Origin of the sequence: Methylobacterium sp. XJLW, assembly GCF_003254375.1 — a bacterium.
GTDB lineage: Bacteria > Pseudomonadota > Alphaproteobacteria > Rhizobiales > Beijerinckiaceae > Methylobacterium > Methylobacterium fujisawaense.
The window spans coordinates 288,358-346,028 of the sequence record NZ_CP016429.1 but is presented as its reverse complement, the minus strand read 5'-3'; the positions used below and the strand labels follow the sequence as shown (position 1 = coordinate 346,028).

Below are 57,671 nucleotides of genomic sequence, written 5' to 3'. Positions count from 1 at the left end.
GTTGTCGGTGTCGATGTTGATCTTACGCACGCCGTGCTTGATGCCGCGCTGGATCTCCTCGACCGGAACACCCCAGGTCGGCTTCATCTGGCCGCCGTACTGGTTGATGATGTCCTGCAGGTCCTGCGGCACCGACGAGGAGCCGTGCATGACGAGGTGGGTCGTCGGCAGGCGGCGGTGGATCTCCTCGATCACGTTCATCGCCAGCACCTCGCCGTCGGGCTTGCGGGTGAACTTGTAGGCACCGTGGCTCGTGCCCATGGCCACCGCCAGCGCGTCCACCTTGGTGGCCTCGACGAACTTCACGGCCTCCTCCGGGTCGGTCAGGAGCTGGTCGTGGCTGAGCGTACCCTCGGCGCCGTGGCCGTCCTCGGCCTCGCCCTGGCCGCTCTCCAGCGAGCCGAGCACGCCCAGCTCACCCTCGACCGAGACGCCGGCCCAGTGGGCCATCTTGGTGACGTTGCGGGTGATCTCGACGTTGTAGTTGTAGTCGGCCGGGGTCTTGCCGTCGGCCTTCAGCGAGCCGTCCATCATCACCGAGGTGAAGCCATACTGGATCGCGGTGGCGCAGGTGGCTTCGTTGTTGCCGTGGTCGAGATGCATGCAGACGGGGATGTGCGGGTAGATCTCGACGAGGCCGTCGATCAGCTTGGCCAGCACGACGTCGTTGGCGTAGGCGCGGGCGCCACGGCTCGCCTGGAGGATCACCGGCGAGTCGGTGGCATCGGCGGCCGCCATGATGGCGAGCCCCTGTTCCATGTTGTTCAGGTTGAAGGCGGGCACGCCGTACTCGTACTCAGCGGCGTGATCGAGGAGCTGCCGGAGGGTGATGCGTGCCATCGTGCGTGTCTTCCCGTTTCCCGTTTCGTTGTCCGACCGATCGCCGGAGGCGCGGTGAGGCCCTCAGCTGGGCTGTATCGTTTCGCTCTGCCGGGTGCCTTGCTTTCGGTCAATCTCCGACGCGGCGCAGGCCATTCTTTCGGCGGATGATCCCCGGTCGGTCCGGCTCACCAGGGACGCGACGCGGTCCTCGACCTCGCTGACCCGCGCGTCAGACCTTACCGCCGTGGCCCGCATCGTCACGCGCATCCCGGCCGCGTTCAGACGATCGATCCGCGCCTCGAGCCTGTCGAAGCGCGTCACCGTCTCGGACCGCAGATCCGCCAGGCTCGCCTGGATGCCCCTTAGATTCTTGAGGGTCGCGTTCTCCCCATCGTCACCCATCGCCCCGGCCCCCCGGCTGATCAAGGCCGGCAGTATAGATAGGGTCGGGCCAATGGGGGAGGAGCGCAAGGTGGCCGTCTCAGCCCTTCGCCCGCAGCGCCTCGACGCCCGGGAGGGCCTTGCCCTCAAGCCATTCGAGGAAGGCGCCGCCGGCGGTCGAGACGTAGGTGAAGTCCTGCGCCACGCCGGCATGGTTGAGCGCGGCCACGGTGTCGCCGCCGCCCGCAACCGAGACGAGCTGGCCATCCTTCGTCCGCGCGGCCGCGTGCTTGGCGGCGGCCACGGTGGCGGCGTCGAATGGGGTCAGCTCGAAGGCGCCCAGCGGGCCGTTCCACACCAGGGTCTTGGCCCCGTCGATGGCGGCATTGATCTCGGCGACCGAGCGCGGACCGGCATCGAGGATCATGCTCGCGTCCGGCACGGAATCCACCGGCACGGTCTCGTGGGGAGCCTGCGCCTTGAACTCGGTCGCGGCGACCGCGTCGACCGGCAGGATGATCCGGCAGCCGGCCTTCTCGGCCGCCGCCAGGATGCGCGTGGCGGTCTCGGCGAGATCCTTCTCACAGAGGGACTTGCCCACCGCCTTGCCCTGCGCGTGCAGGAACGTGTTGGCCATGCCGCCGCCGATCACCAGCATGTCGACCTTGGCGACGAGGTTCTCCAGGAGATCGATCTTGGACGAGACCTTGGCGCCGCCGACCAGCGCGATCACCGGGCGCTGGGGCGATTCCAGGCCCTTGGTCAGCGCGTCGAGCTCGGCCTGCATCTCGCGGCCGGCATAGGCCGGCAACCGGTGCGCCAGACCCTCGGTGGAGGCGTGGGCGCGGTGGGCTGCCGAGAAGGCCTCGTTGACGTAGACGTCGCCGTTCGCCGCCAGGGCGTCCGCGAAAGCCGCGTCGTTCTTCTCCTCGCCGGGATGATAGCGGGTGTTCTCCAGGAGGAGGACGTCGCCGTCCTTCAGGGCCGCCACCGCCTGCGCGGCGGCGTCGCCCACGCAATCCGCCGCGAAGGCGACGGTGTGCCCGAGGGCCGCGCCGAGGGCCGGGACTACCGGCTCCAGCGAATCCTTCGGCTCGCGCTTGCCCTTCGGCCGGCCGAAATGAGCCAGCAGGATCACCCTGGCGCCCTGCTCGGCGACCTCGCGTATCGTCGGCGCGACGCGCGCGATGCGGGTCGCGTCGGTCACCCGCCCGTTTTCCATGGGCACGTTCAGATCGACGCGCATGAGGACCCGCTTGCCCTTGAGGGAGCCGGCATCGTCGAGGGTGCGGAAGGCGCTCATGCGGTCTGGTGCGGTCCTGTGCGGGGCGAGGGCGATTACTGCGCGGTGGTGCCGATGGTGGCCCGCTGCGGCAGCAGGCGGTCGAGATTCAGACGCTGGACGGCGACCATCAGGACCACGGTCAGGATGGCGGTGATCACGGCGGTAAGGACGAGGGCGCCGGTCCCGGGCAGGCGCCGGGTGCGCTCGGCGAGGCCGCGCATCTCCGTCCGGAGCGCCGCCAGGTCGGACTGGCGCGCCGATTCATTCATCCGGTTCGCCGCATTCTCGACCTTGTCCTCGACTCGGGACAGCAGTGCCTCGGAGCGGGCATACTTGTCCTCGATCCGCGAACACTTGTCCTCGATCCGCGCGAGCTGATCGAAGAGCTGGTTGGCCGGAAGCGGGTGGGATGGGACCGCGGGTGCGGCAGGGGCCGCGGTCGGTGCGGCGGCGGGTGTGGCGGGCGGCGGCGGAGCCGGCTTGGGGGCGGGCGGCACGGCAGCCGGCCCGCTCGACGTGCCCTGCGAAGCGTCGGTCATCCCTGGAGAGTCCCTGGTTCGAAGAAAGGCCGTCCGAAGAGTGGTGCGGCCGCCGACCTCTCAGGAGGCGGCGACCGCTGCAGTCCGGCTCAGATGAGCTTGGCCATCGCCACGGCGGTGTCGGCCATGCGGTTCGAGAAGCCCCACTCGTTGTCGTACCAGGTCAGGATGCGCACCAGCACGCCGTCCATCACCTTGGTCTGGTCGAGGTGGAAGGTCGAGGAATGGGGATCGTGGTTGAAGTCGATCGAGACGTTCGGCCGGTCGGTGACGCCCAGCACGCCCTTGAGCGGGCCGGCTGCGGCGGCCTTGATGGCGTCGTTGATCTCCTGGACCGTCGTCGCGCGCTTGGCCGTGAAGACGAGGTCCACCGCCGAGACGTTCGGGGTCGGCACGCGGATCGCGGTCCCGTCGAGCTTGCCCTTCAGCTCCGGCAGCACGAGGCCGACGGCCTTCGCGGCGCCGGTCGAGGTCGGGATCATCGAGAGCGCCGCGGCGCGGGCCCGGTAGAGATCCTTGTGCATCTGGTCCAGCGAGGGCTGGTCGTTGGTGTAGGAGTGGATCGTGGTCATGAAGCCGCGCTCGATGCCGACCGCGGCGTCCAGCACCTGGGCGACCGGCGCCAGGCAGTTGGTGGTGCAGGAGGCGTTCGACACGACGTGGTGCTCGCCCGTGAGCTTGTCGTGGTTGACGCCGTAGACCACCGTCAGGTCGGCGCCGTCGGCCGGGGCCGAGACGAGGACGCGCTTGGCGCCGGCGTCGAGATGGGCCTTCGCCTTGTCCTTCGAGGTGAAGATGCCGGTGCATTCCAGCGCGATGTCGACGCCGAGGTCGCGGTGCGGCAGCTCGGCCGGGTTGCGCACGGCCGTGACCTTGATGCGCTTGCCGTTCACCACCAGGAACTCGCCGTCCACGGCGACCTCGCCGGGGAAGCGGCCGTGCACGGAGTCGTAGCGGAGCAGGTGGGCGTTGGTCTCCACCGGGCCGAGATCGTTGATCGCCACGACCTCGATGTCGCTGCGGCCGGCCTCCGCGATCGCGCGCAGGACGTTGCGGCCGATGCGTCCGAACCCGTTGATGGCAACCTTCGTCACGGCGTGACTCCTTCCTGATGCGGCTCGCCGCGCGCCGGACCTGGGGGATGGTCCGCGGAGCGGTCTCGGCGGCCCGCCATACCGTCCGGGCCGGGCCGGGCGGGATCTGTGCGGGCGGGTTTGAACCTGCGATGAACCGGACCGGGAGAGGCCGGGCTTCCACGCGCGTGACCGTCGGATCGGACGGTGCCGGCTGAGGCCTCGGAACTGTCGCGGACCGGCCCTCCGGCATGTCTCGCGCGGTCCCTCTCGGGATCGCGCGGCTGTCTAGCATGGAGCCTCGACCTGTCAAACGCGTCGCCGTGACAAAGACCTTCGATCCACCGTCCAATAAACAGGGATCGGCACGATCCATTCGGAGTTCACCCGGATCGGGGATCGAAGGCCATTTCCCCCTGGAATTTCGGCTGCATTCGACGGAAAGCTTGCTGTCGAGGTAGACACAGAACCATGGCCGACGAGACCGAGCTCCGTTCCATCGACGACGCCCTCCGCCGCCTCGAGGCGGCCATCAACCGCCTGGATGCCGTCGTCCAGCGCCGCCTTGAGGTGGCCGCGCAGCCCGACGACCGGGATGCGGAACTCGCGCTGATGGACGAGGATCGGGCCCGCCTCGCCGCGGCTCTCGACGCTGCGAGCGCCCGTCTCGCCACCGTCTCGGCGACCACGGGGGAGGTCGGGCATCGGCTCGACCGGGCGATCGAGACCGTCCAGGATGTGCTCGGGCGCGCCTGATCCCCACGCCTACGCCTGTCGAGCGCACAGCGGAGCCGCCTTTGCCGCAGATCAACGTGACCATTGATGGCCGCTCTTACCGCATGGCCTGCGGGGAGGGGGAGGAGGCGCATCTCACCGGCCTCGCCGCCACCCTCGATGGGCGCATCGGCGAGATGCGCAAGAGCTTCGGCGAGATCGGGGACATGCGCCTTCAGGTCATGGCGGCGTTGACCATCGTCGACGAGCTCGCGGAGCTGCGCATGCGGTACGCGACCCTAGAGACCGACGTCGCGGCGCTGCGCGCCGCTGCCGAGGCTGCCGAGCGCGGGCGAGCGGAGGATGCCGAGCGGGCGGCCGTCGGAATCGGGCGGGCGGCCGAGCATATCGGAAAGCTCGCCGACGCGCTCGGCGGGGTGAGTCCGCGCACGTGAACGACACCACGTGAACGAAAAGGAGCCGGACGCCTGCACTGTCGAACCGGTTCGCATTCCGACGCCGCGCGCGAGCCATTCGCGGACCGCAATCCGACCCCGGCGGCGCCGACAGCGGCGGGATTGCCGGGAAGCCTCACCCCCTCTGGACTGACGTGGATGCGGGCACGACGCCGGTCCCCTTGAACACGACCGTCACCGGCTGCCGGTGCTGATCGACCGTTCGAGGCCCTTTCGGTTCGTGGTCGGACTGGTCTTCGCGCAACCGTGAGACCGTCCGGGGCCGGGTTGCCGCGCCGGACCGATCATCGCCGCCGAAAACCTCATTCCGTCTCGGCGATGTAGCGCCCCAGCGCCGCCGCCGCCCGGAGCATGTGCGCGCGCATTCGCCGGGCGGCCGTCTCGCCGTCCCCTTCGGCGATCGCCGCCAGGATCTCGCCGTGTTCCTCCCGCGAACGGCGGATCCGGTCGGCGTGGCGGAGCTGCGTGCGCCGGAACGCGGCGAGGCGCTCGCGGATCGCCAGGGCCTGCTCGGCCATGAAGCCGTTGTGGGTCGCCGTGTAGAGCGCCTCGTGGAAGGCGCGGTTGAACCGGTCGTAGGCGTCGACGTCGCCCGCCTCGACCGCCTTGGCGGATTCCTCGTGAAGCTCCATGAGCTCCCCGCGCTCCAGGGGCGTCATCCGGTAGGTGGCGAGCCGGGCGCACATCGCCTCGATCTCGGCGGTCGTCTCGAACATGTCGGCGATCCGCTGCGGCGTGAGGCGCACCACCACGACGCCCCGGCGGGGCCGGATCTCCACGAGCCCCGAGGCCGCGAGCTGGCGCAGCGCCTCCCGGACGGGCGTGCGCGACGCGCCGTAGCGATCGGCCAGGTTCTGCTCGTCGAGGGCCGTGCCGGCCGCGATAGTCCCTGACGCGATGGCGTCGGTGAGCGCGTCGCGGATCCGGTCCGAGAGCAGCCCGCTGTCGATCTTCTGAAAGTCGCCGTGCATCCGCCGTTCCTCAATCATCCCATGAGCGGCGCCTGCCAGTCTTCGGGAAGACGATGCGGAACCATACCCTAATCCGCACGGGCGAATCCGCATCGCGACCGGACGCGCCGGAACGAAGCCGCTTCAGCCGACCAGGGCCCGCACCGTCAGGAACAGGATCGAGGGGCCGACGAGGCAGCCGATTCCGGTGTGGAACGTCGCCGTCAGCGCGCCGTAGGGGACGAGCTTCGGATCGGTCGCCGCGAGGCCGCCCGCGACCCCGCTGACCGTGCCCATCAGGCCACCATACGCCATCGCGGAGCGCGGGTTGTCGAGGCCGATCAACCGGGCCACCAGGGGCGTCCCGACCATGACCATGACCGCCTTGGTCACCCCGGTCGCGATGGACAGCGCCATCACGGTGGAATCCGCGCCGATCGCCGCGCCGGTGACGGGCCCGACGATGTAGGTGATCGCCCCCGCGCCGATCGTCGTGATCGAGACCGCGTCGTGATAGCCGAAGGCCACGGCGGTCAGGGTGCCGACGATGAACGGCAGGATCGTCCCGAGGGCGAGGGCCAGGACGCCCAGCAGGCCCGCACGCCGCGCCTCGATCACGTCCACCTCGAAGGCGGTGGCGACGATGGCGAAGTCGCGCAGCATCGCCCCGCCCATCAGGCCGATCCCGGCAAGCGCCGGGATGTCGGCGAGGCCCTTCTTCCCGCCCGTGTAGAGCCCGCCGAGATAGGCGAGTGCCAGCCCCAGCACGATCGCGATCGCGGAGCCGTGGACGCGGCCCTTGGTGAGGCGCTTGGCGGCGTAGTTCGAGACGAGGATCAGCGCGCCGACCACCGCGAAGGCGGCCACGAGGCTCTGCTCGACGAAGACGTGCTCGATGCCGTGCCAGATGTCGTGTCCCATGGCGTTCACCCCTTCCTGGCGCCGGGCGCGGCGGCCGGCGCCACCGCTTCGGGCTCGGCGTCGCCGCCGATCACGGAGCCGCCATGCTCCACGGCGTCGCTGCCGGGATCGCGCCGTCCGATCCGGCTGAGCAGGGCGACGGCGCCGAAGCACAGGACCAGGGAGCCTGTCGCCGCGATCAGCACGATCGGACCGCCGCTCACGGCCGCCACGACGTTCTGCTGGGCCGCCATGGCGACCACGATCGGGATGTACATCCCCGCCCAGAATTCGACGCCGAACTGGACCCCTTTGGTCAGGCGACCCCGGTGCGACAGCCACAGGCGCGCGGCGATGAGCAGGATCATGGCGATGCCGACGCCGCCGACATTCGCCTTGACGCCGAGAGCGAGGCCAAGAAGGTCGCCGAGATACACGCCGATCAGCGTGGCGGCGGCGAGCAGGGCGACACCGAGGACGATCATCGGCGTTGCCCGTTCACTGGAGCGGCGCTTCCGGCCGCATCCGACGGCCGTGTGGACGCGTGCAACATGGCGCGTTCCCTTCCCGGATCGGCCTCGGGGGCCGTTGCGCGAAGTATGCAATATGTTCACACGCACGCAATCCCGTATACGAAACTGTGATTGCGCCGGGTTTGAAAATACCGGAACAACCGCTAGATATCATTTAGTACACCGGTTGGAGCACGCGGATGGGCGAGTGGCGCGGTGAGAGGCGGGCGCGGGACGCGCGCATCGCGGCGGGGCGCGCCCACGCGGACGGCAAGGTCGTGCCGGCCGGGGCCGTGGTCGACCTGCTGGAGTCGATCCTGCGGCCCGGCGACCGTGTCTGTCTCGAGGGCGATAATCAGAAGCAGGCCGACTGCCTCGCCCGCGGCCTGAGCGCCTGCGATCCCGACAAGATCCACGACCTGCACATGGTCCAGTCGGGGATCGTGCTGCCCGAGCACCTCGACGTGTTCGAGACCGGGATCGCGAAGCGGCTCGACTACTCGTATTCCGGTCCGCAGGGCGCCCGCATCGCCAAGATGCTCTACGGCGGCCAGATCGAGCTCGGCGCGGTCCACACCTACCTGGAGCTGTTCGCCCGCTACTTCGTCGATCTGACGCCCAACGTGGCGCTGATCGCCGGCGTTTCGGCCGACCGGAACGGCAACCTGTATACGGGGCCGAACACCGAGGACACGCCGACCGTCGTGGAGGCGACCGCCTTCAAGAACGGCGTCGTGGTCGCGCAGGTCAACGAGATCGTCGACACGGTGCCGCGGGTCGACATCCCGGGCGACCGGGTGGACTTCGTGGTCGAGGCCGACACGCCGTTCTACGTCGAGCCGCTCTTCACCCGCGATCCGGCGGCGATGACCGAGACCCAGATCCTAATCGCCATGATGGCGATCAAGGGGATCTACGCCGAGTACGGCATCCGCCGGCTGAACCACGGAATCGGTTTCGGGACCGCGGCGATCGAGCTGCTGCTGCCGACCTACGGCGAGAAGCTCGGCCTGAAAGGCAAGATCGCCACCCACTGGGCGCTCAACCCGCACCCGACCCTCATCCCGGCGATCGAATCCGGCTGGGTCAAGCAGGTCCACTGCTTCGGCTCCGAGGTCGGGATGGACCGCTACATCCGTGAGCGGCCCGACATCTTCTTCACCGGCGCGGACGGAAGTCTGCGCTCGAACCGGGCCTTCTGTCAGACCGCCGGTCTCTACGCCTGCGACATGTTCATCGGGGCGACGCTCCAGATCGACCTGATGGGCCATTCCTCGACCGTCACGCAGTCCCGGGTGGCGGGTTTCGGGGGCGCCCCCAACATGGGCTCGGACCCGCATGGCCGGCGCCATCCCTCCGATGCCTGGATGAAGGCCGGCCGTGAGGGCCAGATCGTCGGCGACCCGGCGCTGATGCGCGGGCGCAAGCTCGTGGTGCAGCTGGTGGAGACCTTCGGCGACAAGCTGGTCCCGACCTTCGTGGAGAAGCTCGACGCCCTCGAACTGGCGAAGAAAATCGGCCTCGAACTGGCGCCGGTCATGATCTACGCCGACGACGTGACCCACATCGTCACCGAGGAGGGTATCGCGAACCTCCTGCTCTGCCGGGACGCGGACGAGCGCGAGCAGGCGATCCGGGGCGTCGCCGGCTACACCGAGGTCGGTCGCGGCCGGGACCGGACGAAGGTGGAGGCGCTGCGCGCCCGGGGTGTCATCCGTCGCCCCGAGGATCTCGGCATCGAGCCCCTGGACGCCGACCGGGCGCTGCTCGCCGCGAAGTCGATCAAGGATCTCGTGCATTGGTCCGGCGGGCTCTACGAGCCGCCGGCCCGGTTCCGTAACTGGTGAGCGGCGCGCGATGAAGGGTGCTCTGGCAAGGAGCCGGCCATGGAATCTCTGACCTTCCGCCACACCACGAAGAAGCCGCTGCCCGGCTCGGTGCCGAGCGCGATCACCGGCGTCGTGGCGTCCGGCAACTTGGAGATTCTTCTGGAGCGCGTCCTGCCGCCGGATGCCTGCGAGGTGGCCATCGAGACCCCGATCGCCGGCTACAGCGACGTCTGGGAGGCGGTGGTGGCCGATTTCGTCGCCCGGGCGCAGCCCGGGGGCCTGCGCATCAGCATCAACGACGGCGGTGCCCGCCCCGACACCGTGTCGCTGCGCCTGCTCCAGGGCGCGCGGCTGATGGAGGCCTGACCATGGCTGGCGACCGCGCCGCGAGCATCGATCCGGACGCCCTGAGCTGGTACGAGGCCACCGCCCGCCAGCGGGTGCTGGCGCTCACCGATCCGGGAAGCTTCCACGAGTTCCTGCCGCCGACGGAGCGGCGCATGAGCCCGCACCTGCCGCTGTTCGACCTGCCGCGCGCCTTCGACGACGGCATCGTGGTCGGCCGCGCGCGCCTCGACGGCGAACCGGTCCTGATCGCCGCCCAGGAGGGCCGCTTCATGGGCGGGGCCTTCGGCGAGGTGCATGGGGGCAAGCTGGTCGGCCTGCTCCGGGCGGCCCTGGCGCTGAAGCCGAAGGCGGTGCTGATCCTGTTCGACACCGGCGGCGTCCGCCTGCAGGAGGCCAATGCCGGCGAGACGGCCATCGCCGAGGCCATGCGGGCCATCGTCGATGTGCGCGTCGCAGGCATCCCGGTGATCGGGCTGATCGGCGGCCGGGCCGGCTGCTACGGCGGCGGCGGCCTGATCGCCGGCACCTGCTCGCGGCTCGCGGTCTCGGAGGGCGGCCGCATCTCGGTGTCCGGCCCCGAGGTCATCGAGACCAACAAGGGCGCGGAGGAATTCGATTCCCGCGACCGGGCGCTGGTCTGGCGCACCATGGGCGGCAAGCACCGCCGCCTGATCGGGGGTGCCGACGCCTTCTGCGCCGACATCGTCTCGGCCTTCCGCAAGGCCGCCCGCGATCTCGTCGGCCGCGCGCCGGCCTTCGACCTGGACACCCTCGAAGCCGAGCAGGCCCGCCTGGAAGCCCGGATCGACCGGTTCGGCGATTGCCGCGACGCCACGGATGTCTGGGCCCGCCTGGGTGTGAACGATCCCAAATCCGTGCCGGCAATGGATACGGACGCCTTCGCGGAGACCGTGGCACGAAGCCCGGAGGCCGACCATGACGCTCGCTGAGATCCTCGCCTCCCTCTTCCCGCAGGGCCACGCGGTCGCGGTGCGCGAGGGCCTCGTGACCGGCACCGGTCCGTTCGGGGACGGCCCGATGCACGTGGTGGGCATCGACGGCGACACGCCCCTCGGCGTCGACGGGGCGCTCGTCCTGTCGCGCGCCGTGCTCAATGCCGTGCGCACCGGCGACCGCGCGCCGATCCTGGTGGCGGTGGATTCCGACAGCCAGCGCATGAGCCGCCGTGACGAGCTTTTGGGTCTCAACGAATGCCTCGCCCATCTCGCCAAGGCGCTGCTCCTGGCGGACCGGTCGGGCCATCCGACGATCGGGCTGATCTACGGCCACTCGGCCGCCGGCGCCTTCATCGCCACGGCCCTCGCGACGCGGGTCCTGGCGGCGCTGCCCGGGGCCAATCCCAGCGTCATGGATCTGCCGTCCGTCGCCCGGGTGACCAAGCTGCCCCTCGACACCCTTGAGGAGATGGCCAAGTCGACCCCCGTCTTCGCCCCCGGCCTCGACAACATGGTGGCGGCCGGTGCTGTCCACGTCGTTCTGGACCAGGACCGGCCCCTTGGCGGCCAGATCCGCGCGGTGATCGACACGATGGAGGCGGAGGACGTCCGCGACCGGCTGGGCGCCGAGCGGGGCGGCCGCCCGGTCGCCCACACCGTCGCGGCGGCCGTCGCCGATCAGGCGCGCCTTGGCTGAGCCCTTCCGACGCCACGACCTCGTCCGCGTCGATCCGGCGGCCTGGGACGCGTGGCGCGCGGACCGGCCCGATCTCTGCGCCGTCCCCCATCTGGAGGGCTGGGCCGCGGCGGGCCGGCCCTTGATCGTCCGCCGCCGTGTTCCCGGTGAGACCGGCGACGCGGTGCCGCTCGGCCTGCCGCTGCCGCCCGCGGACGGCAAGCGGCGGATCGGGCTCGCCCTGCCGGCATCCGCGCTGTCGCCCGTACCGGCGGTGAGCCTCGCCGAGGCCGCCGCCGACGCCCCGGCGTCCTGGGGTCCGGCCGTCGACGCCCTCACGGCGCTCGGCCGACGGCACGGCCTGGTGCCGCGCCCCTTCGGCAGCCTCCTCTGGCAGGCTGTCACGGGCCTCACCTACCTGAGCGCCGCCTCCGACCTCGACCTGCTCTGGCCGTGCCGAGTTCCGGTGCCGGTCGGTCTTCTCGACGGCATCGCCGCCGTGGCTGGGACGGCACCGATGGGCATCGATGGGGAGATCCTCCTGCCGGACGGCGCCGGTCTGCACTGGCGCGAACTGCGCGACGCGCCGGAGGACGGTTCGGTGCTCGCCAAGAGCCTGGACCGTCTGGCCCTGCAGGCGGTCGCGGGCCTGCGCGGCCAGAGCCCGGCATGACCCTCGCGATCCTCCTCTCCGGCCAGGGCGGCCAGCACCCGGCCATGTTCGACCTCACGGCCGATCATCCGGCCGCGCAGGACGTGTTCGCTTCCGCCAGACCGCTTCTCGGCGGCACCGATCCGCGCGACCTGGCCCGCGCGGGCGGCGACAACCTGCAGGCGAACCGGACCGGTCAGATCCTGTGCTGCGTCGCCGCCCTGACGGCGTGGCGGGCGCTGGCCGGGGCGGCATCGGACCGCTCGATCGTGGCCGGCTACAGCATCGGCGATCTCGCGGCCTGGGGCGTCGCCGGACGCCTCGACCACGCGGACGTGCTCGCTCTCGCTGCGCGACGCGCGGAGGCCATGGATGCCGCCTCCGGCGCGGGGTTCGGGCTGGCGGGGATCCGCGGTCTGAGCCTCGACGCGCTCGCGGATCTTGCGGCACGCCACGGTTGCCACATCGCCATCCGCAACGCGGCCGACAGCGGCGTCGTCGGCGGTCCGCGCGAGGCGCTGGCGGCGCTGTGCCGGGATGCGACCGGCTCGGGCGCGCAGCGGGCCGTGGTCCTGCCCGTCCACACGCCGTCGCATACGCCCCTGTTGGATGCCGCAACGGTGGCCTTCCGGGACGCGCTCGCCGCGGTGTCGCCGCGCCGTCCGCCGGCCCGCGCGCCGCGCCTTGTCAGCGGGCTGGACGGGAGCACGGTGTTTCGCGACGCGGACGGTCGCGAGAAGCTGGCGCTTCAGATCTCGCGCACGATCGACTGGGCCGCCTGCCTTGAGGCGTGCCGCGAGTACGGCGCGGACCGCGTGCTCGAACTCGGGCCGGGGCATGCCCTCGCCACGATGGCCCGGGCCGCCCTCCCGGCGGCACGCGTCCACGCCGTCGAGGAATTCCGCTCGCTCAGCGGTGTGACGGACTGGCTCGCGCGACCTTAGTCACGCCGCACATATGCCGCACATCCATTGCGGTTGGCCGTGCCTCTGCGACGCTAGTCTGGTGATGGGCCAGTCCGGCCCCGCTCGCCTGGCACAATACTGATGTCGACACCTCGCCTTGACGCGCGGCCCGTTGCGGTCGTAGCAGCCGGGCATCTTCGGGACGGGACGGGTTCATGACGGCCAAGCGAGCGCTGATCACGGGTGTGACGGGCCAGGACGGCGCCTATCTGGCGCAGCTGCTGCTGCAGAAGGGCTACGCCGTCACCGGCATCGTGCGGCGTTCCAGTCATGCCGGCGTGTTCGACCACCGGTTGAAGTGGCTCGGCATCCTCGACGATGTCGAGCTGGTCGACGGCAACCTGCTCGACCTCTCGGCGCTGATGCGCATCGTCCAGGCTTCCAAGCCCGACGAGATCTACAACCTCGCCGCCCAGTCCTTCGTGACCTCGTCGTGGCAGCAGCCGCTTCTCACCGGGCAGGTGACCGGCCTCGGCGCCGCGCACATGCTGGAATGCCTGCGCTCGGTCGCCCCCCAGGCGCGCTACTACCAGGCCTCGACCTCGGAGATGTTCGGCCTGATCCAGGAGGCCAAGCAGAGCGAGTCGACGCCGTTCTACCCGCGCTCGCCCTACGGTGTGGCCAAGCTCTACGCCCACTGGATGACCATCAACTACCGGGAGAGCTTCGGGCTGCACGCGTCGAACGGGATCCTGTTCAACCACGAGAGCCCGCTGCGCGGGGTCGAGTTCGTGACCCGCAAGGTCACGGACGCGGTGGCGCGGATCAAGCTCGGCACGCAGAAGGAGCTGCGGCTCGGCAACATCGACGCCAAGCGCGACTGGGGCCACGCCCGCGACTACGTGCAGGCGATGTGGCTGATGCTGCAGCAGGACCGCCCGGACGATTACGTGATCGCCACCGGCCGGACCACGACTGTGCGGGACATGTGCGCGATCGCGTTCAAGCATGTCGGCCTGACCATGGACGACCACCTCGTCATCGACCCGGCCCTGTTCCGGCCCGCGGAGGTGGAGGTGTTGCTCGGCAACCCCGCCAAGGCGAAGGCGACCTTCGGCTGGGAGGCCGAGACCAGCCTGGAGGCCCTGATCACCGAGATGGTCGACGCCGACATCAAGCGCCTCAGCGCCAACGCCTGAGACGGCCGGGCTCGCCGGAGGCGGGCCCCGGATCCATATGGCGCGCATCCGCAGTCGGAGGAGCGCGCCGTGAAGACCTACCAGCTCTACATCGACGGGCAATTCGTCGATCCGGTCGAGGGCTCGTGGTTCGAGTCCATCGATCCCTATCGCGGTGAGCCCTGGGCCCGGATCCCACGTGCCGGGCGGGCCGATGTCGACCGGGCGGTGGCCGCCGCCAAGCGCGCCATGTGGGAGGGCCCCTGGGCCACCATGACGGCCACCGCGCGCGGCAAGGTGCTGCGCCGGATCGGCGACCTCGTGGAGCGCGAAGCGAAAGCTCTCGCCGAGGTCGAGGTCCGCGACAACGGCAAGCTGTTCGCCGAGATGTACGGCCAGACCCGCTACCAGCCGGAATGGTGGTGGTACTATGCGGGGCTTGCCGACAAGGTCGAGGGCGCCCAGGTGCCGATCGACAAGCCCGAGACCTTCGCGTTCACCCGGCACGAGCCGGTGGGCGTGGTCGGGGCGCTGACGGCGTGGAACTCGCCGCTCTTGTTCGTGGCCTGGAAATGTGCGCCCGCGCTCGCGGCCGGCTGCGCGGTCGTGGTGAAGCCCTCCGAGTTCGCCTCAGCCAGCACGCTGGAATTCGCCCGGCTCACCAAGGAGGCGGGGCTGCCCGACGGGATGTTCAACGTCATCACCGGCTTCGGCGGCGAGGCCGGCAGCGCGATCGTCGAGCATCCGGACGTTGCCAAGATCACCTTCACGGGCTCTGACGCGACCGGCGCGAAGGTCTACGAAGCGGCCGCGCGCCAGATCAAGCGCGTCTCCCTGGAACTCGGCGGCAAGTCGCCCAACATCGTCTTCGCCGATGCCGACCTGAAGGCCGCCGCCGCGGGCGCGATCTCGGGCATCTTCGCGGCCACCGGGCAGACCTGCATCGCCGGCTCGCGCCTGCTGGTTCAGAACAGCATCCGCCAGGAATTCACCGACCGACTGATCGAACTCGCCCGCACCGCCAAGCTCGGCGACCCGATGCAGGCGGACACCAATATCGGGCCGATCACCACGCCGCCGCAATACACGAAGGTGCTCGACTACATTGCGCTGGCCAAGAGCGAGGGGGCCCGCTGCGTCTTCGGCGGCAATCCCGCCTCCGGTCCCGGCGTGCTCGGCGGCCAGTTCGTGGAGCCGACGATTTTCACCGGCGTCACCAACGACATGCGTATCGCCCAGGAGGAGGTGTTCGGCCCGGTCCTGTCGATCATCGGCTTCGAGGACGAGGCCGAGGCGCTCCGGCTCGGCAACGACGTGATCTACGGGCTCGCCGCCGGCGTTTGGACGCAGGATATCGGCCGCGCGATGCGGATGTCGAAGGGGCTGCGGGCCGGCACCGTCTGGGTGAACACCTACCGGGCGGTGAGCTACATGATGCCGTTCGGCGGCATGAAGCGCTCCGGCATCGGCCGCGAGAGCGGCATCGAGTCGATCCGCGAGTTCCTGGAGACCAAGAGCGTCTGGATCTCGACCAGCCGCGACGCGCCGGAGAACCCCTTCGTCATGCGGTGATGGCAGCGGCCGCGCCGTTGCAGATCGCGGCGGCGCGGCCGGCCCTCAGGGTCGCTGGCCGGTCGCGGATGCCGCGCGGTCGGGCGGCAGGGCGAGGGATGCCAGGATGAAGCCCATGAAGAAGAGGAAATACTGGTTGACCGACAGCTCCTCGAACATCAGCGACGGGATGAGGAACAGGGCGCTGTAGGTCAGGAATGGCCCGAAGGCGGCGGGCGCCAGCAGGATCCGGCCCAGACCGGAGAGGAGCAGCAGCGCCACCGCGATGCCGCTCTGAAGCGCCAGCGAGACGAAGCCGTTATGCGGCGTCACGAGGCCGGTCAGCGCCTGAAGTTCCTCCCGCCTGGCGACCTCGCCGACGCCGAACGGGTATTCAACGACGAGCTGGAGCGCGGTCACGCCCGACAGGAACCGCTCGTCAAAATTGCCCGTGACGTTGCGATCCTCGGCAAAGCGCCGCTCGATCGCCTGGGACAGGGTTCCCGGCAGAGGGATCTCCCCCGTCACCGCCCAGGCCACGAGCAGAAGACCGAGCACACCGAACACGGCCAGCACGGCGGGCGCCTTGAGGTTCCGCCGCATCAGCAGGCCGAGGAACAGCAGCGGCATGAACAGGCCGGCGCGGTTGTTGGTGAAGGGGAAGCTCGCCAGCAGGGCCGCGAAATAGGCGAGATAGATCGCCTTCAGGCGATAGCGCAGGCTGAGCACCAGGGCCGCCGTCCCGCCCAGGGCGAAGACATGGCCGGTCTCGTTTCCCGAGGCCCAGAGGCCACCCTGCTTGTCCTGCACGAACAGCTTCAATTCCTCGTCGAGCCCGTCCGTGGGGACCGCGAGCCCGAACTTTTCGAGCTGCAGGCCCGAAGCGGCGAGTAGCAGCACGGCGAGGGAGGCGAGCAGGCCGGCGAGCAGGCCGACGCAGAACGCGTCCTCGACGCGCCGGTCGCGGAACATGACCAGCAGGATGAACGCCTGGACCACGTAGAGCAGGAGGACGAGGGTCAGGTAGACGTCGCCGGCCTGCTTGTGCGCCTTCAGCACCAGCGAGGCCGCGACGAGCGCCAGGATGCCGGCGAGCGGCGCGGCCTGACGTAAAGCTTCCGCGATGACGGCGCGGCGCAGCCCGAGCCAGGGGATGAGCAAAAACGGGAGAAGGTCGGACAGGCGCTGAAACGGCAGCCCGAAAGTCGAGGTCAACACGTTGAAGTTCAGGGCCGCGCCGAGCAGGAACACCGCGACGCGATCCGCCAGCAGGGACGCGGCCGGCGCACCTGTTCCGATGGGCACCGCCTGTCCCGTCATGGTCCCGCACCGTCTGAACGCGCACCCGCCGCCGATGAACCGTCTCCGCCGGCCGCGACCTTCGGCGGACAATGTCGCCCAGAAAGGTTGGCGGAGGGTGCAGATCAGGCGGCGCGACGCAGGAAGAAGCCGAGCGCCGTGCGGAGCGTGTCCCGCATGAGGAACCAGGCGAGACCCAGATAGGCCACGATCCCGGTGCCGATTGCCGCGAAGAGGCCGACCCGATCCCCGAGGGCGGCGTCGAGCGGGCTCTGGACGAGCAGCACGAGCCCGGCCATCGCGCCGGCACAGAGCGTGATCGGCGTCAGGATCCGGACGAGGCGCCCATTCGTCACCGGGACGATGCGCCCGGCACTGGCGACGATCGCGGGCGAGAACAGGTAGGCCCGGACCACGTGCCCGGCGACGAGGGCGGCGAGGCCGAAGGGCGCGGTCACGACGGCCGCCACGGCGCCGAGGCCGAACTGCGCGCCCGCGAGCCGCAGGGCCATGCCGTTCCGCCCCAGCGCCGTGAAGATCATCCACAGCATCGAGGTGGCGACGAATTCGGGGGCCAGGAACGCCAGCATCCGGAGCACCGGCGCCGCGTCGTGCCACTGATCGCCGAACAGGAAGGGGATGAGGGTCGGGGCCACGGCCGCCATGCCGAAGAAGGCGGGCACCGCCAGGAAGGACGAGGCCTCGGTGAAGCCATAGAAGGCCGTCGCCAGCTCGCCCGGCCGATCCTGCAGGCGCGCGTAGGTGGTCAATCCGACCGTGGTCAGCGGGATGACCGCCACTTGGCTCACGAGGTCGATGCAGCGCCACGCGAGGCGCAGGTAGCCGACATCGGCCGCGGACAGGAAATAGGCGGCGATCACCTCCTGGCTCCGGATCGAGGCGACGAGCAGCAGGTAGGTGCAGAACAGCCGCGAGCCGAACGCGATCTGCTCGCGCACGGAGGCAAAGTGCAGCCGCAGCGGCGGAATCCAGCGGGCCGCGACCCAGGTGAGGAGCGTGGTCGCCGTCGCGGCGACGAGGCGCTGAACCACGAGGCTCCAGACACCGTAGCCGTCGAGGGCCAGCACGAGGGCGACGGCGCCACCGAAGATGTTGGCGCCCAGCGCCCGCAGGGCGAGCTTGCGGAAGCCGAAGCTTCGCTGGAGCCGCGCCTCGTGGATCGCGCCCGCGGCCGTGATGACGAAACAGGCGGACAGCGCGCACAGGACCGGTTGCAGCGCCGGAAGGTCGAAGATCCAGGCGATCGGCCCGGACAATGCGACCAGCCCCACGGCACAGAGGGCGCCGGTGGCGAGCATGACCCAGAAGGCGGTGGCGGCGAAGTCCTCGTCGAGGTCTGCCCGCTGGACGACCGCGTCGGGCAGGCCGCAGCGGGCGACGATCTGCAGGATGTCGATGAAGACGGCGGCGATCGCCACCATCCCGAACTCAGCGGGTCCGATCAGCCGGGCGAGCACGAGGAACACCCCGAAGCTCAGGACGACGTTGCCGACGGACGCGACCGCCACCCAGCGCGCGGCGTCGAACGAGCGGCGCGTCACCTCCGCGCCGGAGGCGAGCCCAGGCTCCTCTTCTGCAGCGGCGGCTTCCGAAAGCACCGGCGCGGCGGCGCTCACGGGCGGGTTGCCCGGCGCTCGGCGACGAGTTCGGCATAGAGGTCGAGATACTTCTCGGCGACGCGCTCGGACGTCGACTCGCGGATCACGTGCTGGAAGGCGCGCTCGTCCGGGAGGTCTTTGCGCCCCCGGGCGATCACGCTTCGTAGCCGCGCCGCGAGATCGGCATCGTCGCCCGGCGTGAACAGCCATTCGGCGTTGTCCTCACCGACCAGCTCGGGGATCCCGCCCGAGGCCGCGCCGATCACCGGAACGCCCATCGTATAGGCCTCGTAGATCGTCCGCGGCGAAGGCTCGGCCCAGAACGAGGGCACGATGAGCACGTCGATGGCGCTGAGGAAGTCGGCGGGCTTGGCCCATCCGACGAACTCGATGGGGAGGCCCTCGGCCTGCGCGGTGAAACGCGCGATGGAGTCGTCCATCGCCTGGCCGGCGACGAGGCAGCGCCAGTCGCCGGGGCCGATCCGGCGGAAGGCGTCGATCATCGTGCCGACCCCCTTCTCGGTGTTGATCCGACCGAGATAGCCAAAGGTCATCGGCCGGTCGGTCCGGTCGATCTGCCGCCGCGCCGCGGGATCCCCCTCCGGGACCGTGCAGGAATAGAAGATCACCCGGCGCCGCTCGGGCGCGAGATGCGCGAACAGGCCGTGATCGACATGGGTCTTGAGGATCTCGGTGCCGACGGAGACGACCGCGTCCACAGACCGGTTGGTGATCTGCTTGGCGGCGTTCACGACCTTGCATCCCAGATGCCAGCGGTCGCACGGCTTGCCGTCCCGGAACATGGCGGCGTTGCCGCAGATCAGGTCGTACTCGCAGACCGTGTGGACGATCGGGATCCCGCGCTTGGCCGCCTCGCGCCAGACCAGGGTCGAGACGTCGAGCAGCGAGTGCGTGTTGACGATGTCGGGCCGGAAATCGTCGAGGACGCGGCCGAACTCGGCCGCGACGGCGAAATTCCATTGCTGCTTGAGCTTGGCCCAGGCGCGGCCGAACCGGGTCGCCTTGGGCCAGTCCTCCAGCCAGAAATCGTTGTGGTGCGCCATGCGGTAGACGGTGACGCCGCCGCGCACGCTCTTGGGCTCCGGGTCCCGGGCAATGCAGGCCGCTGCCACCGTGTGGCCGGCGGCGACCAGTTCCTCGGCGAGGTGCTCCACCGAGCGCTCGGCGCCGCCCACGATGTAGGGCGGATAGAGGGCACTGAGGTGCAGGATCCGCAAGGGGCCGGTCACCGCGCGTGCGGCGCCCTGATCGCTCGGCCGGTCCTGGCCCTGGGAGCGCGGCTCCTCGGTGAGGATCCGGACATAGGTCGAGGACAGGGTCGGGGTGATCATGGACGGCACTCGTTGAGGTGCGGGCGCTCCGCGTGCGCGGAAAGCTCGAGAGGCAGTTCGGGGCGGGCCGCGTCGCGGGTCGCGGCGTAGAGGGCGAGATAGGCGGCCGCGACGACGACCGGGTCGGTGCCGGCGCGGATGCGGGCGGCGCGGGCGAGCCCCTCTGCGAGGCGGGCGGGCTCCGCGACGATCCGGGCCATCGCGGCGGCGAGTGCCGGGGCATCGCCCGGTGGCACCAGCCACGGCCCCGGTCCGACCTGCTCGCCGATGCCGCCGCTGGCGGTTCCGATCACCGGGACGCCGCGCCCGTAGGCTTCCGCCACCGTCCGGCCGAAGGGTTCGGGCCAGATCGGGGGGACGACGAGGCAGTCGATGCCATCCAGGAAGGCGTCGCGCTCCGCGTAGCCCAGGAAGGTCGCGGGCAGGCCCTCGGCCCGGGCGCGGTAGCGGTCGAGCCCGTCCACGGCGCGGCCGGCAACGGAGAGGCTCCAGCCTGCCCTCGGCAGGCTCCGGCAGGCTTCGAGGAGCGTGTCGAAGCCTTTGGCGGCCTCGATCCGACCCAGATAGCCGAACCGAACCGGCGCCCCCGGAACCCGCGGACGCCGTGCCGGCGCCAGGCCGGGCGGGATCGGATTCCAGATCACCCGTCGCAGCGCCGGCGGCACGTCGTTGAAGAAACCGGCATCGAGATGGCGCTCGAGGATGTCTGAGCCCACGGCGGCCAGAGCCGTCACGGCGCGCTGACAGCGCCGGTGGATCCCACCGTAGAGGCGGCATTTGAGATGCTGACCGTCACAAGGCCGGCCGTCCCGTACCATCGCGCCGTTGGTGCAGAGACTGGTGAAGTCGTGGAGCGTGTGTACGATCGGCAGTCCGAGCTGCCGGAGCATCGGCCAAAGCGCCGGCGGCAGCTCGGAGATCGAGTGCGTGTTCACGAGATCGGGTTCGAAATTCCGGACCGCCGCCGCCATCCGGTCGAGCGTGGGTCGGTTCCACTGCGCGGCGAGCTTGTAGCGAAGGCGGTCGAGCCGCCCGCGTTCAGGCCAGTCGAGGATGTGGAAGGGCGTTCCGTGCCCGGTCCGATAGACGGTGACTCCGTCCTGAAGGACCGGCTCGCCCTGCGCCCGTGCCGCGCAGACGACGGCAACGTCATGGCCGAGGCCCGCCTGGGTCCGGGCGAGTGTCTCGACCATCAGTTCGGCGCCCCCGACCTGCTCGGGCGGATAGAGCGAGCTAAGGTGCAGGATGCGCATGCGGCACCTCCCGAGCGGGGCGCGCCGGAGCGCCGTCCCGGAGCGCGTCGAGCAGCAGGCCCTCATAGCGGCGGGCGGTTTCGGCCCAGTCATAGCGACGGACATTGTCGCGGCCGCGCGCGATCAGCGTGGCCCGGAGCCCTGGTTCGTCGAGCAGGCGGCGCAGGCCCGTGGTCAGCGCCGCAGCGTCGGCGGGATCGAAGGTCAGGGCACCGGCTCCGGCGATCTCGGGCGTCGCGGAGCGGTCCGAGCAGAGAACCGGGCAGTCGAGGGCCTGCGCCTCCAGCACGGGCAGGCAGAACCCCTCGGCGAAGGACGGGACACACAGGCACAAGGCCGCGCGGTAGAGGCCCGCCAGCCGGTCGTCGTCGATCCGCGACAGACGCGTCAGCGGCACCGGGGCGCCGCCGAGCGCGGCGGCGATCGCCTCGTCGGGATCCTCGCCCACGTGCACGATCCCGATCCCCGGCCGGCCGAGCCCGACCACGGCGCGGGCGAGGGTCGCGAAGTTCTTGTTGTACAGGGCGTTGCCGACCGCCAGCACGAAGGGCCCGGCCGGGAGTCCGGCCCGGGGCCCGTCGCGCGTGGGATCCAGCATCGCCGCGGAGGGCACGGTCTGAGCCCGTCCGCGAAGCCGGGGATAATGGTGCTCCAGATCGCGCCGGGTCGCCTCGGACACGGTGATCACCCGCGCGCTGTTGCCCAGCACCAGCCGGAAGATCGGATCGGTGGTCAGGGCCTCGCGGGAGCGGATGCGCTCGGGCAGCGTGCGAAAATAGAGATCGTGCACGACGCTCACCCGCGCGCGACCGCCGAAGGCCGCACCGTAGGGGTCGGCGTTCAGCACCACGTCGATGTCCAGGGCCCGGCACAGCCGCGGGACCACGAGGCTCTGGCGCAGGACGTCGAGCAGCATGATCCGCGGCCGCGGCACCGTCACGACCTCGACGCGGTCGCGGATCGCCGCCGGCAGCTGGTCGCGGCGCCAGGGAGAGCGGAGCACCACCGTGAATGTGCCGCGCGCGATCAGGCCGGCGATCACCCGGAAGGCGACGAGGGCGACGCCCGACGGCCGACCGGCATGCTGGCTCGGCATGTTGACGAGGACGCGCGGCATTGCGGTTCTGACGGCTCCGAGCGAGAGGGGAGGGATTGCCGGCCCGTCAGGCGCGGCCGGCGACCTGGAGGATGATGTCGGCGAGCGCGCGCTGCATCCGGTCCGCTGCGTAGCGGGACAATGCCCGTTCCCGGGCGAGATCGGTTCGCGTCGCGAAGGCGTCGGGGTTTTCGAGCAGCTCCGACAGGGCAGCGGCCAAACGGTCCGGTCGCCGTGGCGGCACCAGCGTTCCGGCCGCGCCGCCGTCGAGAATCTCCGCAGAGGCACCCGCATCCGTGGCGACCACCGGCACGCCGACGCGCATCGCCTCGACGAGGGTGCGGCCGAACGGTTCCGGATCGACTGAGGGGTGCACGACCACGTCGACCGCCTGCATCAGTCGGGGGACGTCGTCGCGCTGGCCGAGGAACGTGATCCGGTCCGACAGCCGGTACTTGGCCACAAGGTCCCTCAGATGCGCCGCGTAGGCATCCTCGCCGAAGAGCGGCGCCCCCACCACGATGCAGTGGAGGCCGGGCAGGCGCGCGAGCGCCTCGATCAGCACGTCCTGTCCCTTCCAGGGCGCGATGCGGCTGAACACGCCCACGAGCGGACCCGCCGGAAGGCCGAGTTCCGCGCGCAGCGCCGCGGCGGGCCGGGGGTCGCGGTCGAGGTCGAGGCCGTTCGGCACGATACGGATCAGGGATCGGCGTCCCCCGCCCTGAACGAAGGCCCGCGCTGCGGCTTCGGACGGCACGATCACCCGGGTCGCGCAGAGATTGGCGAGGCACACCTGGGCGATGCGCTGGGCCCGCCCGAAATGCGCGCTGTCGAGGATGTCGTGCAGGTGCCAGACCAGGGGGCGTCCGACGCAGCGCGCGGCGAAGGCGGACAGCAGGAAAGCCTTCTGCGAATTCGCGTAGACGACGTCGCAGGCGCGCGCCGCCCGCGCGATCTCCAGGGCCAGGGCGCCGAGCCGGCCTAGCACCGGCAGGGCGCTCAGGGGCGAGGCATCCCGCCGGAGAGCCGCCAGGGAGGTCCGACGCCGTGCAAGACGGATCTCCAGACCCTGCCCGCGCAGGGCGTCGGTGAGGGCGCCGTCCTCGAACAGGAAGGCGGTCGAACCCGCCCATGGCTGGACGGCGTCGCGCAGCACCAGTTCCGCTCCCGACATCGTGCCGGTGTGGCTGACGAACAGAACGCTGGGACGCGCGGCGATCCCGGACCGGGCGGCCAAAACTCGGTCGACGGAGCCACGCTCCGGAAGCGTCGCGGCGGGAAGGACGTCTGTCATCGGGCGCCCGCGGCCGTGCGTGGATCGGGCAGCGGCATCACATCGTAGGTCGTTTGGGTGCCCGGCCGGACCATCGTCATCGCGATTCCGAGCACGTGTCCGCCGGCGCGGCGCAGGTTCGCCACGGTCTCGACGGTGTCGGAGAGCTGCGAGCGGCCGTAGCGGGCGCAGCAGAGCACCCCGTCGACGTGGCGGGCGAGCGTCGGCGCGTCCATCAGGAGGCTGGTGGGCGGCGTATCGAGAAGGACGAGGTCGTAGCGGCGGCTCCAGTCGAGAAAGCCCGCCATCCGGTCGCTCATCAGAAGCTCGGTTGAGTCGGCCGTCGGCGTACCCGCCGGAATGACGTCGAAGCGTCCGGCCGGGACCACGGCTTCGGCCGGGTCGATCTCGCCGCGGAGCACGCCGCCGAGGCCCGGCCCGCGGCCGAGCCCGAGCGACGCCTCGAAATTCGGGCGCCGCAGGTCGCACTCGACGACGAGGACCCGTCGCCCGCCGGCGGCGCCGATCCCGGCCAGCGCGAAGGCCGTGAACGACTTGCCCTCGCGCGGCTTCGCCGAGGTCACCAGGATGACGCGGGACTTGCCGGAGCCCGCCAGGACGAGATGGGCGTGCAGGTTGCGCAGGACGTTCTGCATCACCGGATCGACCCGCGCCCGCGCCAGGGCCTCCGGGAGGTCGAGCGTCCGCTGACGCTCGGAGAAGCGTCCCACCAGCCCGGCTGGCTCCAGGCTGGGCAGCTGCGCGAAGACCGGGGCGCCGGTGCCGGCCATGAGCTGCGCGGAGCTGCGCACCCGTCGGTCGGTGTAGTCGCGCAGCAGCGCGGCAGCGGCGGCGAGGACGCCGGCGAGCACGAAGCCGCCCGCCAGGAACGGCACGGCCTTCGGCGAGAACGGCTCCTGGGGCAGCTCGGCGAGGCTGACCAGCCGCGTGCTGCCGGTGAGGATGCGCCGCTCGGTCTCCAGCTCGCCCGCCCGCTTCACCAGATCGGCGTAGCGGGTGCGCTTGATCTCCGCGTTGCGGACCATGCCCTCGATTGAGGCCTCGTCGTCCATGGCGGCGGCGGCGTCGGTCTTGGCGGTTTCGAGCTGGGCGCGCAGCGACTTGGCGAGGGCGTTCGACGCCTCGTAGGACTTGCGCAAGCCCTTCGCGACGTTGCCGACCTCCTGCTCGATCCGCGTGCGCAGGCTCGCCTGCTCGGTCTCGAGCGCCCGGATGACCGGGTGGCTCGCCCCGAGCAGCGTGCTCTGGTTGGCGAGCTGCGCACTGACGCCGCTGAGTTGCTGCTTCAGGGATACGACGGTCTGACTGGCCAGCACCGCCGGGGCACTGTCGGCGCCGCGAGCGCCCTTGTTCTCGATCTCGCTGAGACGCGCGGCGGCATCCGCCTTGGCCGCCTCCGCAGCGGCAAGCTGCTGGCTGATGCTGGTCAGTCGCTCGGCGCTGATCGGGGCCGTCGAGCCCTTCAGCAGGCCCTTGCGACGGCGGAAGGTCTGGATCCGGGTCTCGTCCGCGCGAATCGATGCATCGAGCTGGCTGATCTCGGCATGCAGCCAGTCGGCGGCCGCCTTCCGGCTCGAGGCCTGCGTCTCGCGCTGATCCTCCAGGAAGGCGTTGATCAGGCCGTTGGCCATCGTCTGCGCCGTGTCGGGCAGCGGCGACTTGTAACCGATGGTGATAATGCGCGAGCGGCCCGAACTCAGGACCGTGTAGCGTTTCTGAAGATACTCCACGAGGGCGTTGCGATCCTTCGTGAGCTTCGTACAGGCCGCTTCCTTCTTGGCGCTGATCTCGTCGGGATGCCCGCGGGTCGCCGCAGAGCGGCACTCGGCCATGACGGCCGCGATCAGGCCGTCGTCGATCGCGAGACGCAGCAGCCGGGGCGAGCGGATCACCAGGATCTGGCTCTCGATATCGGCCGGATCGCCGATCTTCTGGATCCAGGCCATGGAGGCGTTGTTCGCCCCGGGCTCCGCTTCGGCGACGATCACCGAGCCGCTCGCCACGTATTGGGGCTGAATCATCAGCAGGGCGGTTACGGCGAGGCCGAGGATCCCGACGAACACCGCTGCGAACAGGTAGCGGCGATGCCAGATCCGGGAGAGGGCGGCGGCCAGCGGGCCGCCGTGCATCGGCTCCTGGGGGAGGGCGCGGACCGGCGCCCGGTCGGCCAGATCGACAGTCAGGAAGGACATGCGGCGCGTCCTCAGCCGACGGCTTCGAGCCGCGGCAGGATCCGCGGGCGCGTCTCGCAGGCGGCTTGATGGAGAGCCATCTGCTGACCGACGAAGCTCGCGAAGCGGCTCCGGAACAGCTCGGCCGAGAACATCTCGGCCTGCGCCCAGCAGGCCTCACGGGTGAACAGGCTTTCCTGCTGCAGGAACCGGCCCACGCAATCGGCGATGGCCTGCGGCTCCGGCGTGTCGAAGAACATCCCGGTGCGCTGCGGGCCGCGGACCTGAACCGTCTCGCGGGCGCCGCCGCGGCCCAGCGCGAGGACCGGCGTGCCCTCCGACGTGGCCTCGACCACGATGATCCCGAAATCCTCCTCGGCCGCGAAGATGAAGGCCCGGGCCGTGGCCATGAGGCGCCGCAATTCCCCGTCGGAGACGAAGCCGGAGAACGACACGTTGGGCCCGGCGATCTCCCGCAGCCGTGCCGCATCCGGCCCGGTGCCCGCCACCACGAGTTCGAGATCGGGAAGCAGGGCGAAGGCGCGGATCACGGCCTCGACGTTCTTGTAGGGCACGAGCCGGCTGGCCACGAGGAAGTGGTTGCCGCGCGGCCCGTCGTAGCGCTGGCTCGGCAGATTGATGGGCGGGTGGATGACCTCGGCGGTGCGGCCGTAGACCTTGTGGATGCGCCGGGCGACGAAGGCGGAATTGGCCACGATCGCGTTGGGACCGGCCGCGGTGCGGAAGTCCCAGACCCGCATCCGGTGCAGGATGAGCCGGGCGAGCAGGCTCTTCATCCCGGCGTCGCAGCCGCTCTCCCTCAGGTAGGTATGCTGCATGTCCCAGGCGTAGCGCATGGGCGAGTGAATGTAGGAGACGTGCAGCTGGTCGGGTCCGGTCAGGACGCCCTTGGCCACCGCGTAGCTGCTGGAGATGACGAGATCATAGGCCGAGAGGTCGAACTGTTCGATCGCGAGCGGCATCAGGGGCAGGTAGTTGCGGTGCCGCGTCCGCGCGAAGGGCATACGCTGGATGAAACTTGTCCGCGCCTGCGTGTAGCCCAGCCGCTCCCGATCCTCTTCGGACAGGAAATCGAAGAGCGCGAAGACATCCGCGTCGGGATAGATCCGCAGCAGCTGCTCGAGGACACGCTCGGCGCCACCGACGATATACAACCAGTCGTGAACAATCGCGACACGCATCACAGCTTCCTCGTCGGCACGCCAGACGCGGGACCAATCAATACTGTCCTGCCGCCCCCGCCTGTGACAGCGAGCAAAGGCGCACTGGAAAGAGTAATGGAGACATCGGCCCTAAAAAAGGGGTCACCGCCTCGACAACAGTTGGAAATAGGCCCTGTTCAGATGTGTAATACCGAGTGTAAACTTAATTTTTATGAATTAGTAACGTTAATGATCGGCATTCTCTGCACGGTCAGCGCGTGGTTTCGGTCTATGCACTGGCAGCGCAAGCCGGTCGCGGCCTGCACCGCGGAGATCCTGCGTGGCGCAGGCTACGAGGCGATCGGCGTCGGCTGAGAGGCAGGACGCGTCCGTCGATGGAGCCGGTGTCGCAGGCCGGCGATCAGAGGGGTCTCGACATATCGGAACAGCACCTCTCCCGCGGCCACAGAGGCCGGAAACGCGATGGCGAAGATGAGAGCGGCACGCGCGTATCCGGGGGCGACGAGGAGCGCTGCGAGCTTGGCGGCGCTGTGAAGCAGCAGGTTGTGGACCAGGTAGAAGGAGTAGCTGGCATTGCCTTGCGAGAGCAGCCAGCGCGATTTCAGCGCGACGCCGCCCTGCTCCAGGAGCAGCATCGCGCCGACGACGAGGACGGCCGCGGAGCCCCAGACCAGTGGCCGGGTGAATCCAGACAATTCGGGGCTGGCGTCGAGCAGCGTGGTGGCGATCTGGCCGCCGAGGACGAGCAGCGCCGCCGCGGACAGGGCGGCACAGGCCAAGCGCCTGACCGGGAATCCCGCGGGCGGGATGCCGAGGCGCAGATAGGCGTAGCCCAGGCCGATGCCGGCGGCGAACTCGATGATGATCGGCTTCGTGTAGTAGGCCCAGTACAGGCCCGGGACGGGCAGAAGTCCGAGCAGGATCAACGCGAGGAAGATTGCGGCCGCGCCCAGCGCCCGGACGGCGGGCTTCGGCACCAGCAGCAGGCCCGCGAAGATCACGTAAAAAAACATTTCGTAGTTGAGCGTCCAGCCGACGGAATTCAGAGGCTCGATGAAGCCTCCGCGGGAAAACGGCAGGAACAGCAACGACTGGATGAGGTAGTCCGGCCGGACCTCCATGATCCCGATGGGCTTCAGGCCGGTCAGCGCGATGAGCGCCAGGCCGATCGTGACGAGCCAGTAGACCGGGACGACGCGCGACGCCCGGCGGAGCAGGAACCCACCGGGGCTCTCATGGCGGCCGCTGGTGCTCACGAACATGATGAGCCCGGACAGGACGAAGAAGACGTCCACGCCGAAGGCGCCGAAGGCCAGGAGATCCGGTCGCGGCAAAACCGGTCCGATATACAGGCCGTAATGCGTGAGGAAGACGAGGTATGACGCGACGGCACGCAGAATTTGAAGATTGTCGATCATCGCGCGCCGGCTGATGCCTGGGGCTACGCCCGGGACAGGCGAAGCCGCAACCTTATGGCCACGATGGCCCCGCCACGTCACGACAAGTCCCGAATCGTCCTAAATGGCTCCTCATCCCGAATTGACGTCATGCCGCGCATTTACGCGCGTAAGTTGCTGATTCCGCGAATTGGCGGGAGAGTCGGTCGCGAAATAAAGAGCTGGAAAGTGATCGTAAAGGTAGCGGCGGTCAATATAGCGCTCGGGCCGCGTGAGCTGCCTGGATACGCCGCGCGCATCCCCGTATCGCAACACGCGCACGGCTATTTACTATTAATCAATAGATAATTTGACGGCGGGCCGAACCGTTCAATAGCGTCGTTATGACTGGAATAGGGAGTTCCGCCTTGAACATCGCTCAGGATATCCGTGAGATCCTAGGATCGAACGAAGCCTTCGCCGGCAAGGCCGACCAGCTCTCCGAGGATGACAGCCTGTTCGATCGCGGGCTGGATTCGTTCGGCTCGGTGCAGCTGATGTTGGCGCTGGAGGAGCGCTTCAACATCGAGTTTCCCGATGAACTCCTGAACCGCAAGTCGTTCTCGTCCATCCGCGCGATTCGCGAGGCCGTCTCCACGCTGATCCAGCAGGAAGCCGCATGAGCACGTTTGCCGCGCGCGCCGAGCGGGTGGCGGCGGTGGCGGCGCGTCACGCCGACGCCGTCGATCGCGAAGGCCGCTTCCCCGAAGAGGCGGTGGCGGCGCTGAAGGCCGAGCGCCTCCTCGGTCTTCAGATCCCGGGGCAGTTCGGCGGCGAGGGGGCTGGGCTCGTCCAGATCGCCGAGCTGTGCAGCACGCTCGGCCAGGCCTGCAGCGCGGCCGCGATGGTGTTCGCGATGCACCACATCAAGGTGTCGAGCCTCGTGACCCATGGGCTCGACAGCCCGTGGCATGGCCGCCTGATGGAGCGGATCACCCGCGAACAATTGCTGGTCGCCTCCTCGACCACCGAAGCCGGCATCGGCGGCGACCTGCGCAACAGCCTCTGCGCCGTGGAGACCACCGGTGAGGTCTTCGCCCTCGGCAAGGACGCGTCGGTGATCTCCTACGGCGCCCGGGCCGACCTGATCCTCGCCACGGCCCGGCGCCATCCGGACGCGGCGACGTCCGATCAGGTCCTCGTCGCGCTGATGGCCGATCAGATCTCCCTGGTGCGCACGGGGGATTGGGACACCCTCGGGATGCGCGGGACGTGCAGCGACGGCTTCCGCCTGGAGGCCCGGAACGTCCCGGTCGAGCAGATCCTGCCGAAGCCCTTCGCGGAGATCGCCGCCCAGTCGATGCTGGCCTCGTCGCACCTGCTGTGGAGCAGCGTGTGGTACGGGATCGCGACCTACGCGGTGGACCGCGCCCGCGCCTTCGTGCAGGCCGAGGCCCGACGTCGGCCCGGACAGGTCCCGCCCACGGCCCTGAGGCTGGCCGAGGTCTCCAACGCCCACCAGGCCATGCGGGGCACCATCGTGTCGGCCCTGCGCCGCTTCGAGGATGCGCACGGGGACGCCGACACGATCGGCTCCGTCGGCTTCTGCGTGATGCTGAACAACCTCAAGGTCACCGTCTCCGACATGGCGGTCGAGATCGTGCGGGGTGCGCTCGCGATCGTCGGTCTCGCCGGATACAGGAACGACACGCCCTTCAGCCTGGGACGGCCGCTGCGCGACGTCCTCTCCGCACCGCTGATGATCGGCAACGATCGCATCCTCGCCAACACCGCCAAGCTCCTGCTCGTGCAGAAGGGCAGCGGCCAGCTCATGAGTGCGTGATGGAATCGATCTCCTCTCCCGCCGGCGACGTCCTCCCCGAGGACGAGCCGGCCGGCGGTCCGACGTTCCTCGACCGCCTGTTCGACCACGGGCTGCTGGTCCGGACCGGCGTCGACGGCCTCTACGGCCGCAGCGGCGGCTTCGAGAGCGTCGTCGACGCCCTCGACCGGATGATCACGCGTCTCGGCGCCGCCGAGGGGGCCGAGGTGCTGCGCTTCCCGCCCGCGATGAGCCGGTCGGCCTTCGAGCGCAGCGGGTACCTCAAGGGGTTCCCGAACCTCGCCGGCACCGTCCACAGCTTCTGCGGCGACGCCCGCGGCCATGCCGAGATCCTTGCCTGTCTGGAGGCCGGGACCGACTGGACCGGCCAGCAGGAGGCCACCGACGTCGTCCTGACGCCCGCGGCCTGCTACCCGGTCTATCCGGTGGCTGCCGCCCGGGGGGCGCTGCCCGCCGCGGGCCGCCTCTTCGACCTGCAATCCTATTGCTTCCGGCGCGAGCCCTCGCTGGAGCCGACCCGGATGCAGCTCTTCCGCATGCGCGAATACGTGCGCATGGGCAGTCCCGAGCAGGTTCTGGCCTTCCGCGAGTCGTGGCTCGAACGCGGCACGGCGATGATGCGCGACCTCGGTCTTCCGCTCGCCATCGACGCGGCCAACGACCCGTTTTTCGGGCGCGCCGGCCGGATGCTCGCCAACAACCAGCGGGCGCAGGGCCTCAAGTTCGAACTGAACGTCCCGGTCAACAGCGTCGACAAGCCGACCGCCTGTCTCAGCTTCAACTATCACCAGGACCATTTCGGCAGCACCTGGGACCTGCATCAGGCGGATGGCACGGTCGCCCATACGGCCTGCGTCGGCTTCGGCCTGGAGCGGATCACCCTGGCGCTGTTGCGCCACCACGGGCTCGATCTCGCCGCCTGGCCTGAGGCCGTCCGCGCCGAGCTGTGGGGTTGAGGCGGTGACCGCCGCTCTGCGCCGGCCGGAGGGTCTCGGAGCCGCGGGACCCTACGTCCAGCACCCGCTCCACGGGTCCGGCCGCGATTGGCCGGAGACGAACTGCTACGTCGACCTCTGGATCGAGCTCCTGCACGGACGCGGCCTCGTGCCCGAGGCGATGCTGGGCTTCACCCTGCGGCAGGATTTCGAGGGCGACCAGTTCACCTTCTTCAAGCCGCCGCCCGGCGACATCGAGCGGCTCTACGGGCTGGAGGTGCTGGAACTCGCGGTCTACGGGGGCCTTGAGGCCCATGCCGTGCGTCAGGCGGAGGCCGGCCGCCCGGTGCTGGTCGAAGTCGACGCGATCTATCTGCCCGATACCCAGGGGACGACCTACGGCCGGGACCACGCCAAGACCACGATCGGTATCCTGGCCCTCGACCCGGTGACCCAGGAACTCGATTATCTTCACAATGCCGGGCGCTTCCGGCTGTCGGGGGCGGATTATGCCGGGATCTTTGCGCCGGCGCTGCTGCCGCCCTACGCCGAGTTCGTGAAGTCGGTCGCCTCGCCCCTGAGTTCCGCGGACCTGCCGGGGGCCGCCCGCGCGCTGCTCGTCCGGCATCGCGCCCGGGCGCCCCGCCGCAATCCTGTCCTGGCGTTCCGCGACGCATTGGCGGCGACGGCCGGGGATCTGGTGTGCCGGCCGCTCAGCGTGTTCCACGCCTACGCCTTCAATACGACGCGCCAGCTCGGCGCCAATTTCGAGATGCTCGCCAGTCATCTCTCGTGGCTCGAGGCGCGGGATGCCGGTGGGTTCGCGCCAGCGGCCGCGGCCGCCGCGGATGTGAGCCGCGAGGCGAAGGCCTTCCAGTTCCAGCTTGCCCGCGCCTTCCACCGTCGCTCGGCCGAAGGACTGGCACTGCGTCTCGACCGTCTCGCGGCGACCTACGACCGCGTCTTCGCCGACCTCGACCGCGCGCTGGACCGCTGAGAGCCGCGATGGCCCGCATCCGCTGCGTCGACGAGCGTGCGCCGGAGGTCCAGTTCGGGCCCTGGATGCTCGCCGTCACGCCGCCGGGCGCCTGTGCGGGCCCCGCTGACCTCGACGCCGTGACCGGCTGGATCCCCGCCACCGTTCCGGGCACCGCCGCCGCCGCCCTGCGGGCCGCCGGGCGCTGGAGCGAGGCCGCGCCGGAGCCGATCCACGATCGCGATGTCTGGTACCGGTCGCGCATCGCCGGGGCGGGCCCGGCTCGGCTTCGATTCGAAGGGCTCGCCACCCTGGCCGAGGTCTGGCTCGACGGCGCGCCGATCCTCTGCACCCGCTCCATGTTCGAGGCGCCCACCGTCGATGTCGAACTCGGCGGCGTCTCCGAGCTGGTGCTCTGCTTCCGTGCGCTCCGGGAGGAACTCGACCGACCGGCCAAGCGCGGGCGCTGGCGGCCCCGGATGATCACGCCCGGATCGCTGCGCCATCTGCGAACCAGCGTCCTCGGCTTCATGCCGGGCTGGTGCCCGGAGATCGACCACGTCGGCCCCTTCCGACCGCTGACTGTCGGGCCGGTCCGACCCCGCATGGCGGCCGCGGATGTGCGTTCGACCCTCGAAGGCGACATCGGCCACCTGGCCGTCCGCCTGCGAATCGACGGGCGGACCGACTCGGTCATCCTCGCGTGCGGCGGAGGTGAGGCTTCTCTGACCGAGGTCGAGCCGGGCCTGTTCACAGGCGCGCTGGCGCTTCCCGGCATCGCGCCCTGGTGGCCGCACACCCACGGCGTGCCGAACCTCTACCCGGTCGAGGTGCGCGTCGACGGCGCACGCTTCGACCTCGGCCGCGTCGGCTTCCGAAGCCTGACGCTCACCCGTCCGTTCGAGGACGGCCTGTCGCTGGCGGTGAACGGCGTGCCGGTCTTCTGCCGGGGCGCCGTCTGGACGCCGCCGGATCTCGTCGGGCTGGGCTCCGACGGGACCCGAACGCTGCTTATGCGCGCCCGTGCGGCCGGCATGAACATGCTGCGCGTCCCGGGTACGACGCTCTATCCGGATTCCGACTTCTACAATCTGTGCGACGAATTCGGCATTCTGGTCTGGCAGGACCTGATGCTCGCCAATTTCGACTATCCGCACGCGGACCCGGCTTTCGCGTCCCAACTCGACTGCGAGCTGACGGGGTTTCTCGAGCGGACGCAGACCGCGCCGTCGCTCTGCGTGCTGTGCGGGGGCAGCGAAGTCTGGCAGCAGGCGGCGATGCTCGGCGCGCCCCGGGCCGTCTGGGCCGACACCTTCTGCGCGACGACTTTGCCGGCGCGCGCGGCGGATCTGCGACCCGATCTCATCGTCGTGCCGAACTCGCCCTCCGGCGGCGACTTGCCCTTCTCGCCGCGCGGGGGCTGCACCCACTATTTTGGCGTCGGCGCCTATCGACGGCCCTTGGAGGATGCCCGCCGGGCAGAACCTGGCTTCGCCAGCGAATGCCTCGCCTTCGCCAATCCGCCCGAACCCGGCACGCCGGGACCGACCGGACCGGCCGATCCGCTCTGGCCGGCCGGCATCCCCCGGGACCGGGGGGCCGACTGGGACTTCGAGACGGTGCGCGACCATTATGTCGCCCTGCTCTACGGCGTCGATCCGGCGGCGCTGCGCGTCGAAGATCCGGACCGCTACCTCGAACTCGGCCGTGCTGCGGTGGCCGAGGTGATGGAGGCGACCTTCGCGGAGTGGCGCCGTCCGCGCTCGCCGACGGCCGGCGGCCTCGTCCTGATGCTGCGCGACCTCGGACCCGGCGCCGGCTGGGGCGTCATCGACTGGACGCAGAGGCCGAAATCGGCCTGGTATGCGCTGAAGCGCGCCTTCCGTCCGGTCCAGGTCCTTCTCACCGACGAGGGCCTCGACGGCCTTCACGTTCACGTCCTCAACGAGACGGCAGCGGCCCAGGACCTGACGCTGAGGCTGACCCTGTGCGATGTCGGGGGGCGGGTCGCAGCGCGGGCCGAGCGGGTCCTTACGGCCGGCCCGCGGGCGGCCCTCACGCTTTCTTCCGCCGCCGTTCTCGGCCGATTCTTCGACACCACGGACAGCTACCGGTTTGGGCCACGGATCCACGATCTCGCGCATGCCCGGCTGAGCGATGCCGACGGCCGCGTGATCGCCGAGAGCTTCCACTTCCCTGGCCTGCGACCAGTCCTCCGTGAGGCTGTCGGCCTGCGGGCCGAACCGGTCGCGACCGGGGAGGGTCCGGGTCTGCGGATCAGCACCGCGCGCTTCGCCTGCAGCGTCCAAGTACAAGCCTCCGGAGTGTGGCCGGTCGAGAGCGGATTCCATCTCGCGCCGGGATCGAGCCGGATCGTCGCCTTCGCGGACGCCGCCCGGCTGCCGCGCGGGAGCGTGCGGGCGATCAACAGCAGCGAGATCGTGGAATTCGGTCATGACGCCTGAGGTCGAGTCCGACGCCGCGGTGCCGGTGACGTTCGATGGTCTGTTCGGGTGGCTTCATCCGGCCGCCGGACGGCGCGGCGTCGTCCTCTGCGGGACCTGCGGTTTCGAGCAGATGGCCGCGCACAGACCCTGGCGTTCGCTGGCCGAAGGCCTCGCCGCGGCGGGCTGCCCGACCTTGCGCTTCGACTACCCGGGGGAGGGCGACTCGGCCGATCCCGAAGCCGGAGGGATCCTGGCCTGCGTCGCGGCGATCCGGCGAGCCGTCCAGTTCCTGCGCGCAACGGCGGGCGTGTCGGAGATCGTCCTCATCGGTCTGCGCCTAGGCGCCACCTTCGCGGCCCTGGCGGCCCAGGTCGAGGCCGTGGAAGGCCTCGTGCTGCTGGCACCGGTCACGACCGGGCGCGCCTATCTGCGCGAGATGCGGCTGCGGGCGCAGACCATCGGGCGCCTGCCGGACGGGTCGGTCCCATCGCAGGAGGCCGACAGCCTCACCGTCGGTGGCTTCCGGATGGAATCGGTTGTCCTCAATGAGCTCGCCACCCTCAACCTCGAACGTCTCGAACGGGCGCCGGCGCGGCGCGCGCTGCTCCTGGCACCCGAGACCAGGACCCTGGCCGCCCGCCTCGAAACCCTCGGCTCCACGGTCGCGACAGGGCCGTTCCCGGGTCTCGCCGCACTCGTCGGCGACCCGATCTTCTCCGATGTCCCGGCGGCGGATTTCGCGCGCGTCATCGCCTTCGCGACCGCGGGCGCGGGAGACAGCGGCCTGACGCGCAGCGGAACGGCCGTCGGCGCCCTGGCTTCGCCGCATCTGACCGGGTCGGGCTGGGAGGAGGAGCCGGTGCGGTTCGCCCGGGGCCTGTTCGGCATCCGGTGCCGCCCGGACCGGGCCGACGCGAATGCACCCACGATCGTGTTCGTCTCCACCGGCATGAGCGTGCATTCCGGATGGGGACGCCAGACCACCGATCTCGCCCGGCGTCTCGCCGCCGACGGAATCGGCTCGTTTCGGTTCGATCAGCGGGGCATCGGCGACAGCGCTGATCGAGCGGACGGCCGCAAGCCGCTCTTCGCGGCGGACGGATTCGCCGATGTGATCTCGGCCGTCGACGAGATCGCCGGCACGGGCGGTTCGATCCTGCTCGTCGGCGGCTGCAGCGGCGCCTACGCGGCCTTGCACGCCCTCTGCCGGGACAGCCGGGTGGACGGGGCCCTCCTGCTCAACCTCTACTGCTTCGACTGGGATCCGGATCAGGACCTCGACCAGGTCATCCGGCAAACCTTCGGGAGCGCCTCCACCTACGCGGCCCTGCTCAAGCGGGGCGCGACGTGGCGCCGGCTGATCCGCGGCGAGATCCGGATCGGCGCGATCGCCGCGGTGCTGGCCCGGCGCGGGATCGATGCCGCGTTCCGCCGGATGCGCCGGGCCATACGCCCCGGCCCGCCCGGCGGATCACCCGCCCGGCGGATCGCGGCCCTTCGCCGCCGGGGTGCCGAGATCCGCCTGCTCTACAGTGCCGGCGATCCCGGTCTTGCGGCGCTCCGCCGCCACCTGGGACGCTCGCCCGGGAAGGCGGACCGCCGCCTCGGCGCGCCCGTGACGGTCGTTCCGGGCGTGGACCACAATTTCGGATCCCGCGAGGCCCAGGCCCGGCTCGCCGAGGCGCTCCACGACCTTCTGCAGGCGGTGCAACGGTCGAAGGCGACGCGCTCCGGCACGGCGGTTTCCGCAAAGCCCGGCCGTGTCCTCACCCTGGCGGGCCGGACATGACACGGCTCACGCGCCGTTCGGCGCTCGCCCTGGCAGCGGGATCCCTCGCGACGGGCACCTTCGCGACAGGTACCTTGGCGGCAGGGCGTGCCACGGCGGCGGAGCCGCTGCATCGGTGCGAGGCGCTGATCGATTCCATCGGCGTGAACGTGCATCTCGGCCATCGTGGCAGCCCGTATGTCGAGCGCTTTGCGGCCTGCATTGAAGCCCTCGACGATCTCGGCGTCCGCCATCTGCGCGACGATATCGTGCTCACCGGCGACGAGCCGGCTGGACAATTCGAACGGATCGCGGATCTGGCCGGCCGGGGCTACCGCTTCAGCCTGATCTTCTATGACGGGCTCACGCCGGGGCCGCGGGTAGCGCCGGAGCGCTTCGCCGAGATCGCAGGCTGGGCTGGCGCGGGACTCGTCGTGGCGGAGGGCGGCAACGAGCCCCCGGTAGGAACGCGGTCCGGTTTGGCGGCGCAGTCGGCCGCGCACCAAGCCGCCCTGTTCCGCGCCGTGCGGGCGGATGCCCGGGCCGGAACCGTCCGGGTCGCCGGGCCGAGCTACATCCAGGGCAACGTCGCAGCGGCGCAGAATCTTGCGGCCGTGATCGATTTCGCGAACATCCATGCCTATCCGGGCGCCGAGCCCCCGGAAACCGATGGCGCCGGCAGCCTCGCCCGCTTCATGGCGGCATCCCGTCCGGTCTTCGGCGATGCTCCGGTGTTGGCCACCGAAAATGGTTACCACACGGCGCTTGCCACCGGCAGCGCCCATCTGCCGATCTCGGCCGGTCTCCGGGCCCGGTACCTTCCGCGGATGCTGCTCTGGAGCTATCTGCAGGGGGTACGCCGCACCTACCTCTACGAGCTGATCGCCAGCTTTGATCGCGGCGACGCCGACCCCGAAAGCCATTTCGGCCTCCTCGCTCACGACGGCCGGCCGACCCCCGCCTTCCGGGCGGTTCGCAGCCTCGTCCGACTGTTCGGAGCGAATGCCGGCACGGTCGCCGCCGTTGCGGCCGATCGCGACGTCACATTGTCCGCTGCAGTGCCCGATCTCGTCTTCGCACGGTTCGCACGACAGGACGGGGCGACGCTCATTCCGATCTGGCTCGGCCTCGACGGCTGGGATCGGCGCAACCGGATCCCGCTTCCGGATGCGCCGGCGCGTCCCGCCGAGATCCGTCTGTCGCGCCGGCCGCGGCAAGTCAGGCTGCATCGCTTCGAAGACGACGGATCGGTAACAGTCGCGAACCTTCCGGCGGACAGGCGCGTGCCGGTCCAGGTCACCGACCGCCTCGGCGTGATCGAGCTGACGTAGACTACATCCTGCCGGGCCCGGGACCGGCCCGCAGACCGACACACGCCCCCCTCCGACGTTCGCGGAAATCGATCCCATGCTGAGCTATCTGGGCGATAAGATCGTCGGTCTGACCCTCGCAGTTCTGAATGTGCTTGCGCCCTTCGAGGTGCATGTGACCAAGGGGGTGGCCTACGCGGACGGGATCGAGCACCGCGCCGACATCTATCGGTCGGCCGCGCGGGGGGCGCGTCCGGTCGTTGTCTTCCTCTATGGCGGGGGATGGCGGAGCGGGTCCAAGGATGAGGTCGCGTATGTCGGCGCCGCCTTCGCGCGGCGGGGCTTCGTTGCCGTGATCCCGGACTACCGCCACGTTCCGGCTGTCGGACTGTCAGACATCCTGGCGGACAATGCCGCCGCGGTCGCCTGGACCATCGCCCACGCGGCCGAATATGGCGGCGACTCAAGGCGTGTCGTGGTCGTAGGCCATTCCTCCGGCGCGTGGGCCGCCGCCATGCTGGGTCTCGATCCAACTTGGCTGGAGCAGGCCGGCTCAAGCCCGGCGAAGCTCGCCGGCATCGTCGGATTGGCGGGCCCCTATGCGAGCGCGGCGCTGATGGAGCCGTTGGATCGTGAGGTCTTCGTCGGCAGCGATCCCACTCTGCAGCCGATCAATCATGCTTCGGACAGGCATCCTGCGATGCTGCTGGCCGCGGGCGCGGCCGATCTCGACGTCAACCCGGCCGGGACCCTGGCGCTCGACGGAGCCATGCGGGCCTTCGCCGGCGATGAGACTATGAAGATCTATCCCGGCCTGGGCCATGGCCAGATCGTTCATGCCCTCAGCTTTCCGTTCAGTCTCCGGTTCCCGGTCGCCGACGACGTCGCGCGATTCATCAAAGGGGCCCATGCCGGGCCGTGATGCGCCCGAGCCGACGGAGCCGCCGAGGCCCCGATCGGCTTCGCTTGGCCAATGAGCGCGGGCCGGTCCGAGACGCGCCGGCCCATCCTACCAGTGCCGTCGCGATGCGACCTGCGCCGGCCTCAGTGATAGCCCGGTGCTCCCGCCGCGACCTTGCCGCGGAACAGCCAGTACACGTAGGCTGTATAGACCAGGATCATCGGCACGAGCACGACAGCACCGGCCAGCAGGAAAGCTTGGCTGCTGGGATGCGTCGCCGCATCCCAGATCGAGATGGCCGGCGGTACGATCATCGGCCACAGGCTGATCCCGAGCCCGATATACGACATCAGGAACAGACCCAGGGCGCACAGGAACGGCGTCACCTCGGCGCGTCGCTCGAGGGCGACGAAGAAGCGCCAGGCGAGCACGGCGACCAGGGCGGGAACCGGGGCAGCCAGCGCGATATTCGGCCAGGACAGCCACCGGGCCCGGAACGCGTCGCTCAGGATCGGCATGGCGGCCGAGACGATCGCAATGGCCGCCAGCGTGACGAAGCCGAGTTGGCGTGCCAGCCGATAGGCCCGGAGCTGGAGTTCACCCTCGGTCTTCCAGATGAGCCAGCAGGCGCCGAGCAGGCCGTACCCGCCCACCAGGGCGATGCCCGTCAGCACGGAGAACGGGGTCAGCCAGTCCCACCAGCCGCCCGCATAGGCGCGGCCCTCGACCCGGATGCCCTGGACCAGGGCACCGAGGCAGATGCCCTGGCAGAAGGTCGCCACGTAGCTGCCCCACGAGAAGGACCGATCCCAGGCGCGCTGGCTTCGGAGAGTGGCGGCCCGGAACCGCATCTCGAAGGCGACACCGCGGAAGACCAAGGCCAGGAGCATCAGGATCAGCGGCATGTAGAGCGCCGGCAGGATCGTGGCGTAGGCGAGGGGGAACACTGCAAACAGACCGCCGCCGCCGAGGATCAGCCAGGTCTCGTTGCCGTCCCAGACCGGGGCGACGGTGTTGACCATAAGATCCCGATCCGCCTTGCCGCGAACTGCGGGGAACAGGATGCCGACCCCGAGGTCGAAGCCGTCCATCACCACGTAGAGGAACACGGCCGTGGCGATGAGCAACGCCCAGATGAGGGTGAGATCGAGGGACATCGGGCCTACTCCGCGGGCTGGGCGAGGGGACGGCCGGCGCCGGGCGTGCCGGAGACCAGGGCGGGCGCGGGCGTGATGCCGGCGGTGCGGATCGGCTGCCCCGGGGGCGGCCCGGGCTCATGGACGTGCGGCGTCTGGTTGAACAGGTGCAGGAGGTACCAGATGCCGGCGCCGAAGACGGCGAGGTAGACCGCCGCGAAGGCCGCCAGGGAGGCCGCGACCGCCGGGGCCGCCACCGGGGAGACGCTGTCGACGGTGCGCAGCGCGCCGTAGACGGTGAAGGGTTGACGGCCCGCCTCCGTGACCGTCCAGCCTGCCGTGACGGCGATCAATCCGGACGGCCCCATGGCGACGGCGAAGCGGTGAAGCCACGGCGTGTCGTACAGCCGCCCCTGACGGCGCAGCCAGAGCGCGGCTAGACCCAGGGCGATCATCAGAAGGCCGAGCGCAACCATGATCCGGAACGACCAGAACACCAGGGGTAGGTTGGTCGGCCACTGATCGCGCGGGATGTCCCTGAGACCGCGGACCTCGCCGTCGAGGTCGTGGGTCAGATAGAGGCTGGCGAGACCGGGGATGCCGATCCGATTCTGCACCACGCCCGCATTCGCGTCGGGCCAGCCGAACAGGATCGCGGGGGCGCGGCGCTCGGTCTCGAAATGTCCCTCCATGGCGGCGACCTTGGCGGGCTGGTGCGCGTAGGAATTGCCGCCGTGCAGGTCGCCGATCACCAGCTGGGCCGGAGCCACCACGGCGGCCATCCACATGGCCATGGAGAACATCAGCCGCGCTTGGCGATTGCTCCGGTCGCGCAGCAGATGCCACGCACCCACCGCCCCGACGATCATCGCGGTGGTGAGATAGGCGCCCGTGACCGTGTGGGCGAAGCGGTAGGGGAAGGACGGGTTGAAGATGATCGCCAGCCAGTCGGCCGGTTCGAAGCGCCCGTCCGGCCCGATGGCGTGGCCGGTGGGCGTCTGCATCCAGGAATTGGCCGATAGGATCCAGAATGCGGAGGTCAGCGTGCCGAAGGCGACGAGGCAGGTCGCCAGGAAGTGCAGCCCCTTGCCGACCCGCTCCAGGCCGAACAGCATGACGCCGAGGAAGCCCGCCTCCAGGAAGAAGGCCGTCAGAACCTCGTAGCCGAGCAGGGGGCCGAGCACCGGCGCCGTCCGGTCGGCGAAGACCGACCAGTTGGTGCCGAACTGGTAGCTCATGACCAGTCCGGAGACGACGCCCATCGCGAAGGCGACCGCGAAGACGCGGAGCCAGTACCGATAGGTATCCAGATAGACGGCCTCGCCGGTCCTGAGCCAGAAGCCTTCGAGGACCGCGAGATAGCTCGCGAGTCCGATGGTGAAGGCCGGGAACAGGAAGTGCCAGACGACGGTGAGCGCGAATTGGGCTCGCGCGAGATCGACTGCGCTCGGCAGTTCGAGAGCGGACATCACGGTCTCCCAGGGGACGAACGGGCCGGATGTGCCGCAGCTTGAGCGCTGCCGCGTTGATTCAGCTCAAGGCCGGAGCGCGCGAATCCGACAAGCCGGTGCGGTGGCGATTGCGCTGGATCAAGGCTGCGGCCCCTCCCACCGACCATACGGCTCTGGTCGGGGCCGTGTGTCGGTCGCGCGGAGACCGCCATGTCCTATGCCAACATCCTCGTTTCCGTGGACTTCGCGGAATCGACGCCCGACCGCGTGCGGCTGGCGGCGGCCTTGGCGCGCCGCTTCGATGCGACGCTGACCGGCGCGGCCGCCGCCGAGGTGCCGGCCCCCCTGTTTGCCCATGACATCCGCGACGCGCAGGCCCAGCACGAGCGCCTCAAGGCCGAAGTCCTCGTGGACCTTGAGCAGGCGCAGGCGATCTTCGCGCGCTGCGCAGGCGCGGCACCGCGGACCGCTTGGTGTGGCGGCCTCGACCGGCCGTCCGCTCATCTCGTGGACAAGGGCCGTGCCGCCGACCTGATCGTCGTCGGCCGGGCCGGCGAGAGCGAGATCGACCCCGGGCCGTTCGGCGTGGCGATCGCGCCGGTTCTGATGGAGGCCGGACGGCCGGTCCTCGTCGTTCCCCCGCGCGTCAGAGGGGAGCCGGGCCGGCGCATCGTCGTGGCCTGGAAGGATTCGCCGGAGGCGCGACGGGCGGTAGCCGGGGCCCTGCCGTTCCTGCGCTCGGCGGATCGGGTCTTCGTCGCCACGGCGGGCGAAGGCGCCCGCCTGGAAGGCGCGGACGAGGTGGCCGCTCATCTCGCGCTCCACGGCGCGTCCGTCGCCACGCATCTGTTGTCTCCGACGGTGAGCGATGGCGACGAGATCCTTCGTTTTGCTCACGACCAGCAGGCTGACCTGATCGTCATGGGCGCGTACGGCCACTCACGCCTGCGGGAATGGATCTTCGGCGGCGCGACACGCCACATCCTTCACGCGACCGAGGTCTGCTGCCTGATGGCGCATTGACGGGCCTGCGGCGATGCTTCGTCGTCGGGGATCGGTCATCCGCACGTCGCCAGACGGAGCCGGATCATCCGCGCGACCCGAGCGGATGACCGTGCGGGCCGCGTCCATGCTCCGCAGGCGCGGCCTGCCGGTACGCCACGCGACACCGGACGGGAGAGGTCCGCGCCGGTTCTAGCGGGAGAAGTGGGTTGTCGACATCCGGTCCGTGACGAGTTCGGACGGCACCCAGTCGAATTGCGGCACCGGCTCATGCCGGATCAAAGCCAGGGCATCATCGATCGCACGACGGCCTTGTAAGCTCGCATCCTGGTGGATCGTTACGGCAAGCCGTTTGTCCTGCATGGCCTGCATCCCGGCGGCGGTCGCATCCACGCCCCCGATCAGGATCCGGCCCGCCGGAATTCCGGCCGCCTCCGCGGCTTCGGCAGCACCGATCGCCATCTCGTCGGTGACGGCTGCGATCGCATCGATGGCCGGCTTCCGCGCGAGCCAATCGGCCACGGCGGCTCGGGCCGCCGAACGGTCGCAGTCCACCGCCGCCTCCGCGACCAGCCGGAGGCCCGGGGATTCGGCCAGGACCTCCTTCACGCCCTCGGCGCGAGGCGCCGACCCGGGGTGCGACGTGCAGCCCGCGAGGATCCCCACGCGGCCCCTCCCGTCCAGCATCTGCCCAAGCTTGCGCATCTGCAACCGCCCGGCGACGAGGTCATCCGGCTGGATGAAGGCGACTCGTCCGGCGAACCAAGCCGAACGGGGTGCGCCGTTGACGGCGACCAGCGGAACATCCGCCTCTTGCGCCAGCCGGATGATCGCGGCCCAAGCCGACGGATCGACAGGGCTCACCACGAGCGCATCGACCTTCTCGGCGATGACGTGCCGGGCCTGCGCGATCTGCTGCGCGCCCGCGCCTTCCGGCGCATAGTCGAAATGCACCGTTATCCCGCGCGCCACCGCGTGCTCCTTCAGGCTGTCGTGCAGAAGGCGGGTGAGGGCCGCCGGCGGAGTCATCAGAACGGCGATCGTGGTGGCAGACGCCGGTTTCGCGCAGACGATGACGGCGAGAGCCCCGGCCCAGGCGGCTCGTCGCAGGCGCGAGCGCATCTGCGCCCGATCTGTCCGGCCCATCACGCTCGCTCCGTTCCTGTCGTTCCGTGCCCCGCGTCAGGCCGCGCGGACATTGTCGAGAAAGCCAGCGATCTCGCCGCCGAGACGTTCGGCGTCCCGCGACAAGCTGCGGGCCGCGGCCAACATGCCGGCCGCGACCGTGTCGGCCTCCGCGGCCGGATCGGTTGTTCCTGTGATGTCGAAGCCGGGTTCCACGGCGTCGGCGGTACAGGGGATGACGATCTGGACGGCCTCCCGCGCTGCAGCGCCCTGCTGCTCGACGGCGACGGCGATCGAAGCCGCCGCCCGGCTCATATCGGCGATCCGGGCGGTGATGCCTGCGATCGCCGACGTCGCCTCGACAGTCGATCCCTGCAGTTCGGCCACGTGCCGGCCGATGACTTCGGTGGCCTCTTTGGTCTGTCCCGCCAGGGTCTTCACTTCGGCGGCCACAACCGCGAATCCGCGCCCTGCCTCACCGGCCCGCGCGGCTTCGATCGCGGCATTGAGGGCGAGGAGATGGGTCTGGGCGGCAATCTTGGTGATCATGCGGACCACATCGCCGATCCGGTCCGCGGCGCCGCTGAGGGCTTGAACACGCGAGAGGGTCTCTTCCGCCTCCACCGCCGCGCCACCTGCCAGAGACGCCGTGATCTCGGCTTGGCGATTGACCTCGTGGGCCGCAGAGTTGAACGCCCCGGTAGCGGCGGCAATCCGCCGGACGTCGGACTGAGCCTGTTGGGCTGCGGCGGCCATCGTCGCCGCGTGACTCGTCGTCAACGTGACCATCTCGCAGAGTCTCTCGGCCGTGGCGCGCAGCTCCGCCGAGTCGGATGACACGGTCTCGACAACCCCGCCGATCTCCGCTTCGAACCGCTCCGTCATGTTGCGAAACGCCTCACGGCGTTGCTGTTCACGGTGCGCCTGCACCCGGGCCGCCTCCTCTTCGCGGCGTTCGGCGTGCCGAATCCTGTTCTCACAGGCCCTGAGAGCCCCCGCCATCGCGCCGAGTTCGACGTCCTGCATCAGGGCGGAGATCGGAACCGTCGACCCGTTCTCCGCCCATCGCTGCAGGGTGGCGGTTATAGCCGACACCGGTCGAACGACATGGCGCAGGACGATCCACGCCAGCCCGAGGCTGATCGGTGCGGAGGCCGACACGGCCATGGCGAGCGCCCACCACGCCATCCGGCCGGTTGTATCGACGGTCTTGGCTTCTTCGGCGATCCTGCCTTGACGGTTCATGAGCAACGCGTCGACCGCCTGCAGAAGCGCTGCCGCATTGGCCTCCAGCACCGTCGAGAGGACCTGGTCGGCGAGTTCGCGTTCCCCGGCCCGGTCGAGGGCGGCCGCCTCGGCCCCGACAGCGAGGACGTGCTGCCAAGCTACGCGCAGAGTTTGCGCCAGCTTTTGGTCATCAGGCGCCGTAACGGTCGGAAGATACGCGCTCCAGGCGGCCGAGAGCGATCGATGCGCCGCGTCGATCTTGACGAAGCTTTCACGACGGGCCTCCTCAGTCGGCGCAGCGTGCGCCAGAACCGCAAGCGTCCGAAGCTCCTGACTCAGTTGCTTGATGGTGCCGAGCTGGGTCGTGGCCTTGATCTCACCGGCCAGGGTGCGACTCGCTGCTTCGACGATGCCGATCCGGACTGCCGAGACCAATCCAATACCAATCGGAACACTGAACATCGTCACGGCAAATGCAATAACGATCAATCGAACGCTTAATTCACGCCGCAGCCCAAGAAATGACAGACGCACATGCATCCAATGATTTCCGATAAGATCATTGGACTATCTTCTATGCAATAATCTCTCCAAAATCAACGCCCGTATATATACAGTTGTTATACTTGATGAAGATTATAGTAAAACATACTTGCCTCGTAAAATGTAGACAGAACAAGAAAATATAATTATATTCGCATCTATTACTATTCAGATGACCGTCTCATTTGCGGGCGGACGATCTCCGCAGATTGAGTGTCGCGCGTCGCAAATCTGATCTGCCTGTGGGCGGCACACGCCGCGCGTCGCGCTGCGGCACGCCGCCGATCCCATCCGCACATCGCTTGCACGCCGGATCGGCCGCGCCGCCTGCCGAGCGCCGCAGATGCGTCGCTCAGTCTACCCCGCCAACGCCGGGCGAGGCTGCGTCTGCACCGAGGTCAGAGCGGCTTGGTCTGCTGGGCGCGCATCCACAACAGGCCGGCCAAGCCCATCCACGGGCACACGAAGACGATGAAGGCGACCAATCCCATGGATCATCTCCCGGCGAACCGTGTGTGACGTCAAGAAACGCTCGCCGATTTCGCCGGATCCGCCTCATTGTCCGCAGCCCGAGCTTGGCGCGCCATCGCGATCAATTCCGATGCCGTAAATCCGCGGTGCGGGGGCGGTTCAGGGAGGTTACCCGGGGTCGGCAAACGCGGCGCCGGCGGAAGGGGCGATGCCCGCCCCGGCCATAACCGCTTCAGCCGACCTGCCTTGCGCAAGGTTCGCTCCACCACGCATCCGTCTCCCGCTCATGAACTGCGGTGACGGGTAGGCGAGGGCCTGCCGCCGGGTAAGCCGGCCCGGGACAAGTGTGCAGCCGAGGCCCGGCGCGTAGCGTATGGCCCACCCTCTGGGCGGCCGCCGGCATTGCCCTATGGCACGCTCTTCAGACGCGAGACGCACAGGGGCTCAGACCCGATCAGCCCGCACCGCCGGTTGCCGTGCGGACAGCCGGTGCAGTTGAGCTGTCTCGTCATCCGCGACATTGCCGTCGACGCTCGAAGTCCGGCTGGTCGGACCCGCGCGCGAGCCCGAAGGTCTCGTTCTGCAAAGTCGTTTGACCAAATTGCTTCAAATACAGCTCATTGCGGCGCACGATATCGAATGAGCCACCAATTTCGTCCGGCTCCGGATGGGCGGTCCGTCGTACGCGAGTGCCGACGCGCGTGCGGATAGCGGCGGAAGTGTTTGACCCGCGCGACGTCCGGACCTTCCACCTTCAGCCGAAGGCGCGCGAAGCTTCCCGGACCTGACGCGTCGCCCGGTCTGCGCGGGCGCTGGCCTGCGCGATCGTGTTCATGCCCGCCGAGATCGCGGACACATCCTGCGCTGCGGTCTGCATGCTGCCGGACATCGCCCGCATGACCACGGATTGTTCTTCCACCGCAGCCGCGAGGGTGGACGATACCGTGTTCAACGTATGGATCGTTCCCTGGATCGCGTCGATGGCGTCGACGGCCTCACGGGTTGCTGACTGGGTAGAGGCGATCTGGAGTCGGATCTGGTCCGTCGCCCGGCCGGTCTGGGCGGCGAGGGTCTTCACCTCCGTGGCCACCACCGCGAAGCCGCGTCCGGCCGCGCCGGCCCGCGCCGCCTCGATGGTCGCGTTCAACGCCAACAGGTTGGTCTGGGCAGCGATCCCGGAGATGAGGCCGAGGACATCGCCGATCTGGGTGGCGTTTTCGCTGAGCCCCGTCACGATCTGACCGGTGCGCTGCGCCTGTTCCACGGCTTGTCCCGCGACATCCGCCGCGTGGTTTACCTGCCGATTCATGTCGTCCACCGACGCGGACAGCTTTTCCGCGCCGATGGCGACCGACTGGATGTCGCTCGACACGCGGCCGACGCGCGTGACCGCCTCGTCGGCTTGGCGCGTGACGTCCGCCACGGCGCCGCCTATGGCGTCGAGCTCATCACCGATCGCGCGCTGCGCGGCCGCGCGCTGCTGACGTTCATGGACTTGCGCAGTGATGTCGGTGGCGAATTTGACGACGCGGATCGGCTTCCCGTCCACGTCGGTGATGGGGTTGTACGTCGCCTGGATCCAGATTTCGCGACCGCCCTTTCCGGTGCGTTTGAAGGCCCCGGATTGAAATTCGCCGCGCGCCAACGCAGCCCAGAACAGGCGGTAAGCCTCGCTGGTGCGCTCGGCCTCGCTCACGAACAGGCTGTGATGGCGTCCGACGATCTCGTCCAGTTCGTAACCCACCGCGGTCAGAAAATTGGGATTGGCGGTGACGATGGTGCCGTCGAGGGAGAAGGCGATGACGGCCTGCGAGCGATGCAGCGCGGTGATCTGCCCTTCGAGATCGAGGGTTCGCAGCTTCTGCGCCGTGATGTCGGTGGCGAATTTGACGATCTTCACCGGCTTGCCGCCCGCGTCGAGCACCGGATTGTAGGTTGCCTGGATCCAGACCTCGCGGCCACCCTTGGCGAGGCGCTTGTACTCGGCGCTCTCGAACGTACCGTGCCGCAGGCTCTCCCAGAAACGGCGATAGTCCTCACTCTCTCGCACGGCCGGTTCGACGAACAGGCTGTGGTGACGGCCCTGGATTTCCGCGAGCGTGTAGCCCATGGCCGCGAGAAAGTTCTCGTTGGCGTCCAGAATTGTGCCGTCGAGCGCGAACTCAATCGTCGCAAGGGATCGGCTCAAAGCTGCAAGTTTTGCGGCTTGGTCGTTCCGAGTCCTGAGTCCCTCGAACATTGATCCTCCACATATCACGACCTCAGTGCGGCAGAAGCGCGCAACAGCACGGTCGATGCTGGCTTTTAACTAGTCCAGGCGTCGTTTAGCGTCCCAAACGACCTTGGGTTCTCACCGACGCCCCAGCCAATCGGCATCTTTCATAGGCGCGGACCGTTTCAGTGCCGTTAAGGGCCCGCCTCTCAACATCAGAATCGCACGCGATGACCGGCGAGAACGGACTGTTCAATAAACCCCGAGTCATCGCCCAAAGATTGTGCCCTTACGTTTCAGGGCTTGATCTTGGACAATCCTGCGTTGTGCGCAGCGTGAGCTTTTCCGGCGGACTGACGCGCCGTGCTCTGCCCCGGCGCGGAGCAACCGGTATCCGCCCTGCAGGCGGCGGTCCCGCTGTCGCCGGGGAGCGCCGACGGACGGGCGCCGTTTCCAGGCCCGTCGCGCATCGAGGGACGTCAGGCGGTCCGGCCGATCGTCGCCTCGATGCGACCGGCAGGCTCGTCCGTCGGCAGAAAGACGGTTCCAGCATTGTCGAGGCCGAAAGAAGTGAGGTCGATCGGCAGGTAATGCTTGTTGGGCATCACGAAGCCGATCTCGGCGAGTTCCGGAACCGCGTCGAGCGCGGCCTCACCCATCCGGTACATGCTGTCCTGAATGCCTTGGCTGTAGGTCGTGCCGAAGACAGTGAGCAGCGTCTGGAGGATGCGGGCATTGGCCTCGCTGCAATCGGGAGGGGGCGACGCCCAGGTCCAGGTCGCATCCATGCTGGTGGCGGCGATGCGATCCGTCGTATCCGGCAGCGTCCGGTATCGGTCCGCAACGAAATCCGACCAGCCCGATTGGGTCGTCTTCATGAAGGTGTAGCCCCGCAGGCCGGAGCGCAGCGTCGAACCGGCTCGGCTGGCGGTGAGCGCCACGAAGCCGGTGCCGTTCCCGTCCCGCGTGAAGGTATGCCCGTGCGGCGCGCCCGCAATCGCGTGACGCAGCCAGCGGATCTCCTCTGCCTCGATGGCGACGGCCTCGATCTGCGGATAGGTCTCGAGCAGGACCTGCGCGACCGCGGCGACGAAGGCTTCCGCGTCGAGAGTCAGGTTCTGCGCCGCCGTGACGTTGACGATGTTCCTGATGCTGTCGGTGGCGATGGCGGCGCGGTTATCCCCCGTGGTCCAGGCGGCCTCGAAGCGGCCGGTCAGCATGACCGACAGCGTCAGCTCCCGCGGCGTATGGTGCTCGCCGTCGCGGGCGAGACGCAGCACACGAACCCGCTCCTTGCCGTAGCGCGATGCCGTCAGGGCCATGGGGATCTCCGAGCGGGCCGCAGCCGGCCATCTCACGCGATTCTGATTCATCCTAGGCCGAGGCGGGCGGGGGCGCCAAGGTTCCCCGGCACCGCCGCGGCTTGACCGGTGCCTCATATCGGCCGGCATAGTGAAGGGCCGGACCGAACCGGCGCCGGACCGGCGAGGGGGTATGGACCTCAACACCATCGAGACCGTCCTGCGTCCGCGCAGCCGGATCGAGTTGCCCGCCTGGCAGGACGGCGATGCCTGCCTGGGCGGCGGCACGTGGCTGTTCTCCGAGCCGCAGGTCGGGATGCGGCGCCTCATCGACCTCGCGACCCTCGGCTGGCCGCCGCACACGATCGACGCAGGCGGCCTCACGCTGGCTGCGACCTGCACCATCGCGCAGCTCGACCGGCTGGAATTGCCGCCGGGCTGGAACGCGGCGCCCCTGGTCGGCCAGTGCTGTCGGGCGCTGCTCGGCTCCTTCAAGATCTGGAACGTGGCCACGGTCGGCGGCAATGTCTGCCTCGCCCTCCCGGCCGGCCCGATGATCGCCCTCGCGACCGCCCTGGACGCGACCTGCACGATCTGGTCCGCGGACGGGACCGAGCGCCACGTCCCGGTGATCGACTTCGTCCTCGGTCCGCAGCGCAATGCCCTGAGACCGGGGGACGTCCTCCGCAGCCTCTCGATGCCGGCCGCTGCCCTTGCGCGCCGCACGGCGTTCCGCCGCGTCAGCCTCAGCCCGAACGGCCGTTCCGGCGCGCTGCTCATCGGGACGCGCGCCGCGGACGGCGCCTTCGCGCTGACCGTCACGGCCTCGGTGACGCGTCCGCTCCGCCTGACCTTCGACGGGCTGCCGGGTCCGGATGCGCTGACGCGTGCCCTCGACGCTGCGATTCCGGATGCCCTCTATCACGACGATGTCCACGGCCGGCCCGACTGGCGCCGCCACATGACCCGGCACTTCGCCGAGGAGATCCGCGCGTCGCTCGACGCGGCGCCGTCGCCGGGAGCCGCGTCATGAAGGTTATGATCAACGGCGCGATGCACGAGGGTTCGCCGCGGGCCGGACAGTGCCTGCGGACCTATCTGCGCGAGGCGGGCTGGTTCGGCGTCAAGAAGGGCTGCGACGCTGGCGATTGCGGCGCCTGCACGATCCATCTCGACGGCGAGCCGGTCCACAGCTGCCTCGTCCCGGCATTCCGCGCCGAGGGCCGGAGCGTGACGACGATCGAAGGCCTGGCGGGTCCCTGCCATCCCGACGATCCCGAGCCCACCGAGTTCCATCCGACGCAGCAGGCCTTCCTGGACGCCCAGGGCTTCCAGTGCGGGTTCTGCACGCCGGGCATGATCATGACGGCGGCGAGGCTCGACCAGGGGCAGAAGCAGGATCTCGGCATCGCCCTCAAGGGCAATCTCTGCCGCTGTACCGGCTACCGCGCCGTCCGCGAGGCCATCGCGGGCAGCGCAAGGTCCGTGGAGCGCGGCAGCTGTGGAGATCCGGTCGGGCGGAACTGCCCGGCGCCGGCTGCGCCGCTTGTGGTGTCCGGTCGCGCCCGTTTCACCCTGGACGCCCCGCTCGGCGACACGCTCCATCTCAAGGTCCTGCGCTCGCCCCATGCCCATGCCCGGATCGTGGCGATCGACGCCGCGGCAGCGCGCGCCGTCCCGGGGGTCGTGGCCGTGCTGACCCATGCGGACGCACCGCCGCGCCGGTTCTCCACCGGCCGCCACGAGGATCCGCGGGACGATGCGTCCGACACGCGGGTGCTCGACCCGATCCTGCGCTTCGTGGGCCAGCGCGTCGCCGCCGTGGTGGCGGAGTCTGAAGCGGCCGCCGAGGCCGGCTGCCGGGCCCTTCAGGTCACCTACGAGGTCCGCCCGGCGCTCCTCGATCCGGGCCGCGCCCTGGAGCCCGACGCACCCCGGGTCCACGATCCCCGCGACGGCCCGGGCGAGGATGCGCCGCCCCTCGGACGCCACCCCAACCTCGCCGGCGAGGTCCACGGCGCGGTTGGCGACGTGGAGGCCGGCTTGGCCGAAGCCGACTTCGTCTATGCCGGGACGTTCCGGTCGCAGCGCGTCCAGCACGCCGCCATGGAGACCCATGGCTGCATCGGATGGCGCGCCGAGGACGGCCGCCTGACGCTGCGCACGAGCACCCAGGTGCCGTTCCTGACCCGGGACGCGCTGGCCGACCTGTTCGGCCTGGAGAAGGACGCGGTGCGCGTGGTCTGCGCCCGGGTCGGGGGCGGCTTCGGCGGCAAACAGGAGATGCTCACCGAGGATCTCGTCGCCCTGGCGGTCCTGCACACCGGCCGGCCGGTCCGCTGGGAGCTGACCCGCCGGGAACAGTTCGTCGGAACCACGACGCGTCATCCGATGCGGGTGGATGTGAAGGTCGGCGCCCGGCGCGACGGCACGCTGACGGCGCTCAGCCTGGACGTCCTGTCCGACACCGGCGCCTACGGCAACCACGCCGGCGGCGTGATCCATCACGCCTGCAACGAGGTGCTGGCCGCCTATGTCTGCCCGAACAAGCGGGTCGATGGCCGCGCCGTCTACACCCATACGCTGCCGGCGGGGGCCTTCCGGGGCTATGGGCTGAGCCAGACCATCTTCGCCCTGGAATCCGCCCTGGACGAGGTCGCCCGCGGGCTCGGCCTCGACCCCTTCGCGCTGCGGCGGCACAACGCCGTCAAGCCGGGCGACGCCCTGGTGTCGAGCAGCCTGGAGCCCCACGACGTGGTGTTCGGCAGCTACGGCCTCGACCAGTGCCTGACCCTGGTCGAGGAGGCGCTGCAAGCCGATCCGGGACCGGAGCCGGAGGCCGGCTGGCGCTGCGGAACCGGCATGGCGATGGCGATGATCGACACGATTCCCCCGCGCGGCCACCATGCCAATGCGCGGGTCGGCCTGGACGCCGACGGGCACTTTACCGTGCGGGTCGGGACGGCGGAGTTCGGCAACGGCACCAGCACGGTGCATCGGCAGATCGCGGCCTCGGCACTCGGCGTCGCGCCGGAGCGCGTTCGCATCGCGGGCGCGGACACCGATGGCGTCGGCCACGATACCGGCGCCTATGGCAGCACGGGGACCGTTGTGGCGGGTCTGGCGACGCTCCGCGCCGCGGAGGCGCTCGCGGTCCGGATTTGCACGCGGGCGGCGGAAATCGCGGGTGCGTCCCCGGATTCCTGCCGCGTGGCGGGGGATGTCGTCGATACGCCGGCCGGGCCGGTGACGCTCGCGGCGATCGGACCGCTCGACGCGGCCGGCCGGGCCGACGGCAGCCCGCGCTCGGTGGCGTTCAACGTCCACGCCTTCCGGGTCGCGGTCGATCCCGTGAGCGGGATGGTGCGCATCCTGAGGAGCGTTCACGCCGCCGATGCTGGGCGGGTCATCAACCCGATGCAGTGCCGCGGACAGGTCGAGGGCGGCGTCGCGCAGGCGATCGGCGCAGCGCTCTACGAGGAGGTCCGCGTCGGTACGGACGGGAGCCTCATCACGCAGACATTCCGCGACTACCACATCCCCGCCTGCGCCGACGTGCCGGACACCGAGGTCCTGTTCGCCGACACGTACGACAGCGTCGGCCCCCTCGGCGCCAAGTCGATGAGCGAGTCGCCCTTCAACCCGGTGGCGGCGGCGCTCGGCAACGCGATCCGCGACGCGACCGGCGCGAGGCTGACCGCGACCCCCTTCGCCCCCGACAGGATCTACCGGGCCGTGGCGGCCGGCGGGACCGGGCTCTCGTGATGGATCACCCGCGGGATGCCACGCCGGCGGCCAAACCCGGCTTTCTGGAGCGCACCTTCCGCCTCGCCGAGCACGGCACCAGCGTGCGCACGGAGGTGCTGGCGGGGCTGACCACCTTCCTGACGATGGCCTACATCGTCTTCATCAATCCGAGCATCCTGGCGGATGCCGGCATGCCGCGGGGCGCCGTGTTCGTGGCGACCTGCCTCGTGGCGGCGCTCGGCTCGCTGATCATGGCGCTCTACGCCAATTACCCGATCGCCCTCGCGCCCGGGATGGGGCTCAACGCCTACTTCACCTACGTGGTGGTCCAGCAACTCGGCTTCAGCTGGCAGGCCGCCCTCGGGGCGGTGTTCATCTCGGGGCTGTGTTTCCTGATCGTCACCCTGACCGGGCTGCGCGCGCTCATCGTCGACGGGATCCCGCGCTCCATGCGCATCGCCATCACGGTGGGGATCGGCCTGTTCCTGGCGATCATCGCGCTCAAGAATGCCGGCCTCGTGGCGGCGAACCCCGCAACCCTCGTCACCCTCGGCGATCTGCACAAGCCCGAGACGATCCTGGCGGTGGTCGGCTTCCTGATGGTGGCCGTCCTGTCCGCGCGGAAGGTTCGGGCGGCGCTGCTCGCCAGCATCCTGACGGTGACGGCTTTGAGCTTCGTGTTCGCCGGCAACACCTTCCAGGGTGTCGTCGCCCTCCCGCCTTCCATCACCCCGACGCTCTTTGCCCTCGACATCCCGGGGGCGCTCTCGGCGGGCCTGCTCAACGTGATCCTGGTCCTGTTCCTGGTCGAGCTGTTCGACGCCACCGGAACGCTGATGGGCGTGGCGAACCGCGCCGGGCTCCTGACAGACGGGCGGATGCGCCGCCTCGACCGGGCCTTGATGGCCGATTCCGTCTCGGTCTTCGCGGGCGCGCTTCTCGGCACGTCGAGCACCACGGCCTATCTGGAGAGCGCCTCCGGCGTGGAGGAGGGCGGCCGCACGGGGCTGACGGCCGCCACCGTGGCGGTTCTGTTCCTCGCCTGCCTGTTCTTCGCCCCTCTGGCCGGTGCCGTCCCGGCCTACGCCACGGCACCGGCGCTGTTCTACGTCGCCTGCCTGATGCTGCGGGAGTTGGTGGAGCTCGACTGGGACGATCTCACGGAGGTGGTGCCGGCCTGCGTGACGGCCCTCCTGATGCCCCTCACCTACTCGATCGCCACCGGCGTCTCCTGCGGGTTCATCACCTACGCGGCGTTGAAGCTGCTCGCCGGCCGGGCCCGGGAGGTGAAGCCGATCGTCTGGGTGATCGCGGCGGTGTTCCTGTTCAAGTTCGTCGAGACGGGCGGGGCGCATTGACGACCGGGCCGCACGGCTACCGGCGCATCGCCGCCTCATAGAGAGCCGCCGCATCCCGCGCCGCACGCATGGCCGCGGCGGCCTCGGGATCGCGCAGGCGCCGTGCCACGCAGGCCAGAGCGTTCAGCGGCTCGCCCTCGGCGGCCGTGGGGAGCAGCAACAGGAAGACGAGGTCCACCGGCCGGTCGTCGACCGCCTCGAAATCGATCGGCTCACGGAGCCGGGCGAGGATCCCGTACGGGCGCGTCACCGCGTCGAGGCGCGCATGCGGCAGGGCGATGCCGTCTCCGATCCCCGTCGAGCCGAGGGTCTCGCGCCGGACGAGCGCCGGATGGATCGCCCCCGCGCTCAGGCCGAGGGCGCCGGCCGCACGGCGGGCCAGCTCCTCGAGCAACGCGCCTTTGCTGGCCATGCGCAGGCCGACGAGGGCGTCGGCCGGCATGAGGATCTGGTCCACGGTCATCGCGCAAAATCGCGGGCGCAGGGACGCATCGGGCTATCCTCGAGATCAGTGGGTCGCGGCGCCGTCGGCGGCGCGGGGATGCGGGACCGGCTCGTCGTCGGGCGCGCGCAGGCGGTAGCCGACGCCGGTCTCGGTCAGCAGGAGGCGCGGCCGTTCGGGATCGGCCTCCAGCTTCTGGCGGAGCTGGCGCACGTAGACGCGCAGATATTGCGGATCGGACGAGGACGGGACCGAGCGCATGAGCTGCGCGTGGGTCAGCACCTTGCCGGCATGCAGCACCAGGACGCGCAGGAAGTCGTATTCCCGCGGGGTCAGCTTCACCTCGGCCTCGTCGACCTTCACGATCCGGCGGACGAGATCGACCGAGAGGTTGTCGACGCGGAAGATCGGCCGCTCGCCCCGCGCGGCGAGCTGGTGGCGCATGGCGGCCCGCAGGCGGGCCAGCAGCTCCGCCATGCCGAAGGGCTTGGTCACATAATCGTTGGCGCCGAGATCCAGTGCCTCGACCTTGCCGCCCTCGTCGTCGCGGCTCGACAGCACGACGACGGGCAGATCGGGATGACTCGCCCGGACCGCCCGCAACAGATCGTGGCCGCGCATGTCGGGCAGGCCGAGGTCGAGGATCACGAGGTCCACCCCCTCGCGCCCGAGCAGCGCCAGGGCGGTCCGGGCGTCGGGCGCCTCCAGGACGGCGTAGCCCTGCGTGGCGAGGCCCATGCGCAGGAGCTTGCGGATCGGCGGCTCGTCGTCGACCACCAGGACCGTGGGGCTCATGCGGCGATGTCCTTGGGCGCAGTTCGGGCGGGCACGGGAAGGCTGATGGTGAAGCAGGCCCCGCTCCGGTCCCGGCGATTTCCGGCCGTGACCGTGCCGCCCATCGCCTCGACGAAGCCCCGGGAAATGGCGAGCCCCAGCCCGGTGCCGGCCCTGACCCGATCGCCCTTCCGGACGCGGTAGAACTTGTCGAACACCCGCTCGACATCCGCCTCGGGCAGGCCGTCTCCTTCGTCCAGCACGGCGATCCGGACCCGGTCGTCGGCGCGGCGGACCTGCAGGGTGACGGTCGAGCCCTCGGGCGCGTATTTGGCGGCGTTGTCCAGGAGATTGACCAGAACCTGTTCGAACAGGACGGGGTCGAGCGCCAGGGCCGGCAGGTCGGGCTCCACCTCCACGGCGACGCGATGCGCGGCGAGGATCTTCTGGGTGCGGCGCAGGGCCGTGTCGACGGTCTCGGCCACGTCCTGCGCCGAAAGGTTCGGTGCCACCGCGCCCGCCTCCAGCCGGGTCATGTCGAGGAGGTTTGCGATGAAGCGATTGAGCCGCTCTGATTCCTCGATGATCGTCGCCAGCAGCTCCGCCTTCGCGTCTGCCGGAAGCGCGGATTCGAGGTCGCGCAGCGTGCTGGCCGCGCCGAGCACCGACGCGAGGGGCGTGCGCAGGTCGTGGCTGATCGAGGTGAGCAGCGCTTGGCGCAGGCGGTCGGTCTCGGCGGCGCGCTCGGCCCGGTCCAGATCCTCCACGAGCCGGACCCGCTCGATGGCGAGGGCGCCCATGTCGGCCAGGGCGTCGAGGAGGCGGCGGCCCTCTGGCGACAGGATCGGTCCGGTGCCGTCGGAATCGAGGCCGATCACCCCGATCGTGCCGCGCCCGGTCCGCATCGGCAGAAACAGCCGCTTGGCCCCCGGCAGCGTGTCGGCCCCGCGGCCCGCCGGCCGGTCGTTGTCGAAGGCCCATTGCGCCGCCGCCAGATCGGCCTCGTCCAGCATGTCCTCGGGCGGGTAGCCGGCCCGGACCGTGACGGCCTGACCGTCGGGCAGCAGCAGGACGACGCGGACCTTCAGCATCGCGGCGACCTGGGCGCAGGTGGCCCAGAGCACGTCGTCCAGGGTGCCGCAGGCGGCGAGCTTCCGCGAGAACCCGAACAGCCGCTCGGTGGCCCGGGCGCGGCCCTGGCTGACCACCGCCACGCGGCGGGCGCGGGAGGCGAGGTTCGAGACCAGCACCGCCACCAGGGTGAAGAGCAGGAAGGCCGCGACATTGGTCGGGTCGGCGATGGTGAGCGTGTAGACCGGCGGCAGGAAGAAGAAGTTGTAGGCGAGCGAGGCCGCCACCACCGCGGCGAGCGCCGGCCCGAGCCCCCAGCGCACCGCCACCGCGACGATGGCGGTCAGAAGGAAGAGGTCGGCGTTCTCGACGCCGGCATAGGGCTGAGCGAGGATGGCGGCGCCGAGCCCCGCGGCGACGGCCGACAGCGCGACCGCGTAGGGCCGCGCCTCGAAGCCCGACCGCGACGGGGCGACCGCGACGGGGCGGCGCGGCTGCGTCGTATCTGGAACGGCCTCGCCGGGGACCACGTGCACGCTGATGGCGCCGCTGCCCCGCACGAGATCGTGCACCACGGAGCCGTTGAGCAGCTCGAACAGCCATGACCGGTTCGCCTTGCCGACCACGATGTGATTGACGTTGGCGGACCGGGCGTAGTCGAGCACGTCGTCGGCGATCCGGCGGCCGCCCGGGAGAGTGACGGCATCGCCGCCGAGCCGGTCGGCGATCCGCAACGCTTCGGCGATCCGGTCGCGCTCGGCCTCGCTCAAGGTCGCCGCGCGGGCCCCCTCGATCGAGAGCGCCGTCCAGGGCGCATGCAGGCGGTCGGCGAGGCGCTTGGCGTAGCGCACGAGGCCTGCGGAGCGGGGGTCCTCGTTCACGCAGACCAGCACGCGCTCGCCCGCCGCCCAGGGGCCGGCGATGGCGTTGGCCCGCATGTGGCCGAGCAGCTCGTCGTCCACCCGGTCGGCGGTGCGCCGCAGCGCCAGCTCGCGGAGCGCCGTCAGGTTGCCGCGGGAGAAGTAGTGCTTCAGGGCCCGCTCGGCGTGGGTCGGGACGTAGACGTTGCCGTCCTTCAGGCGCTGGATGAGGTCGTCGGGGTTGAGGTCCACCACCTCGATGTCGTCGGCGCGGTCGAGGACGCCGTCCGGCACCGTCTCGCGCACCCGGATACGGGTGATCGAGGCGACCACGTCGTTGAGGCTCTCGACGTGCTGGATGTTGAGCGTCGTCAGAACGT

49 protein-coding genes (2 of these 49 only partly in view) are annotated in these 57,671 nt (G+C 70.0%); 23 read left to right on the top strand and 26 right to left on the bottom strand.

All coding sequences use genetic code 11. The annotated features are described in order from the left end of the window. The 5 genes from fba to gap form a co-directional block, all read right to left on the bottom strand. Positions 1–840: the 5' portion of a class II fructose-bisphosphate aldolase gene (gene fba, locus A3862_RS01500; protein ID WP_043345222.1), read on the bottom strand. 231 nt of this gene lie to the left of the window's left edge; the window shows 840 of its 1,071 coding nt (coding positions 1–840); its start codon is at positions 838–840; the stop codon falls past the left edge of the window. 63 nt (positions 841–903) lie between these two features. Then, entirely contained in the window at positions 904–1,224 is a 321-nt protein-coding gene (locus A3862_RS01495) for a hypothetical protein (protein WP_043755047.1), read from the bottom strand. A gap of 79 nt (positions 1,225–1,303) precedes the next feature. Then, positions 1,304–2,506, bottom strand: coding sequence for a phosphoglycerate kinase (locus tag A3862_RS01490; protein WP_043755049.1), 1,203 nt, complete (start codon positions 2,504–2,506; stop codon positions 1,304–1,306). A gap of 35 nt (positions 2,507–2,541) precedes the next feature. Beyond that, on the bottom strand, positions 2,542–3,027 hold the full coding sequence (locus A3862_RS01485; RefSeq protein WP_043755051.1) for a hypothetical protein: 486 nt from the start codon (positions 3,025–3,027) through the stop codon (positions 2,542–2,544). An 89-nt stretch (positions 3,028–3,116) separates the two neighbouring features. Beyond that, positions 3,117–4,121 (bottom strand): type I glyceraldehyde-3-phosphate dehydrogenase, encoded by a 1,005-nt coding sequence (gap, locus tag A3862_RS01480; RefSeq protein WP_043345211.1) that lies wholly within the window; start codon positions 4,119–4,121, stop codon positions 3,117–3,119. Between the two features lie 450 nt (positions 4,122–4,571). On the opposite strand from gap, the gene A3862_RS01475 reads away from it, so the two are divergent. Then, a complete protein-coding gene (locus A3862_RS01475) occupies positions 4,572–4,856 on the top strand; it encodes a DUF4164 family protein (protein WP_043380241.1) in 285 nt (94 codons plus the stop codon). A gap of 41 nt (positions 4,857–4,897) precedes the next feature. Next, positions 4,898–5,269, top strand: a complete 372-nt coding sequence (locus A3862_RS01470; protein WP_043345206.1) for a cell division protein ZapA — start codon at positions 4,898–4,900, stop codon at positions 5,267–5,269. Between the two features lie 323 nt (positions 5,270–5,592). Here A3862_RS01470 and A3862_RS01465 read toward each other — a convergent pair whose 3' ends face one another. The 3 genes from A3862_RS01465 to madL all read right to left on the bottom strand — a co-directional run bounded on the left by A3862_RS01465 (position 5,593) and on the right by madL (position 7,625). Then, complete coding sequence (locus A3862_RS01465) at positions 5,593–6,261, bottom strand: GntR family transcriptional regulator (RefSeq protein ID WP_043380236.1); 669 nt, start codon at positions 6,259–6,261, stop codon at positions 5,593–5,595. 123 nt (positions 6,262–6,384) lie between these two features. Then, the gene (gene madM, locus A3862_RS01460; protein ID WP_043760600.1) at positions 6,385–7,149 is read right to left on the bottom strand and encodes a malonate transporter subunit MadM; all 765 of its coding nucleotides are present in this window, start codon (positions 7,147–7,149) and stop codon (positions 6,385–6,387) included. Between the two features lie 17 nt (positions 7,150–7,166). Further along, positions 7,167–7,625, bottom strand: coding sequence for a malonate transporter subunit MadL (madL, locus tag A3862_RS01455; protein ID WP_043755057.1), 459 nt, complete (start codon positions 7,623–7,625; stop codon positions 7,167–7,169). 227 nt (positions 7,626–7,852) lie between these two features. Here madL and mdcA point away from each other — a divergent pair, with 227 nt between their 5' ends. The 8 genes from mdcA to A3862_RS01415 all read left to right on the top strand — a co-directional run bounded on the left by mdcA (position 7,853) and on the right by A3862_RS01415 (position 15,768). Continuing rightward, a complete protein-coding gene (gene mdcA / locus A3862_RS01450) occupies positions 7,853–9,499 on the top strand; it encodes a malonate decarboxylase subunit alpha (RefSeq protein WP_043755058.1) in 1,647 nt (548 codons plus the stop codon). A 39-nt stretch (positions 9,500–9,538) separates the two neighbouring features. Next, on the top strand, positions 9,539–9,847 hold the full coding sequence (gene mdcC, locus A3862_RS01445; protein ID WP_111473155.1) for a malonate decarboxylase acyl carrier protein: 309 nt from the start codon (positions 9,539–9,541) through the stop codon (positions 9,845–9,847). A 2-nt stretch (positions 9,848–9,849) separates the two neighbouring features. After that, entirely contained in the window at positions 9,850–10,779 is a 930-nt protein-coding gene (locus A3862_RS01440; protein ID WP_043755064.1) for a biotin-independent malonate decarboxylase subunit beta, read from the top strand. Next, positions 10,766–11,482 carry a biotin-independent malonate decarboxylase subunit gamma gene (mdcE, locus tag A3862_RS01435; RefSeq protein ID WP_043350649.1) on the top strand — a complete coding sequence of 239 codons (717 nt, stop codon included), beginning with the start codon at positions 10,766–10,768 and terminating at the stop codon, positions 11,480–11,482. The genes A3862_RS01440 and mdcE overlap by 14 nt, the downstream gene beginning before the upstream one ends. Continuing rightward, entirely contained in the window at positions 11,475–12,134 is a 660-nt protein-coding gene (gene mdcG / locus A3862_RS01430) for a malonate decarboxylase holo-[acyl-carrier-protein] synthase (RefSeq protein ID WP_043755067.1), read from the top strand. Before mdcE ends, mdcG begins: the two co-directional genes overlap by 8 nt. Next, positions 12,131–13,057: an acyltransferase domain-containing protein gene (locus A3862_RS01425; protein ID WP_043755069.1), complete on the top strand. Its 927-nt coding sequence runs from the start codon at positions 12,131–12,133 to the stop codon at positions 13,055–13,057. Before mdcG ends, A3862_RS01425 begins: the two co-directional genes overlap by 4 nt. A 176-nt stretch (positions 13,058–13,233) precedes the next feature. Then, the gene (locus A3862_RS01420) at positions 13,234–14,217 is read left to right on the top strand and encodes a GDP-mannose 4,6-dehydratase (protein WP_043755072.1); all 984 of its coding nucleotides are present in this window, start codon (positions 13,234–13,236) and stop codon (positions 14,215–14,217) included. Between the two features lie 69 nt (positions 14,218–14,286). Further along, complete coding sequence (locus A3862_RS01415; protein ID WP_043382250.1) at positions 14,287–15,768, top strand: aldehyde dehydrogenase; 1,482 nt, start codon at positions 14,287–14,289, stop codon at positions 15,766–15,768. A gap of 45 nt (positions 15,769–15,813) precedes the next feature. Here A3862_RS01415 and A3862_RS01410 read toward each other — a convergent pair whose 3' ends face one another. The 8 genes from A3862_RS01410 to A3862_RS01375 all read right to left on the bottom strand — a co-directional run bounded on the left by A3862_RS01410 (position 15,814) and on the right by A3862_RS01375 (position 27,033). Continuing rightward, entirely contained in the window at positions 15,814–17,052 is a 1,239-nt protein-coding gene (locus tag A3862_RS01410) for a hypothetical protein (RefSeq protein ID WP_236961656.1), read from the bottom strand. A gap of 119 nt (positions 17,053–17,171) precedes the next feature. Beyond that, on the bottom strand, positions 17,172–18,683 hold the full coding sequence (locus A3862_RS01405; protein ID WP_043382244.1) for a lipopolysaccharide biosynthesis protein: 1,512 nt from the start codon (positions 18,681–18,683) through the stop codon (positions 17,172–17,174). Next, on the bottom strand, positions 18,680–19,903 hold the full coding sequence (locus A3862_RS01400; RefSeq protein ID WP_043760601.1) for a glycosyltransferase family 4 protein: 1,224 nt from the start codon (positions 19,901–19,903) through the stop codon (positions 18,680–18,682). The genes A3862_RS01405 and A3862_RS01400 overlap by 4 nt, the downstream gene beginning before the upstream one ends. Positions 19,904–20,013: 110 nt before the next feature. Then, on the bottom strand, positions 20,014–21,270 hold the full coding sequence (locus tag A3862_RS01395) for a glycosyltransferase family 4 protein (protein ID WP_043755077.1): 1,257 nt from the start codon (positions 21,268–21,270) through the stop codon (positions 20,014–20,016). Then, on the bottom strand, positions 21,251–22,387 hold the full coding sequence (locus A3862_RS01390; protein WP_053608985.1) for a glycosyltransferase family 4 protein: 1,137 nt from the start codon (positions 22,385–22,387) through the stop codon (positions 21,251–21,253). Before A3862_RS01390 ends, A3862_RS01395 begins: the two co-directional genes overlap by 20 nt. A 46-nt stretch (positions 22,388–22,433) precedes the next feature. Beyond that, positions 22,434–23,660: a glycosyltransferase family 4 protein gene (locus tag A3862_RS01385; RefSeq protein WP_078947050.1), complete on the bottom strand. Its 1,227-nt coding sequence runs from the start codon at positions 23,658–23,660 to the stop codon at positions 22,434–22,436. Beyond that, on the bottom strand, positions 23,657–25,852 hold the full coding sequence (locus A3862_RS01380) for a GumC family protein (RefSeq protein WP_111473154.1): 2,196 nt from the start codon (positions 25,850–25,852) through the stop codon (positions 23,657–23,659). Before A3862_RS01380 ends, A3862_RS01385 begins: the two co-directional genes overlap by 4 nt. 11 nt (positions 25,853–25,863) lie before the next feature. Next, positions 25,864–27,033: a glycosyltransferase gene (locus tag A3862_RS01375; protein WP_043755085.1), complete on the bottom strand. Its 1,170-nt coding sequence runs from the start codon at positions 27,031–27,033 to the stop codon at positions 25,864–25,866. Between A3862_RS01375 and A3862_RS30960 the strand changes: the two genes are divergently transcribed. Then, the gene (locus A3862_RS30960) at positions 27,013–27,369 is read left to right on the top strand and encodes a hypothetical protein (protein ID WP_124262914.1); all 357 of its coding nucleotides are present in this window, start codon (positions 27,013–27,015) and stop codon (positions 27,367–27,369) included. The genes A3862_RS01375 and A3862_RS30960 overlap by 21 nt on opposite strands. On the opposite strand, the gene A3862_RS01370 is transcribed toward A3862_RS30960, so the two are convergent. Continuing rightward, a complete protein-coding gene (locus A3862_RS01370; protein WP_111473153.1) occupies positions 27,345–28,433 on the bottom strand; it encodes an acyltransferase family protein in 1,089 nt (362 codons plus the stop codon). The genes A3862_RS30960 and A3862_RS01370 overlap by 25 nt on opposite strands. 386 nt (positions 28,434–28,819) lie before the next feature. On the opposite strand from A3862_RS01370, the gene A3862_RS01365 reads away from it, so the two are divergent. The 8 genes from A3862_RS01365 (at position 28,820) to A3862_RS01330 (ending at position 38,592) form a co-directional block, all read left to right on the top strand. Beyond that, the gene (locus A3862_RS01365; protein WP_043353394.1) at positions 28,820–29,074 is read left to right on the top strand and encodes an acyl carrier protein; all 255 of its coding nucleotides are present in this window, start codon (positions 28,820–28,822) and stop codon (positions 29,072–29,074) included. Further along, entirely contained in the window at positions 29,071–30,234 is a 1,164-nt protein-coding gene (locus tag A3862_RS01360) for an acyl-CoA dehydrogenase family protein (RefSeq protein ID WP_043755091.1), read from the top strand. Before A3862_RS01365 ends, A3862_RS01360 begins: the two co-directional genes overlap by 4 nt. Beyond that, a complete protein-coding gene (locus tag A3862_RS01355) occupies positions 30,234–31,190 on the top strand; it encodes an amino acid--[acyl-carrier-protein] ligase (RefSeq protein WP_193376712.1) in 957 nt (318 codons plus the stop codon). Before A3862_RS01360 ends, A3862_RS01355 begins: the two co-directional genes overlap by 1 nt. Before the next feature lie 4 nt (positions 31,191–31,194). After that, on the top strand, positions 31,195–32,166 hold the full coding sequence (locus A3862_RS01350) for a DUF1839 family protein (protein ID WP_043755094.1): 972 nt from the start codon (positions 31,195–31,197) through the stop codon (positions 32,164–32,166). 8 nt (positions 32,167–32,174) lie between these two features. After that, complete coding sequence (locus A3862_RS01345) at positions 32,175–34,610, top strand: glycosyl hydrolase 2 galactose-binding domain-containing protein (RefSeq protein WP_043354845.1); 2,436 nt, start codon at positions 32,175–32,177, stop codon at positions 34,608–34,610. Continuing rightward, on the top strand, positions 34,600–36,381 hold the full coding sequence (locus tag A3862_RS01340) for an alpha/beta fold hydrolase (RefSeq protein WP_043755096.1): 1,782 nt from the start codon (positions 34,600–34,602) through the stop codon (positions 36,379–36,381). The genes A3862_RS01345 and A3862_RS01340 overlap by 11 nt, the downstream gene beginning before the upstream one ends. After that, positions 36,378–37,691 carry a hypothetical protein gene (locus A3862_RS01335; RefSeq protein ID WP_111473152.1) on the top strand — a complete coding sequence of 438 codons (1,314 nt, stop codon included), beginning with the start codon at positions 36,378–36,380 and terminating at the stop codon, positions 37,689–37,691. Before A3862_RS01340 ends, A3862_RS01335 begins: the two co-directional genes overlap by 4 nt. 76 nt (positions 37,692–37,767) lie before the next feature. Continuing rightward, on the top strand, positions 37,768–38,592 hold the full coding sequence (locus tag A3862_RS01330; RefSeq protein WP_043382215.1) for an alpha/beta hydrolase: 825 nt from the start codon (positions 37,768–37,770) through the stop codon (positions 38,590–38,592). Positions 38,593–38,714: 122 nt separating this feature from the next. Here A3862_RS01330 and cydB read toward each other — a convergent pair whose 3' ends face one another. Continuing rightward, a complete protein-coding gene (gene cydB, locus A3862_RS01325; RefSeq protein WP_043382212.1) occupies positions 38,715–39,728 on the bottom strand; it encodes a cytochrome d ubiquinol oxidase subunit II in 1,014 nt (337 codons plus the stop codon). 5 nt (positions 39,729–39,733) lie between these two features. Then, on the bottom strand, positions 39,734–41,176 hold the full coding sequence (locus A3862_RS01320) for a cytochrome ubiquinol oxidase subunit I (protein WP_043382211.1): 1,443 nt from the start codon (positions 41,174–41,176) through the stop codon (positions 39,734–39,736). Positions 41,177–41,368: 192 nt separating this feature from the next. Here A3862_RS01320 and A3862_RS01315 point away from each other — a divergent pair, with 192 nt between their 5' ends. Continuing rightward, positions 41,369–42,181 carry a universal stress protein gene (locus tag A3862_RS01315; protein ID WP_043755102.1) on the top strand — a complete coding sequence of 271 codons (813 nt, stop codon included), beginning with the start codon at positions 41,369–41,371 and terminating at the stop codon, positions 42,179–42,181. Between the two features lie 171 nt (positions 42,182–42,352). Here the strand turns inward: A3862_RS01315 and A3862_RS01310 are convergent, their stop codons facing one another. The 4 genes from A3862_RS01310 to pucL form a co-directional block, all read right to left on the bottom strand. Continuing rightward, entirely contained in the window at positions 42,353–43,282 is a 930-nt protein-coding gene (locus A3862_RS01310) for a substrate-binding domain-containing protein (RefSeq protein WP_236961655.1), read from the bottom strand. A gap of 60 nt (positions 43,283–43,342) precedes the next feature. Beyond that, positions 43,343–45,052, bottom strand: coding sequence for a methyl-accepting chemotaxis protein (locus tag A3862_RS01305; protein WP_100793878.1), 1,710 nt, complete (start codon positions 45,050–45,052; stop codon positions 43,343–43,345). Between the two features lie 1,228 nt (positions 45,053–46,280). Next, positions 46,281–47,765, bottom strand: coding sequence for a methyl-accepting chemotaxis protein (locus A3862_RS01300; RefSeq protein ID WP_043356429.1), 1,485 nt, complete (start codon positions 47,763–47,765; stop codon positions 46,281–46,283). A gap of 452 nt (positions 47,766–48,217) precedes the next feature. Continuing rightward, entirely contained in the window at positions 48,218–49,060 is an 843-nt protein-coding gene (gene pucL, locus A3862_RS01295; protein WP_043755107.1) for a factor-independent urate hydroxylase, read from the bottom strand. A 172-nt stretch (positions 49,061–49,232) separates the two neighbouring features. Between pucL and A3862_RS01290 the strand changes: the two genes are divergently transcribed. Genes A3862_RS01290 through A3862_RS01280 form a run of 3 tightly spaced genes read left to right on the top strand, consistent with a single transcriptional unit; the run spans position 49,233 to position 54,144 of the window. Next, positions 49,233–50,072: an FAD binding domain-containing protein gene (locus A3862_RS01290; protein WP_043755108.1), complete on the top strand. Its 840-nt coding sequence runs from the start codon at positions 49,233–49,235 to the stop codon at positions 50,070–50,072. Then, a complete protein-coding gene (locus A3862_RS01285) occupies positions 50,069–52,804 on the top strand; it encodes a molybdopterin-dependent oxidoreductase (RefSeq protein WP_043755109.1) in 2,736 nt (911 codons plus the stop codon). The genes A3862_RS01290 and A3862_RS01285 overlap by 4 nt, the downstream gene beginning before the upstream one ends. Then, on the top strand, positions 52,804–54,144 hold the full coding sequence (locus A3862_RS01280) for an NCS2 family permease (protein WP_111473151.1): 1,341 nt from the start codon (positions 52,804–52,806) through the stop codon (positions 54,142–54,144). The genes A3862_RS01285 and A3862_RS01280 overlap by 1 nt, the downstream gene beginning before the upstream one ends. A gap of 16 nt (positions 54,145–54,160) precedes the next feature. Here A3862_RS01280 and A3862_RS01275 read toward each other — a convergent pair whose 3' ends face one another. The 3 genes in view from A3862_RS01275 to A3862_RS01265 are tightly spaced (at most 45 nt apart) and all read right to left on the bottom strand, a layout consistent with a single transcriptional unit that may run on beyond the window. Then, complete coding sequence (locus A3862_RS01275) at positions 54,161–54,607, bottom strand: PTS sugar transporter subunit IIA (RefSeq protein ID WP_043755112.1); 447 nt, start codon at positions 54,605–54,607, stop codon at positions 54,161–54,163. 45 nt (positions 54,608–54,652) lie between these two features. Continuing rightward, the gene (locus A3862_RS01270) at positions 54,653–55,381 is read right to left on the bottom strand and encodes a response regulator transcription factor (RefSeq protein ID WP_043356449.1); all 729 of its coding nucleotides are present in this window, start codon (positions 55,379–55,381) and stop codon (positions 54,653–54,655) included. Then, positions 55,378–57,671 carry the 3' portion of a sensor histidine kinase gene (locus A3862_RS01265; protein WP_043755114.1) on the bottom strand. The gene runs 424 nt beyond the window's last position, so the window shows 2,294 of its 2,718 coding nt (coding positions 425–2,718); the start codon falls outside the window, past its right edge; the stop codon is at positions 55,378–55,380. Before A3862_RS01265 ends, A3862_RS01270 begins: the two co-directional genes overlap by 4 nt.

Bases quoted from the DNA above. Each gene is read 5' to 3' on its own strand.
- A3862_RS01345 (WP_043354845.1), top strand. From the start codon at position 32,175: ATGGCCCGCATCCGCTGCGTCGACGAGCGTGCGCCGGAGGTCCAGTTC.
- A3862_RS01485 (WP_043755051.1), bottom strand. From the start codon at position 3,027: ATGACCGACGCTTCGCAGGGCACGTCGAGCGGGCCGGCTGCCGTGCCG.
- A3862_RS01440 (WP_043755064.1), top strand. From the start codon at position 9,850: ATGGCTGGCGACCGCGCCGCGAGCATCGATCCGGACGCCCTGAGCTGG.
- A3862_RS01280 (WP_111473151.1), top strand. From the start codon at position 52,804: ATGGATCACCCGCGGGATGCCACGCCGGCGGCCAAACCCGGCTTTCTG.
- A3862_RS01285 (WP_043755109.1), top strand. From the start codon at position 50,069: ATGAAGGTTATGATCAACGGCGCGATGCACGAGGGTTCGCCGCGGGCC.
- A3862_RS01375 (WP_043755085.1), bottom strand. From the start codon at position 27,033: ATGCGTGTCGCGATTGTTCACGACTGGTTGTATATCGTCGGTGGCGCC.
- A3862_RS01360 (WP_043755091.1), top strand. From the start codon at position 29,071: ATGAGCACGTTTGCCGCGCGCGCCGAGCGGGTGGCGGCGGTGGCGGCG.
- pucL (WP_043755107.1), bottom strand. From the start codon at position 49,060: ATGGCCCTGACGGCATCGCGCTACGGCAAGGAGCGGGTTCGTGTGCTG.
- A3862_RS01300 (WP_043356429.1), bottom strand. From the start codon at position 47,765: ATGTTCGAGGGACTCAGGACTCGGAACGACCAAGCCGCAAAACTTGCA.
- A3862_RS01275 (WP_043755112.1), bottom strand. From the start codon at position 54,607: ATGACCGTGGACCAGATCCTCATGCCGGCCGACGCCCTCGTCGGCCTG.
- A3862_RS01340 (WP_043755096.1), top strand. From the start codon at position 34,600: ATGACGCCTGAGGTCGAGTCCGACGCCGCGGTGCCGGTGACGTTCGAT.
- A3862_RS01320 (WP_043382211.1), bottom strand. From the start codon at position 41,176: ATGTCCGCTCTCGAACTGCCGAGCGCAGTCGATCTCGCGCGAGCCCAA.
- A3862_RS01310 (WP_236961655.1), bottom strand. From the start codon at position 43,282: ATGCGCTCGCGCCTGCGACGAGCCGCCTGGGCCGGGGCTCTCGCCGTC.
- A3862_RS01385 (WP_078947050.1), bottom strand. From the start codon at position 23,660: ATGACAGACGTCCTTCCCGCCGCGACGCTTCCGGAGCGTGGCTCCGTC.
- A3862_RS01395 (WP_043755077.1), bottom strand. From the start codon at position 21,270: ATGCGCATCCTGCACCTTAGCTCGCTCTATCCGCCCGAGCAGGTCGGG.
- A3862_RS01465 (WP_043380236.1), bottom strand. From the start codon at position 6,261: ATGCACGGCGACTTTCAGAAGATCGACAGCGGGCTGCTCTCGGACCGG.
- mdcC (WP_111473155.1), top strand. From the start codon at position 9,539: ATGGAATCTCTGACCTTCCGCCACACCACGAAGAAGCCGCTGCCCGGC.
- A3862_RS01315 (WP_043755102.1), top strand. From the start codon at position 41,369: ATGTCCTATGCCAACATCCTCGTTTCCGTGGACTTCGCGGAATCGACG.
- A3862_RS01425 (WP_043755069.1), top strand. From the start codon at position 12,131: ATGACCCTCGCGATCCTCCTCTCCGGCCAGGGCGGCCAGCACCCGGCC.
- A3862_RS01290 (WP_043755108.1), top strand. From the start codon at position 49,233: ATGGACCTCAACACCATCGAGACCGTCCTGCGTCCGCGCAGCCGGATC.
- A3862_RS01305 (WP_100793878.1), bottom strand. From the start codon at position 45,052: ATGCATGTGCGTCTGTCATTTCTTGGGCTGCGGCGTGAATTAAGCGTT.
- A3862_RS01490 (WP_043755049.1), bottom strand. From the start codon at position 2,506: ATGAGCGCCTTCCGCACCCTCGACGATGCCGGCTCCCTCAAGGGCAAG.
- A3862_RS01330 (WP_043382215.1), top strand. From the start codon at position 37,768: ATGCTGAGCTATCTGGGCGATAAGATCGTCGGTCTGACCCTCGCAGTT.
- A3862_RS01390 (WP_053608985.1), bottom strand. From the start codon at position 22,387: ATGCCGCGCGTCCTCGTCAACATGCCGAGCCAGCATGCCGGTCGGCCG.
- A3862_RS01420 (WP_043755072.1), top strand. From the start codon at position 13,234: ATGACGGCCAAGCGAGCGCTGATCACGGGTGTGACGGGCCAGGACGGC.
- madL (WP_043755057.1), bottom strand. From the start codon at position 7,625: ATGATCGTCCTCGGTGTCGCCCTGCTCGCCGCCGCCACGCTGATCGGC.
- A3862_RS01475 (WP_043380241.1), top strand. From the start codon at position 4,572: ATGGCCGACGAGACCGAGCTCCGTTCCATCGACGACGCCCTCCGCCGC.
- A3862_RS01380 (WP_111473154.1), bottom strand. From the start codon at position 25,852: ATGTCCTTCCTGACTGTCGATCTGGCCGACCGGGCGCCGGTCCGCGCC.
- mdcE (WP_043350649.1), top strand. From the start codon at position 10,766: ATGACGCTCGCTGAGATCCTCGCCTCCCTCTTCCCGCAGGGCCACGCG.
- A3862_RS01335 (WP_111473152.1), top strand. From the start codon at position 36,378: ATGACACGGCTCACGCGCCGTTCGGCGCTCGCCCTGGCAGCGGGATCC.
- cydB (WP_043382212.1), bottom strand. From the start codon at position 39,728: ATGTCCCTCGATCTCACCCTCATCTGGGCGTTGCTCATCGCCACGGCC.
- A3862_RS01355 (WP_193376712.1), top strand. From the start codon at position 30,234: ATGGAATCGATCTCCTCTCCCGCCGGCGACGTCCTCCCCGAGGACGAG.
- A3862_RS01270 (WP_043356449.1), bottom strand. From the start codon at position 55,381: ATGAGCCCCACGGTCCTGGTGGTCGACGACGAGCCGCCGATCCGCAAG.
- mdcA (WP_043755058.1), top strand. From the start codon at position 7,853: ATGGGCGAGTGGCGCGGTGAGAGGCGGGCGCGGGACGCGCGCATCGCG.
- A3862_RS01495 (WP_043755047.1), bottom strand. From the start codon at position 1,224: ATGGGTGACGATGGGGAGAACGCGACCCTCAAGAATCTAAGGGGCATC.
- A3862_RS01370 (WP_111473153.1), bottom strand. From the start codon at position 28,433: ATGATCGACAATCTTCAAATTCTGCGTGCCGTCGCGTCATACCTCGTC.